50 protein-coding genes and 4 tRNA genes (1 of these 54 running past the window's edge) are annotated in these 55,961 nt (G+C 73.5%); 30 read left to right on the top strand and 24 right to left on the bottom strand.

What is annotated here, in order from left to right:
• Window positions 1–190: 190 nt before the first annotated feature.
• Window positions 191–835, bottom strand: coding sequence for a hypothetical protein (locus ACFYE1_RS05655; protein WP_387740856.1), 645 nt, complete (start codon window positions 833–835; stop codon window positions 191–193).
• A gap of 43 nt (window positions 836–878) precedes the next feature.
• Entirely contained in the window at window positions 879–2,750 is a 1,872-nt protein-coding gene (glsA, locus tag ACFYE1_RS05660) for a glutaminase A (protein ID WP_387740857.1), read from the bottom strand.
• 183 nt (window positions 2,751–2,933) lie between these two features.
• Between glsA and ACFYE1_RS05665 the strand changes: the two genes are divergently transcribed.
• From ACFYE1_RS05665 to ACFYE1_RS05680, 4 genes are all read left to right on the top strand, one after another.
• A tRNA-Lys gene (locus ACFYE1_RS05665) sits at window positions 2,934–3,006 on the top strand.
• 341 nt (window positions 3,007–3,347) lie between these two features.
• Window positions 3,348–3,575 carry a hypothetical protein gene (locus ACFYE1_RS05670; protein ID WP_387740859.1) on the top strand — a complete coding sequence of 76 codons (228 nt, stop codon included), beginning with the start codon at window positions 3,348–3,350 and terminating at the stop codon, window positions 3,573–3,575.
• Between the two features lie 113 nt (window positions 3,576–3,688).
• Window positions 3,689–4,633, top strand: a complete 945-nt coding sequence (locus ACFYE1_RS05675) for an arsenate-mycothiol transferase ArsC (protein WP_387740861.1) — start codon at window positions 3,689–3,691, stop codon at window positions 4,631–4,633.
• Window positions 4,634–4,687: 54 nt separating this feature from the next.
• Window positions 4,688–4,879, top strand: a complete 192-nt coding sequence (locus ACFYE1_RS05680; protein WP_387740863.1) for a hypothetical protein — start codon at window positions 4,688–4,690, stop codon at window positions 4,877–4,879.
• Here the strand turns inward: ACFYE1_RS05680 and ACFYE1_RS05685 are convergent.
• Both ACFYE1_RS05685 and ACFYE1_RS05690 read right to left on the bottom strand, forming a co-directional pair.
• Window positions 4,876–5,157 (bottom strand): hypothetical protein, encoded by a 282-nt coding sequence (locus tag ACFYE1_RS05685; protein ID WP_387740864.1) that lies wholly within the window; start codon window positions 5,155–5,157, stop codon window positions 4,876–4,878. The two genes, ACFYE1_RS05680 and ACFYE1_RS05685, sit on opposite strands and share 4 nt — an antisense overlap.
• Before the next feature lie 165 nt (window positions 5,158–5,322).
• Complete coding sequence (locus ACFYE1_RS05690) at window positions 5,323–5,577, bottom strand: hypothetical protein (protein ID WP_387740866.1); 255 nt, start codon at window positions 5,575–5,577, stop codon at window positions 5,323–5,325.
• 154 nt (window positions 5,578–5,731) lie between these two features.
• On the opposite strand from ACFYE1_RS05690, the gene ACFYE1_RS05695 reads away from it, so the two are divergent.
• The gene (locus tag ACFYE1_RS05695) at window positions 5,732–5,956 is read left to right on the top strand and encodes a hypothetical protein (RefSeq protein WP_387740868.1); all 225 of its coding nucleotides are present in this window, start codon (window positions 5,732–5,734) and stop codon (window positions 5,954–5,956) included.
• A 306-nt stretch (window positions 5,957–6,262) separates the two neighbouring features.
• Window positions 6,263–7,555: a DUF2254 domain-containing protein gene (locus tag ACFYE1_RS05700; RefSeq protein WP_387740870.1), complete on the top strand. Its 1,293-nt coding sequence runs from the start codon at window positions 6,263–6,265 to the stop codon at window positions 7,553–7,555.
• Between the two features lie 9 nt (window positions 7,556–7,564).
• On the opposite strand, the gene ACFYE1_RS05705 is transcribed toward ACFYE1_RS05700, so the two are convergent.
• Window positions 7,565–9,091 carry an MFS transporter gene (locus ACFYE1_RS05705; RefSeq protein WP_387740872.1) on the bottom strand — a complete coding sequence of 509 codons (1,527 nt, stop codon included), beginning with the start codon at window positions 9,089–9,091 and terminating at the stop codon, window positions 7,565–7,567.
• 161 nt (window positions 9,092–9,252) lie between these two features.
• Here ACFYE1_RS05705 and ACFYE1_RS05710 point away from each other — a divergent pair, with 161 nt between their 5' ends.
• The 4 genes from ACFYE1_RS05710 (at window position 9,253) to ACFYE1_RS05725 (ending at window position 17,176) form a co-directional block, all read left to right on the top strand.
• A complete protein-coding gene (locus tag ACFYE1_RS05710) occupies window positions 9,253–11,049 on the top strand; it encodes an AMP-binding protein (protein WP_387740873.1) in 1,797 nt (598 codons plus the stop codon).
• A 617-nt stretch (window positions 11,050–11,666) separates the two neighbouring features.
• Complete coding sequence (locus ACFYE1_RS05715; protein WP_387740875.1) at window positions 11,667–13,853, top strand: RecQ family ATP-dependent DNA helicase; 2,187 nt, start codon at window positions 11,667–11,669, stop codon at window positions 13,851–13,853.
• Between the two features lie 56 nt (window positions 13,854–13,909).
• Window positions 13,910–15,004, top strand: coding sequence for a glycosyltransferase (locus ACFYE1_RS05720; protein WP_387740877.1), 1,095 nt, complete (start codon window positions 13,910–13,912; stop codon window positions 15,002–15,004).
• 75 nt (window positions 15,005–15,079) lie between these two features.
• Window positions 15,080–17,176 (top strand): acyltransferase family protein, encoded by a 2,097-nt coding sequence (locus tag ACFYE1_RS05725; protein ID WP_387740879.1) that lies wholly within the window; start codon window positions 15,080–15,082, stop codon window positions 17,174–17,176.
• Window positions 17,177–17,187: 11 nt separating this feature from the next.
• Here the strand turns inward: ACFYE1_RS05725 and ACFYE1_RS05730 are convergent, their stop codons facing one another.
• On the bottom strand, window positions 17,188–18,654 hold the full coding sequence (locus ACFYE1_RS05730; protein WP_387740881.1) for a lipopolysaccharide biosynthesis protein: 1,467 nt from the start codon (window positions 18,652–18,654) through the stop codon (window positions 17,188–17,190).
• 106 nt (window positions 18,655–18,760) lie between these two features.
• On the opposite strand from ACFYE1_RS05730, the gene ACFYE1_RS05735 reads away from it, so the two are divergent.
• From ACFYE1_RS05735 to ACFYE1_RS05755, 5 genes are all read left to right on the top strand, one after another.
• On the top strand, window positions 18,761–18,883 hold the full coding sequence (locus tag ACFYE1_RS05735) for a hypothetical protein (protein WP_387740883.1): 123 nt from the start codon (window positions 18,761–18,763) through the stop codon (window positions 18,881–18,883).
• Window positions 18,884–18,888: 5 nt separating this feature from the next.
• Complete coding sequence (locus ACFYE1_RS05740; RefSeq protein ID WP_387740885.1) at window positions 18,889–19,995, top strand: glycosyltransferase; 1,107 nt, start codon at window positions 18,889–18,891, stop codon at window positions 19,993–19,995.
• A 62-nt stretch (window positions 19,996–20,057) separates the two neighbouring features.
• Window positions 20,058–20,146: transfer RNA gene (locus tag ACFYE1_RS05745), tRNA-Ser, on the top strand.
• 177 nt (window positions 20,147–20,323) lie between these two features.
• On the top strand, window positions 20,324–20,746 hold the full coding sequence (locus ACFYE1_RS05750; RefSeq protein WP_387740887.1) for a spore germination protein GerW family protein: 423 nt from the start codon (window positions 20,324–20,326) through the stop codon (window positions 20,744–20,746).
• 12 nt (window positions 20,747–20,758) lie between these two features.
• Entirely contained in the window at window positions 20,759–21,169 is a 411-nt protein-coding gene (locus ACFYE1_RS05755; RefSeq protein ID WP_387740889.1) for a phage holin family protein, read from the top strand.
• A 13-nt stretch (window positions 21,170–21,182) separates the two neighbouring features.
• Here the strand turns inward: ACFYE1_RS05755 and ACFYE1_RS05760 are convergent, their stop codons facing one another.
• Window positions 21,183–23,300: a prolyl oligopeptidase family serine peptidase gene (locus tag ACFYE1_RS05760; protein WP_387740891.1), complete on the bottom strand. Its 2,118-nt coding sequence runs from the start codon at window positions 23,298–23,300 to the stop codon at window positions 21,183–21,185.
• A 63-nt stretch (window positions 23,301–23,363) separates the two neighbouring features.
• Here ACFYE1_RS05760 and ACFYE1_RS05765 point away from each other — a divergent pair, with 63 nt between their 5' ends.
• The gene (locus ACFYE1_RS05765; RefSeq protein WP_387740893.1) at window positions 23,364–25,319 is read left to right on the top strand and encodes an FAD/NAD(P)-binding protein; all 1,956 of its coding nucleotides are present in this window, start codon (window positions 23,364–23,366) and stop codon (window positions 25,317–25,319) included.
• Window positions 25,320–25,412: 93 nt separating this feature from the next.
• Here the strand turns inward: ACFYE1_RS05765 and ACFYE1_RS05770 are convergent, their stop codons facing one another.
• The 3 genes from ACFYE1_RS05770 to ACFYE1_RS05780 form a co-directional block, all read right to left on the bottom strand.
• Entirely contained in the window at window positions 25,413–28,052 is a 2,640-nt protein-coding gene (locus ACFYE1_RS05770; protein ID WP_387740895.1) for an ExeM/NucH family extracellular endonuclease, read from the bottom strand.
• A gap of 42 nt (window positions 28,053–28,094) precedes the next feature.
• A complete protein-coding gene (locus ACFYE1_RS05775) occupies window positions 28,095–30,296 on the bottom strand; it encodes a 5'-nucleotidase C-terminal domain-containing protein (protein WP_387740897.1) in 2,202 nt (733 codons plus the stop codon).
• Between the two features lie 162 nt (window positions 30,297–30,458).
• A tRNA-Ser gene (locus ACFYE1_RS05780) sits at window positions 30,459–30,549 on the bottom strand.
• A 95-nt stretch (window positions 30,550–30,644) separates the two neighbouring features.
• Here ACFYE1_RS05780 and ACFYE1_RS05785 point away from each other — a divergent pair.
• From ACFYE1_RS05785 to ACFYE1_RS05800, 4 genes are all read left to right on the top strand, one after another.
• Window positions 30,645–32,081, top strand: a complete 1,437-nt coding sequence (locus ACFYE1_RS05785) for a cryptochrome/photolyase family protein (protein WP_387740899.1) — start codon at window positions 30,645–30,647, stop codon at window positions 32,079–32,081.
• Window positions 32,082–32,189: 108 nt separating this feature from the next.
• Window positions 32,190–33,173, top strand: coding sequence for an NAD(P)H-quinone oxidoreductase (locus tag ACFYE1_RS05790; RefSeq protein WP_387740901.1), 984 nt, complete (start codon window positions 32,190–32,192; stop codon window positions 33,171–33,173).
• A 118-nt stretch (window positions 33,174–33,291) separates the two neighbouring features.
• On the top strand, window positions 33,292–33,756 hold the full coding sequence (locus ACFYE1_RS05795) for a hypothetical protein (RefSeq protein ID WP_387740903.1): 465 nt from the start codon (window positions 33,292–33,294) through the stop codon (window positions 33,754–33,756).
• A 60-nt stretch (window positions 33,757–33,816) separates the two neighbouring features.
• Window positions 33,817–34,137 (top strand): hypothetical protein, encoded by a 321-nt coding sequence (locus tag ACFYE1_RS05800; protein ID WP_387740904.1) that lies wholly within the window; start codon window positions 33,817–33,819, stop codon window positions 34,135–34,137.
• Window positions 34,138–34,162: 25 nt separating this feature from the next.
• On the opposite strand, the gene ACFYE1_RS05805 is transcribed toward ACFYE1_RS05800, so the two are convergent.
• The 5 genes from ACFYE1_RS05805 to ACFYE1_RS05825 form a co-directional block, all read right to left on the bottom strand.
• A complete protein-coding gene (locus tag ACFYE1_RS05805; RefSeq protein WP_387740905.1) occupies window positions 34,163–34,777 on the bottom strand; it encodes a glycosyltransferase family 2 protein in 615 nt (204 codons plus the stop codon).
• Window positions 34,778–35,006: 229 nt separating this feature from the next.
• Window positions 35,007–35,438 (bottom strand): ATP-binding protein, encoded by a 432-nt coding sequence (locus tag ACFYE1_RS05810; RefSeq protein ID WP_387740907.1) that lies wholly within the window; start codon window positions 35,436–35,438, stop codon window positions 35,007–35,009.
• Window positions 35,431–35,763, bottom strand: a complete 333-nt coding sequence (locus ACFYE1_RS05815; RefSeq protein ID WP_387740909.1) for an STAS domain-containing protein — start codon at window positions 35,761–35,763, stop codon at window positions 35,431–35,433. Before ACFYE1_RS05815 ends, ACFYE1_RS05810 begins: the two co-directional genes overlap by 8 nt.
• Window positions 35,747–37,702, bottom strand: a complete 1,956-nt coding sequence (locus tag ACFYE1_RS05820) for a glycosyltransferase family 2 protein (RefSeq protein ID WP_387740910.1) — start codon at window positions 37,700–37,702, stop codon at window positions 35,747–35,749. The genes ACFYE1_RS05815 and ACFYE1_RS05820 overlap by 17 nt, the downstream gene beginning before the upstream one ends.
• A complete protein-coding gene (locus tag ACFYE1_RS05825) occupies window positions 37,699–38,796 on the bottom strand; it encodes a PP2C family protein-serine/threonine phosphatase (protein ID WP_387740912.1) in 1,098 nt (365 codons plus the stop codon). The genes ACFYE1_RS05820 and ACFYE1_RS05825 overlap by 4 nt, the downstream gene beginning before the upstream one ends.
• Before the next feature lie 79 nt (window positions 38,797–38,875).
• Between ACFYE1_RS05825 and ACFYE1_RS05830 the strand changes: the two genes are divergently transcribed.
• Window positions 38,876–40,663, top strand: coding sequence for a sensor histidine kinase (locus tag ACFYE1_RS05830; RefSeq protein WP_387740914.1), 1,788 nt, complete (start codon window positions 38,876–38,878; stop codon window positions 40,661–40,663).
• Here ACFYE1_RS05830 and ACFYE1_RS05835 read toward each other — a convergent pair.
• The 3 genes from ACFYE1_RS05835 to ACFYE1_RS05845 form a co-directional block, all read right to left on the bottom strand.
• Window positions 40,585–41,487: a hypothetical protein gene (locus ACFYE1_RS05835; RefSeq protein WP_387740916.1), complete on the bottom strand. Its 903-nt coding sequence runs from the start codon at window positions 41,485–41,487 to the stop codon at window positions 40,585–40,587. The genes ACFYE1_RS05830 and ACFYE1_RS05835 overlap by 79 nt on opposite strands.
• Window positions 41,484–42,158 (bottom strand): hypothetical protein, encoded by a 675-nt coding sequence (locus ACFYE1_RS05840; protein ID WP_387740917.1) that lies wholly within the window; start codon window positions 42,156–42,158, stop codon window positions 41,484–41,486. Before ACFYE1_RS05840 ends, ACFYE1_RS05835 begins: the two co-directional genes overlap by 4 nt.
• Before the next feature lie 453 nt (window positions 42,159–42,611).
• Window positions 42,612–42,684 (bottom strand) — tRNA-Thr (locus tag ACFYE1_RS05845).
• A gap of 221 nt (window positions 42,685–42,905) precedes the next feature.
• Between ACFYE1_RS05845 and ACFYE1_RS05850 the strand changes: the two genes are divergently transcribed.
• Both ACFYE1_RS05850 and ACFYE1_RS05855 read left to right on the top strand, forming a co-directional pair.
• On the top strand, window positions 42,906–43,643 hold the full coding sequence (locus ACFYE1_RS05850; RefSeq protein ID WP_387740919.1) for an HAD-IA family hydrolase: 738 nt from the start codon (window positions 42,906–42,908) through the stop codon (window positions 43,641–43,643).
• A 160-nt stretch (window positions 43,644–43,803) separates the two neighbouring features.
• Window positions 43,804–44,457: a hypothetical protein gene (locus ACFYE1_RS05855; RefSeq protein ID WP_387740921.1), complete on the top strand. Its 654-nt coding sequence runs from the start codon at window positions 43,804–43,806 to the stop codon at window positions 44,455–44,457.
• A gap of 73 nt (window positions 44,458–44,530) precedes the next feature.
• On the opposite strand, the gene ACFYE1_RS05860 is transcribed toward ACFYE1_RS05855, so the two are convergent.
• The 3 genes from ACFYE1_RS05860 to tmk are packed head-to-tail and all read right to left on the bottom strand — an operon-like array spanning window position 44,531 to window position 48,014.
• Window positions 44,531–46,120 (bottom strand): alpha/beta hydrolase, encoded by a 1,590-nt coding sequence (locus ACFYE1_RS05860; RefSeq protein ID WP_387740923.1) that lies wholly within the window; start codon window positions 46,118–46,120, stop codon window positions 44,531–44,533.
• 38 nt (window positions 46,121–46,158) lie between these two features.
• Window positions 46,159–47,298, bottom strand: a complete 1,140-nt coding sequence (locus tag ACFYE1_RS05865) for a DNA polymerase III subunit delta' (protein ID WP_387740925.1) — start codon at window positions 47,296–47,298, stop codon at window positions 46,159–46,161.
• A complete protein-coding gene (tmk, locus tag ACFYE1_RS05870) occupies window positions 47,295–48,014 on the bottom strand; it encodes a dTMP kinase (protein ID WP_387740927.1) in 720 nt (239 codons plus the stop codon). The genes ACFYE1_RS05865 and tmk overlap by 4 nt, the downstream gene beginning before the upstream one ends.
• Before the next feature lie 82 nt (window positions 48,015–48,096).
• Here tmk and ACFYE1_RS05875 point away from each other — a divergent pair, with 82 nt between their 5' ends.
• The 3 genes from ACFYE1_RS05875 (at window position 48,097) to ACFYE1_RS05885 (ending at window position 50,425) form a co-directional block, all read left to right on the top strand.
• Window positions 48,097–49,266 carry a trans-sulfuration enzyme family protein gene (locus tag ACFYE1_RS05875; protein ID WP_387740929.1) on the top strand — a complete coding sequence of 390 codons (1,170 nt, stop codon included), beginning with the start codon at window positions 48,097–48,099 and terminating at the stop codon, window positions 49,264–49,266.
• 10 nt (window positions 49,267–49,276) lie between these two features.
• Entirely contained in the window at window positions 49,277–49,591 is a 315-nt protein-coding gene (locus ACFYE1_RS05880; protein WP_387740931.1) for a DUF2516 family protein, read from the top strand.
• Between the two features lie 75 nt (window positions 49,592–49,666).
• Window positions 49,667–50,425, top strand: a complete 759-nt coding sequence (locus ACFYE1_RS05885) for a phosphoglyceromutase (protein ID WP_387740933.1) — start codon at window positions 49,667–49,669, stop codon at window positions 50,423–50,425.
• A gap of 106 nt (window positions 50,426–50,531) precedes the next feature.
• Here ACFYE1_RS05885 and phoU read toward each other — a convergent pair whose 3' ends face one another.
• Entirely contained in the window at window positions 50,532–51,230 is a 699-nt protein-coding gene (gene phoU / locus ACFYE1_RS05890) for a phosphate signaling complex protein PhoU (protein WP_387740934.1), read from the bottom strand.
• 211 nt (window positions 51,231–51,441) lie between these two features.
• Here phoU and ACFYE1_RS05895 point away from each other — a divergent pair, with 211 nt between their 5' ends.
• The gene (locus ACFYE1_RS05895) at window positions 51,442–52,710 is read left to right on the top strand and encodes a sensor histidine kinase (RefSeq protein WP_387740936.1); all 1,269 of its coding nucleotides are present in this window, start codon (window positions 51,442–51,444) and stop codon (window positions 52,708–52,710) included.
• Window positions 52,707–53,387: a winged helix-turn-helix domain-containing protein gene (locus tag ACFYE1_RS05900; protein WP_387740937.1), complete on the top strand. Its 681-nt coding sequence runs from the start codon at window positions 52,707–52,709 to the stop codon at window positions 53,385–53,387. Before ACFYE1_RS05895 ends, ACFYE1_RS05900 begins: the two co-directional genes overlap by 4 nt.
• A gap of 89 nt (window positions 53,388–53,476) precedes the next feature.
• Here the strand turns inward: ACFYE1_RS05900 and ACFYE1_RS05905 are convergent, their stop codons facing one another.
• Window positions 53,477–54,037, bottom strand: a complete 561-nt coding sequence (locus tag ACFYE1_RS05905; protein WP_387740939.1) for a hypothetical protein — start codon at window positions 54,035–54,037, stop codon at window positions 53,477–53,479.
• Window positions 54,038–54,190: 153 nt separating this feature from the next.
• Between ACFYE1_RS05905 and ACFYE1_RS05910 the strand changes: the two genes are divergently transcribed.
• Window positions 54,191–54,673, top strand: coding sequence for a CarD family transcriptional regulator (locus tag ACFYE1_RS05910; RefSeq protein WP_017831963.1), 483 nt, complete (start codon window positions 54,191–54,193; stop codon window positions 54,671–54,673).
• A 259-nt stretch (window positions 54,674–54,932) separates the two neighbouring features.
• On the top strand, window positions 54,933–55,676 hold the full coding sequence (locus ACFYE1_RS05915; protein WP_387740941.1) for an IspD/TarI family cytidylyltransferase: 744 nt from the start codon (window positions 54,933–54,935) through the stop codon (window positions 55,674–55,676).
• 3 nt (window positions 55,677–55,679) lie between these two features.
• Here ACFYE1_RS05915 and ACFYE1_RS05920 read toward each other — a convergent pair whose 3' ends face one another.
• Window positions 55,680–55,961: the end of a sugar-binding transcriptional regulator gene (locus tag ACFYE1_RS05920; protein WP_387740943.1), read on the bottom strand. 666 nt of this gene lie beyond the right edge of the window; only the last 282 of its 948 coding nucleotides appear in the window; its start codon lies off the right edge, out of view; the stop codon is at window positions 55,680–55,682.

The following is a 55,961-nucleotide window of genomic DNA, read 5'->3' on the forward strand; positions in this document are numbered from 1 at the left end:
GGAACAAGGGGGCGGTGCCGGACCGGGAGCGCCTCTCGGCGGAAGGCCGCTCGTGGCGGCTATGTGATGGAGCCCGGGGCTGCCGCGGCCCGGCACCTGGCTTCCATGGTAGTCGACGTGTCCGTGGGGCCAAGTCCTGAGGCTGTGGTCTCCCGCACGGCCGGGCTCGCCACCGCCGGGACAGTTGGGCTCAGTCGAGGTGGCCGCGGCGCCACTGGTGCGCCGCGGCCTCGAGCTCCTCCGCGGTCCGCTCGAGCCGCTGGGTGAGGGCCACGGTGCTCGGAGCCCGCGCCGCGTCCGGGTCCACGACCGGCATCTGCCCGGTGTCCGCCAGCCGGATCCGGCCGAGGGCGATCACGCGGCAGAAGGCCGCGAACCGGTCCAGGGCGACGTCGAACTCCCCGTTGAACGCGCCGGACAGGATCGCGTCCGCCATCGAGGTGATCTCGTCCGCCCCGGGGGGCTCCGCGACGCCGGCCACCACGTGCGAGACCTGCGCCGTGCCCCGTCCCGCCGCGAAGTAGCGGCCCATCCGCACCGGGTCCTTCCGCACGCCCGCGCGCAGGGCGTAGAGCCGCCACAGGGCCCCGGGGAGGGACACCGCCGGGGCCTCCGCCCACATCTCGGCGATCCCCTCCAGGCCCTGCTCGTCGGTCAGCTCGATGAGCCGCCGGCTGATCTCGGGATCGTCGCTGGCGCGCCCGCGGGAGACGAGGGCGAGGGCGGCGAGGTGGGCCGCCTCGGAGACGCGAGCCGGATCGGGGCCGCCCTCGTGCGCTTCGAACTGCTCCGGGGAGAACTTCACCGGCTTGTGGTGGCGGGGCGCGTCGCTCATGCGTCCAGCGTACGGCCGTGGCCCGCGGCGGACCACGCAGCGCTCACCAGTCGCTGGCCGAGGCGTGCACCGCCGCGTCCCGCCACTGCTGGTCGGCCCGCTCGAAGCCGTCCCGGGCCAGTGCCTTCCACAGCCGCAGCCCCAGCGCGGGCTCCTCCTGCTCGAGCTCAGCGAGCGCCTGCGGGGGCAGCACCCGCGCGGTGACGTCGGTAACGGCGCTCAGGGTCACGTGCTGCTTGTCCCCGGTGCCCAGGGCGAGCTCCCCGAAGCTCATCCCCGGGCCGAGGACCTGCAGCTCGACGCGCTCGCCGGTGGGCGTGCGCAGGGACATCGACACGCTCCCGCTGACGATGAGGTGGATGCCGGCGAAGTTCTGCCCCGTGCGCAGGATGTTCTCCCCGGCCGCCCACGTGCGCTCGACGGTCCGCGCGCGGAGGTCGCGGGCGTCGTCGGGGTCCAGCCGGGAGAACAGCTCGGACTCCACGGGCTTCACCCGGGACGGGGTGCACTCCGGTCCGCCGTGCTCCTCGAGCAGCCGGTCCTCGACCCACTTGATGGCCGCCGCCCGGCTGGGGAACACCTCGAGCGGCGGCTCGCCCTGGAAGGAGCCGGCGAAACCCGGGTCGGTGGCGACCGCCACCACGGTGCGGCCCGCCGCGTGCAGCTCGGCCCGGGTCTTGGCCAGGAGCGGCATCGCGTACTCGGCGATCACGTCGACCCGGCGCATGTCGACCACCACGTAGGAGGCGTCGTAGGCGACGTCGCGGACAGTGCGGATCGCGGTCTCCGTGCCCGTGAACAGGAGGTCGCCCTGGAGCTCCACGACGACGGCGTCCTTGCCGTGCTCGGCCAGCACGGCCTCCGCCTCGGCGTTGCGGCGCACCAGGGACGGGGACTGGTCGATCGGGTAGCTGGCGCGCACCGTGGAGCGGGCCACCCGGGCGGTGTGCGTGAAGTGCAGGTCGAGGTCCTGGGAGAGCCGCTCGCAGGCGAGCACCCCGCGCACGCTGTTGCCGTGCCGGTCCAGGGCCGGGGAGAAGGTGGCCACGGCCAGCTCCCCGGGCAGGACGGCGATGATGCCGCCGCCCACCCCGGACTTCGCGGGCAGGCCGACCCGGACCATCCACTCGCCGGCGTCGTCGTACATCCCGCAGGAGCTCATGACGGACAGCACCCGGGAGACCGTGTCGACGTCGAAGACCGACTCCCCGGTCAGCGGGTTCGTGCCGGCGTTGGCGAGGGTCGCGCCCATCAGGGCCAGGTCGCGGCACGTGATCAGCACCGAGCACTGGGCGAAGTAGTCCTCGAGGGCCTGGGCCGGGCTCCCCTCGATGATGTCGGCGGAGGCCAGGAGGTAGCCGAGGGCGCGGTTGCGGTCCCCGGCGTCGTGCTCCTGGGAGAGGACCTCGGGACTGATCGCCAGGTCCCGGCCCGCGCACCGCGAGTAGGCCTCGCGGATCCGGTCCCGGCGCAGGTCGCGGTCGCTGTCGGGGACGAGCCACGTCGAGGCGATCGCGCCGGCGTTGATCATCGGGTTGGCGGGGCGTCCGGTGCCGGGCTGGAGGGAGATCTCGTTGTAGGCGTCCCCGCTCGGCTCCACGTCCATCTTCGCGTGCACCGCCTCCGCCCCGAGGTCGGACAGGGCCAGAGCGTAGGTGAACGCCTTGGAGATCGACTGGATGCTGAACTCGTCCCGCGTGTCGCCGGCCTCGTACACGTGGCCGTCCGCGGTGGCGATGACGATGCCGAAGCGCTCGGTGTCGGCTCCCGCGAGGGCGGGGATGGAAGGGCTGGGCTCGCCGCCGCGGACGTCCCGCAGCTGCTCCACCACCTGCTCCAGGTACTCGGTGACGGCCGACGGGCCGAAGAGCCCCGTCTCCGCGCGTGCTTCTTCCTCGGTGCTCGGGTGCGGCACGGTCGGTCCTCCGGTCGGGTCGGCGTGGGTGGCACGGGACTGCCCACCACTCTAACCGTCAGGCGGCTGTGCAAATCCGGGGCGGGTCGCACCGGTCGGCGGGCACCGGCTCCCGGTGGGGACCGTGCGGTAGAGTGGTGCCCGCTCCGGACCGGCCGCGCCCCGTGCCAGCCGGTGGAGCACGGGCCTCTAGCTCAGTTGGTAGAGCAGTGGACTTTTAATCCATGGGTCGTGGGTTCGAGCCCCACGGGGCCCACAGCATGAGAGGGCCTCACTTCCTGCCGTCGCGGGGAGGGAGGCCCTTTCTCGTGACCGGGCCGTCTTCGCGAGGCCTCCGGAAGCCACGGTGACACCTCGTGCGGGACCGCGCCGCTCGGCCCCCGGGTCGCACACGGCATCGACTCCTCCTCCGGCCGGTTCTGCCACGGGGGTGCAGAGCCCAGGTCCCCGCGCTGACGTTGCGCTCGGCGGGGCCGGTGGCTCCCGGGCGGACGGATCGACCCCTGTTGTTCACCGTCCGGTCATGTACCCGCCGTTCGGGCGGGTCAGGATGGGGCTGGCATCACCATGCGCGTGTCGGCCGGAGGGGGAACTGACATGACCGAGATCATCAGTGCGACGGAGGGCGAGCCGCCTGCGGTGGACTGGGGCATGCTGCGTCCGGGCGAGCAGGTGGAGGCGCACCGGGGAGCGGTGGCGCTCCACCGCGGGGTCGTGGAGGAGACGATCCCGCACCTGGGAGTGGTGTGGATCAGGGACTCCAGCACCGGGACCCGGAAGCTGCTCAGTCACGACGACGTCGTGCTGCGACGCTGCCGGCCCTGACCGGCTGCCGCTGTCGTCGACGATGTCCCAGGAGAGCTCCATGACCGAGCAGAGCGTCGAGCTCACCGACCCGAGGATGCTCCAGCGCACCGCCGAGCACCTGTGCGGAGGGCGTGCTGGTCGGCCAGGGTGCCCCGGGTGCCACGGCACCCCCCGAACCGGTGACGGCGGATCTGCTGAGGGCCGCCGACCGGGTCATCGGTCCCGGGAGCCCGGACCTGGGCCCGCTGAGGCCCGGGACCGCCGTCCGGGCCCGGCCGGTGTGCTCGAACCCGACCCCGGACCGCTGGCCGGAGGTCCTCGGCGACCTCGAGTCCAGGGTCTCCGCCCTGCAGGTGGAGATCACCGCGCTGGCGGCCGGCCCCGCCTGCGCCGGGCGGCCCTGCGCCGCGGCCCGTTGCCCGTCCCGATCCTCAGGAGTGCCGGTGAACGACCAGACCGATGCGACCAGTCCCCTGGACACCCACGTGCTGGAACGCACGGCGGAGCGCCTGGCGGCCCGTCACGCCGGGGTGCTGTCCCCGGAGGTGGTGGAGCGGGTGGTCTTCGAGTCCTACACCGCCCTGTCCCGCACCGCACGGGTGCGCACGCACCTGGCGGCGCTGGCCGGGCACTTCGCCGCGGACCGGCTGGCCGCCCTGGCCCACGCCCGGGAGGGCTCGGGACCCCCGCAGGTGCTGTTCGTCGGCCGTCATGACACCGGCCGGGCCCAGATCGCCGCGGCCCTGCTGGCCCACTACGCCGGGGACGCCGCGGTGGTGCGCTCGGCCGGCACCGACCCGGGCTCGACCGTGGATCCGCAGGCCCTGCGGGTCCTGGCCGCGCGCGGGCTCGAGCTCGGGCAGGTGTACCCGAAGCCGCTGACCGACGACGTGGTGCGCGCCGCCGACCACGTGATCACCTTCGGCACCGCTGAGGCCGTGCCCGTCTATCCGCACACCGACCACCAGGACTGGGGTGCGGACCGGACCGTCACCGGCAACCCGGAAGAGCTGGAGATGATCGTGGCCGAGGTCGACGGGAAGGTGCGGACGCTGTGGGGAACCATCCGCCCCTGAGCGACTCCCTCCGGTGCGCTGCAGCGTGCCTGCGCCAGGAAGGTGCTCGACCTCGTGGCCGACCACGTGCACCGCCACCGCCGGGAGTGCGTGCGCCTGACCGTCCACGCCGATCAGCGCACGCGCGAGCATGTCGTCGGCGAGCCGCTCGACCCGCACGGCGACGTCACCGGCTTCGATCCCGACAGCGTCGTGGTGCCCCGCACGGAAACGGACGGCCTCTTCGCGGAGTCGCGGTGCTGCTAGTCGAGCAGGGAGAGGGCTTCGCCGATGCGGTCGTGCAGGACCCGGGCCTGCTCCACGGTCCACGCCTCGTGGCCGATGTGCAGGACGAAGCCGTCGCGGTGGGCGTAGGAGCCGTCCGGGGTGGAGATGACCTCCCAGGTCTCCAGGAGTGCCACCGGTGAGGGGCCGGCGAGGGACCGGGCGGGCAGCTCCCGCGAGTTGGTGACCGTCTCGGGATCGGTCAGCTCCTGACGGGTCGCCCAGCGGGGGCGGGGAACGAGAGCGGTGTTCTCGTACATGGGGGTACCTTCCAGGCATAGGGGGTACGTCCATGTTTATGCATGCGAAGGTCCGGCCGTGTCCGCAACCCGCGCGTGTCGCCGAGGGATCGAGGTGTAGACGTCCGTCGGCATCCCCTGCACTTTCGTCGGGACGGACGACGGTGTCGCCCCGCCGGTGTCGCCCTACTGCCCGTCGAGCTGCTCGGAGGGGGTGGGGACCGACTCGGGACCCGGCTGGTCCGGCGCGGGAGCCGCGGAACCGGTCCCGGGATCCGTCGGCAGACCGTCGGTCGTCGGGGTCGGAGTGGTGGTGACCGGCGGAGGCGGGCTGAAGGAGGTGGGGGAGATGCCGGGGGTGCTCTCCGCCTCCTCCGGCCGGTCGTCGCACCCGGTCAGTGCCAGTGCGAGCAGGGCCACGGCGGGAAGGGTGCGGCGCATCGGGGGAGCCTCTCTGTCGGGGACCCCTCCACGGTAACGGGGCGGGCCGCCGTTCGGGGGGAAGGCCGACGTGTTGGCCCGGCCGCCGGCGCGACGCGCGCCCGCGGGATGTGCGAGGATCCGGGGACCAGGACGCCGACCGGCAGGAGCCGCCATGTCCGAGCGAAGCAGCGAGCGCACCGCCCTCGTCCTCCTGTCCGCCACCGCTGTGCTGCTGCTCGCGGGCCAGCTGCTGACCTGGTCCTCGGAGGACGGGGTCTTCAGCGTCTTCGTGTTCGTGCTGCTGCTGCTCTGGGCCGCGGTCATCGCCGTCCGGGTGGTCCGATTCGTCCGGTGGGACCGGCGCCCGGACGACACCGGCCCCGACGATCCGGCATAGGGCGCGGCCGGGGCGGGCCTCAGTCGCCGGCGAGCCGCGTCCGCACCGCCGCGACCGTGTCCCGCGCCGAGCGGCCGACACCGACGAGGGTCGTCGATGCCGCACCCGTCCGGTCCCCTGCCCCACGTGGTGCCGGCCGGGCCCCGGCTGGAGGCCGTGCCGTCGGTGCGGATCCGCCCGCCGTCCTCCCGCAGGTGCAGGGGGCGCAGGTGCCGGAGGGCCGGGCGGACCCCGGTACACCGGACAGCGGTGTCCACCGGTGCTCCCTGCCGCCACCGGTGCGGGCGGCCGGTCTAGGGTGAGCCCATGGAAAAGCTCTCCGGCTCGTGGCGCCAGGTGTTCGACAAGTTCTGGTTCGTGCCCGCCGTGTGCGTGCTCGGCGCCGTCGTCCTGGCCCAGTCTGCCGTGGCCGTCGACCGGTGGATGCCCGAGGACCTGGACTCCCCGTGGATCGCGTGGGTCTACGCCGTCGGCATCGACGGGTCCCGGTCGATGCTCTCCGCGATCGGCGGGTCGATGCTCGGCGTGGCCGCGACCGCCTTCTCCATCACCATCTCGGTGATCGCCACGGCCAGCTCCACGTACGGGCCCCGGCTGGTGCGCAACTTCATGGCGGACCGCGGCAACCAGGTGGTGCTGGGCGTGCTGGTCTCCACCTTCATCTACACCCTGCTGGTGCTGCGCACGATCCGCTCGGCCTCCGACGACCTCGCGCAGCCGTTCGTCCCGCACCTGGCCGTCAACCTCGCCGTGCTGATGGCGGTCGCGGACGTGGCCCTGGTCGTCTACTTCATCCACCACATCGCGGACTCCGTGCAGGTGGACACCCTCGTCCACGGGGTGCGGCGCCGGCTGCTGGCCGTGATCGACCGGTGGCACCCGGAGGAGACGCCCGAGGAGCTCGTGCGGACCGCCGGCGGCCGGCGCGGCGGCGGTCCGCTCAGCGCGGGCGTCGTCGGATACGTCACCAGTGTGAACCTCGAGCGCCTGGGCGCGTTCGCCGCCGACCAGGACGTCTTCGTGGAGCTGGTCCCGCGGGTGGGCGACCACGTCCTGCCGGAGGAACCACTGTTCCGCGTCTGGCCCGAGCACCGGGCGGAGGAGCTGGCGGAGCGGCTGCGGCGCACCGTGGCCCTGGGCGACTCCCGCTCGGCGCTCCAGGACGTGCGCTTCGCGGAGCAGCAGGTGGTGGAGCTCGCCGTGCGGGCCCTCTCGCCGAGCACCAACGACCCCTACACCGCGGTCAACGCCATCGAGGAGGTGGCATCCGGGATCGTCGCGGCCGTCTCCCGCCCGCTCCCGGGGAACACGGTGGTGGTCGACGGCGTGCACCGGCTCCGCTACGGGACGGTGGGGGTCGAGGAGATCGTGGACATGCCGTTCGACCAGATCGGTCCGCACACCACCGAGCACGTGAGCGTCCTGCTGGCGCTCGTGGACCTCGCCGCCCGCATCGAGGCGGCGAGCATCCACCCGTCCGTGCAGCGCCAGGTCCGCGAGCATGTCGACGTCCTGCTGGACCGGTTCCGCGACACCTCCCCGCACCCCCGGGACGTCACCCGGGTGGAGCAGCACGTCCGGCTGCGCTCGGCCGACTGAGCGCAGCCCCTACCGGCGCCGGAGCCGCGGGACCCGGCGCAGCAGCAGGCCCACGACCACGGCGGTCCCGGCCAGCAGGGCGGCCCCGATCCCGGCGGACAGGTGCACGCCGGCCTCGAAGGCCGCGACGGACGAGGCCAGGAGCTCCCCGGACACGTCCGGGTCGAGGGCCGCGGCGACGTCGACCGCCCCGCCGAGGGTCTCGGACGCGGTGGCGGCCTGCTCGGGGTCCAGTCCGGGCGGCGCGGTCATCCGCCGGGCGTAGGTCGCGGTCACGGCCGTGCCCAGGACGGCCACGCCCAGGCCGGCGCCCAGCTCGTAGGCGGTCTCCGAGATCGCCGAGGCGGCGCCGGCCTGCTCGGGGGCCACCTCGGTCAGGATCAGGTCCCCGGCGATCGTCTGGGCCGCGCCCGAGCCCAGCCCGATGACCATGAGGGCGACCACGAGCACGAGTCCGCCGGAGAGGTCGCCGAGCAGGACGAGCAGGAAGCCCGAGGCCATGACCAGCAGGCCGCCGCCGAGCACGAGCGCCGGGGGCACGAAGCCGACCACGTGCACCACCAGCAGTCCCGAGGCGATCGTGAGGGCGGCGCCCGGCATGAGGGCCAGGCCCGCCTCCAGGGGCGGCATCCCCTCCACGAGCTGCAGGTACTGGGAGACGAAGAACAGGAATCCGATGAAGGTGGTCGAGGCCACCAGGTTGTTGAGCAGCCCGCCGGTGAACGGGGCGTGGCGGAACAGCCGCAGGTCCAGCATCGGCACCGGGGTGCGCAGCTGGCGGCGCACGAACAGCACCCCGGCGGCCACGGACACCACCGCGGCGGTCAGCACGCCGGCGGACGGGCCGTGCCCGCCGAGCTCCTTGATGCCGTAGACCAGCGCCACCATGGCGGTCATGATCAGCGCGGCGCTGGACACGTCCACCGGGCCCGGGGCCGGGTTGCGGGACTCGGGCACCAGCACCGGAGCCAGGGCCAGCAGCGGCAGCAGCACCGGGACCGCCAGGAGGAACACGGACCCCCACCAGAAGTGCTGGAGCAGGAACCCGCCCACGACCGGCCCCAGGATCCCACCCGCCGAGAACCCCGTCGCCCACACCGCGATGGCCGCACGCCGCTGCGTCGGGTCGTGGAAGATGTTGCGCAGCAGGGACAGGGTGGCGGGCATCAGCATCGACCCGAAGAGACCCAGCAGCGCCCGGGCGGCGACGAGCACCTCGCCGGTCGGGGCGAACGCGGCCAGCGCGGACACGGTCGCGAAGCCGGTGCTGCCCACCAGCAGCAGCCGGCGGCGGCCCACCCGGTCGCCGAGTGAGCCCATGGGCACGAGCAGCCCGGCGAGCACCAGTGGATAGGCGTCCACCATCCACAGCAGCTGCGTGCCGGTGGGGCGCAGCTCGCGGGAGATCTCCGGCAGCGCGAAGTTCAGCACCGTGTTGTCCACGGAGATCAGCAGCACCGGCAGCATCAGGACCACGAGGGCGGCCCACTCGCGGGCGCCGGCGTGGACCGGGACGTCGGGTGCCGGGGACAGCATGGCGGGACGGGGCTCCTTCCGGGGAGGGGTGCGGCTCCCATCCTTCCAGAGCCGGCACCGGGCCCGGCCCGGACGGGCGACAGGGGGCCGCACTAGACTGCTCGGGATGGCCCGCCGGACGGTCCCGTCCGGCCCGTAGCGGAAAGAACGAGGTCTCCCCGATGTCCGAGCCGGTCCCCACGAGCGCGATGAACGACGCCGCCCCCGGCGTCTCCGAGCAGTACGAGGCGGCACGGGACCGGGTCCTGGAGCTGCGCGAGGACTACGACCGGGCCCGGGAGGAGTTCCGCTGGCCCCGGATGGAGCACTTCAACTTCGCCCTGGACTGGTTCGACCACGTCGCCCGGGACCCGGAGCGCGGGGCCCGGGACGCGCTGTGGATCGTCGAGGAGGACGGCACGGAGATCCGGCGGACCTTCCGGGAGCTCGCCGAGGCCTCGGCCCGCACCGCGAACTGGCTGAGGGGCCTGGGGGTGCGGCGCGGCGACCGCGTGCTGCTCATGCTCGGCAACCAGCTCGAGCTGTGGGAGACCCAGCTCGCCGGCATGAAGCTGGGCGCGCCCCTGATCCCGACCGCCGTCATGATGCCGCCCGCCGACCTGCTGGACCGCGTGCAGCGGGGCAGGGTCTCGTGGGTCGTCACGGACACCGGCAACGCGCCCAAGTTCGCGGGCGTCGACGGGAACTACGAGCTCGTCCTGGTCGGCGCCGGCGCGGAGGTCGAGGCGGCGCGCGCGCAGCTGCCCGGCCGTCCCGTGCACCCGTACGCGGAGGCGGCGGCCGCGGACCCCGTCTTCGTCCCGGACGGCGCCACGCGCTCCCGGGACGCCCTGCTCCTGTACTTCACCTCCGGCACCACGTCCCAGGCCAAGCTCGTGGAGCACACCCACTACTCGTACTCCTTCGGGCACCTGTCCACGGTCTACTGGATGGGCCTGCGTCCCGGGGACGTCCACCTGAACATCGCCTCGCCCGGGTGGGGCAAGCACTCGTGGTCCAACTTCTTCGCCCCGTGGATCGCGGAGGCCACCGTGTTCATCCACAACCAGGACCGCTTCGACGCGGTCGGGCTCCTGGAGCAGATGGGCAGGGCCGGGGTCACCAGCTTCTGCGCCCCGCCCACCGTGTGGCGGATGCTCATCCAGGCCGACCTGCACCGCGTGCAGGACCCGCCGACGTCCGCCGTCTCCGCCGGTGAACCGCTCAACCCCGAGGTGATCCGCCGGGTGCAGGACGCATGGGGCGTGACCATCCGGGACGGCTACGGCCAGACGGAGACCACGCTGCAGATCGCCAACACCCCCGGGCAGCCGGTGGTCCCGGGGGCCATGGGCCGGCCCCTGCCCGGCTTCGTCGTCGACCTCTTCGACGCGCAGACGGGAGCGCCCGCCGAGGAGGGCGAGATCTGCCTGAAGGTCGACGACGACCCGCCCGGGATCATGGCGGGCTACATCGACGAGCCGGAGCGCACGGCCGAGGTGGTCCAGGACGGCTGGTACCACACCCGCGACATCGCCCGCCGCGACGAGCACGGCGTCTACACGTACGTGGGCCGCACCGACGACGTCTTCAAGGCCTCCGACTACCGGATCTCCCCGTTCGAGCTGGAGTCCGTGCTCATCGAGCACCCCGCGGTGGCCGAGGCCGCGGTGGTCCCGGCGCCGGACCCGGTCCGGCACGCGGTGCCGAAGGCCTACCTGGTGCTCGCCGCCGGTGCCGAGCCCACCCGGGAGCTCGCGGAGGAGATCCTGCGCTTCGCCCGGGAGAACCTCGCTCCCTACAAGCGGGTCCGCCGGGTCGAGTTCACCGACCTGCCGAAGACGATCTCCGGCAAGATCCGCCGGGTGGTGCTGCGCGAGCGGGAGGAGTCGGCGGACCGCTCCGGCGCCGCGGCGCCCGGGGCCGACGGGTACGGCGTCGAGTACACGGAGGCCGACTTCCCGGGGCTGCGCGGCTGACCGCCGGGGCACGGCGCCGACCTCGCCCGACCGGAGTGCCGTGTTCGCAACGTGACGTAACGCACAGTCCCGACCGTGCGCCCAACAGGGGACACCCGGCATGCCGGGTGTCCCCACTTCGTGCCACGCCGGCCGCCGCCGGATACCGATCGGTAGCGAAAAACCCGACCCGGACCCCTCGTTGACTAGTGCAAACAAATGCATCTGCTTCGATGTCCACCACATCGAATGTGACCCCGCCGCCCGTGACAGGTCACGGAAACCCTGCCACCATGGTGGCAATTGGTTCACCCGATGGGGCGGAACCAACCGATCCGCCGGGGGGCGGATCGCCAGCGGTTCATCGGGGGATGGGCCGCGTGCACGCAGGCATCGGGGGGTGCCGGTGCAACCGGTTCATCGGGGGGTGAACCGAATGGGAGCACCGCTGGGGGGCGGTACTCCCGCCAGGCGAGTCTCTGCTCGCCACCGGCCGTGAGGCCGGTCGATGCGCCCGCTGCGGGGGCCATCCGTTCGACGGATGGGCAGCGGGCGCATCGCTCTGTCCGGGCCCTGTCGCCACGGCACGTCCCGCCCTCCGGCGGGACGGCGTCGGGGGGCCCTGGAAGACTGGGGCCATGACGACCTCCCCGGCCCACGACACCGCCGCCCACGACACCGGGCCGGACTCGGCCCTGCACGAGGACGCGCTCCACCTGCTGCGCGCGCTCACCGGCCGGGCGGACGCCGCCTTCCACCCCGGGCAGTTCGAGGCGGTCGAGGCCCTCGTGGGGCGCGGCCGGCGGGCCCTGGTGGTGCAGCGGACCGGGTGGGGCAAGTCCGCGGTCTACTTCCTCTCCGCCCTGCTCCTGCGCGCCCGGGGGCGCGGGCCCACCCTGATCGTCTCCCCGCTGCTGGCCCTCATGCGGGACCAGGTCTCCGCCGCCGCCCGCGCGGGCGTGCGGGCGGCGGCCATCAACTCCGCCAACGCCACGGAGTGGGGGCAGATCGCCGCGCAGCTCGAGGCCGACGAGCTCGACGTCCTGCTGGTCTCCCCGGAGCGGCTCAACAACCCGGTGTTCCGGGAGCAGCAGCTGCCGCAGCTGGTGGCCCGGCTCGGGCTGCTCGTGGTGGACGAGGCGCACTGCATCTCCGACTGGGGCCACGACTTCCGCCCCGACTACCGGCGCATCCGCGACCTCATCGCCCGGCTCCCGGAGGAGGTCCCGGTCCTGGCCACGACCGCCACCGCGAACGAGCGCGTGGTCGCCGACGTCGAGGAGCAGCTGGGCGTGCGGCCCGGCGGCAGCAGCACGGGGGAGGTCTTCACCCTCCGCGGCCCGCTCTCCCGGGCGTCCCTGCGCCTCGGCGTGCTGGACCTGCCCTCGGCCACGGCGCGCCTCGCCTGGCTGCTCGAGCACGTCGAGTCCCTCCCGGGCAGCGGGATCATCTACGCGCTGACCGTGGGGGCGGCCGAGGACACCGCCCAGGCGCTCGCCGACGCCGGGATCCCGGTGCGCGCCTACACCGGGCGCACGGACCAGGGCGAGCGCGAGGAGCTCGAGGCCGCCCTCAAGGAGAACCGGGTCAAGGCCCTCGTGGCCACCTCCGCGCTCGGCATGGGCTTCGACAAGCCGGACCTCGGCTTCGTGGTCCACCTGGGCGCGCCGTCCTCGCCCGTGGCCTACTACCAGCAGGTGGGCCGTGCGGGCCGCGCCACGGACAACGCGGACGTCCTGCTGCTGCCGGGCACCGAGGACCGCCCGATCTGGGAGTACTTCGCCACCTCGTCGATGCCCACCGAGCAGAAGGCCGCCGCCGTCCTGGGCGAGCTGGAGGCCGCGGGTGGAGCCCTGTCCGTGGCCGTGCTGGAGTCCCGCGTGGACGTCCGGCGCAGTCCGCTCGAGCTGCTCCTCAAGGTCCTCGCCGTCGAGGGCGCGGTGGAGCGCGTGCAGGGAGGGTGGCAGGGCACGGGCGTGCCGTGGCGCTACGACGCCGAGCGCTACGGCCGGATCGCCGTGGCGCGGGTGGCCGAGCAGGACGCCATGCTCGAGTACGAGCGCACCTCCGGGTGCCGCATGGAGTTCCTCGCCCGGCAGCTCGACGACCCCACGGCCGAGCCCTGCGGGCGCTGCGACAGCTGCGCCGGCCCCTGGTACCCCACGACCGTCGACGAGGCCGCCACCGACTCCGCCGGGGCCGCCCTAACCCGTGTGGGCGTCGTGGTGGAGCCGCGCGCCCAGTGGCCCACCGGGATGCCGCGTCTCGGGGTCGAGGTCAAGGGCCGCATCCCGGAGGAGGAGCGCTGCGCCGAGGGCCGGGCGCTCGCCCGGCTCACGGACCTCGGCTGGGGCAACCGGCTGCGCGAGGTGTTCCGCACCGACGAGGAGGGCGCGCCGGTCGACGGTCCGGTGGACCCCGCCCTCGGCCGGGCGTGCGTCCAGGTGCTCGCCGAGTGGCGCTGGGCGGACCGGCCCGCGGCCGTCGTCTCGATCCCGTCCCGCTCGCGTCCCCGGCTCGTGCGCTCCCTGGCGGAGGGCATGGCCGGGGTCGGGCACCTGCCCTACCTCGGGGAGCTCGACGTCCCCGAGGGCTTCCCGTCCGGTGGGCACGGCGGCAACAGCGCCTACCGCCTCGCGGCCCTGTGGGAGAAGTTCCGGGTGCCCTCCGAGCTCGCCGAGGCGCTGGACCGCCTCGGCGGGCGCCCGGTGCTGCTGGTCGACGACCTCGTGGACAGCCGGTGGACGCTCGCCGTGGCCGCCCGCGCGCTGCGCCGGTCCGGCTCCGGACCCGTGCTGCCGTTCGTCCTGGCGTCCCAGGGCTGAGGCACGGACTCCGCCGGACGCACGGGCACCCGGCTCGGTCTTGTACGCTGGCCTGCGTGTCCTCTGCCCCCGCGCCGCTCGTCGACGTCATCATCCCGGTGCACACCACCGCCCGGCCCGTCGACCGGGCCGTCGGCTCCGTGGTGGCCGGCGGGCTCCCGGTCGGCGGCCACGGCGGGGTGCACATCACGGTGGTGTGCCACAACGTCGAGGCCGCGCTGATCCGCGACCGCCTCGCCGCGGAGCACCGGCCGCTCGTCGACCTCGTGGAGTGCTTCGACGGCACCGGCAACCCGGCCGGGCCCCGCAACCTCGCCCTGGAGCGCTCCCGCGCCCGGTACGTGTCCTTCGTGGACAGCGACGACACCCTCGCCCCGGGCGCCCTCGCGGCCTGGACGACGACCGCCGAGCGCCACGGCTCGGCGGCGGTGCTCCCGCGCCTGGTCAAGGACTCCGGCCGGCCGGTGCGCACCCCCGTGCCGCGGCCCTTCCACCGCGCGGACCTCGACCCGATCAAGGACCGGCTCGCCTACCGCACCCACGTCTTCGGGCTTCTCCGCCGGGAGTTCCTGGTGGACCGCGGGGTCCGCTTCAACGGGCGGTACGCCACCGGGGAGGACCAGGAGCTGGTGGCCCGGGCCTGGTTCGGCGACGGGCGGATCGACCTCGCGCCCCGCGGCGCCGGCTACCTCCTGCGAGAGGGGGCGGCCGACCGGATCAGTGCGGAGCCCCGCCCCCTGACGGACGACCTCGCCGCGGCGACCGACCTGCTCGGCGGCCCCTGGTACGCGGATCTGGCGCCGGAGCAGCGGACGGCGATCGCCGCCGAGATCCTCCGGGTCCAGGTCTTCGGCACGGTCCGCGGCCGGACCGCGGCCGGACGGTGGTCCACGGAGGACGCGCACCAGGTGGGCAGGCTGCTCGAACTGGTCGACTCGCGCGCACCCCGGGCGCTCACCGTGCTCTCCCGCGCGGACCGGGAGGTCCTGGACCTCGTCGTGCAGCCGGGGGCGACGGCCGCGGCCATCCTTCGGGTGGACGAGGCCCGTCGCCGCTTCGGCCGGCCCACCACGCTGCTCACCCGGGACCTGCGCAGGATCCTGCACCGCGAGGCCCCCCTGCGGTTCATGGTCGCGTCCCTGCTGGTGTGACCGGAAGGCGCGGCCGTTCGGTGGGACAATGGGGCCGAGCCAGTCGTCCGACCCCCCGCCCGACGAGAGAACTCCATGAGCCGTGTCCTTCCTGCCGACCCTTCCCCCGGGGTCGCGAGCAGCACCGTGCCCCCGGCGGGCACGGCCGCTCCCGCCCACCGCTTCCGCCCCGAGGTCCAGGGTCTGCGCACCGTGGCCGTCCTCCTGGTCGCCGTCTACCACGTGTGGATCGGCGGGGTCTCGGGCGGAGTGGATGTCTTCCTGTTCATCTCGGCGTTCCTCATGACGCTCTCCTTCGTCCGGAGGCTCGAGAGCGGGAAGGGGCCGCAGCTGGGCCGCTACTGGGCCAGGACCTTCTCGCGGCTGCTGCCCCCCGTCGTCGTCACGGTCCTGGGCAGCCTCGTCCTGGTGCGGATGCTGTTCCCGTCCGACCGGTGGTACTCCGCGATCGAGGAGGCGGCGGCCACGGTGCTGTACTCCCAGAACTGGGTGCTGGCCTTCAACGCGGTCGACTACTACGCCGCGGACACCTCCCGGGCCAGCCCGTTCCAGCACTTCTGGTCCCTGTCCGTGCAGGGCCAGGTGTTCCTGCTGTGGCCCCTGCTCCTCGCCCTGTGCGGGCTGATCGCCCGGCGCACCCGGTGGTCCGTCGCCTCGGTGGCCGCCGGCGTGTTCGGCGCCGTCTTCCTGGCCTCCTTCGCGTTCTCGGTGATCTCCACGGGCAACGAGCAGGCCTTCGCCTACTTCGACACCCGCGCCCGGCTGTGGGAGTTCGCCCTCGGGTCGCTGCTGGCCCTGGCCGTGCTGCGCGGCGTCACCCTGCCGGGCACGCTGCGCCTCCTCCTGGGCTGGACCGGGCTCGTGGCCATCGCCGTGTGCGGGCTCGTCCTCGACGTCCAGGGCTCCTTCCCGGGGTGGGCGGCCCTGTGGCCGCTGACGGGAGCGGCCCTGGTGATCCTCGCCGGGCACACCGGCGACCCCCGCGGGGCTGACGCCCTGCTCAGCCGCCGGCCCCTGCTGGTCCTGGGCGAGGCGTCCTACGCCGTCTACCTGGTGCACTGGCCCGTGCTCGTCACCTACCTGGTGGTCACGGACCGCGCCAAGGCCACGCTGCTGCACGGGTTGCTCATCGTCCTGGGGAGCATCGTCCTGGGCGTGCTGGTGCACCGGCTCGTCGAACGACCCCTGCGGCCCCGCACCGGAGCCCGCGCGAGCCTGCAGCAGCTCGGGCTCGTGGTGCTGTGCGTGGCCCTCGTGCTGGTCCCCGCCTCCGGGGCGCGGGTGGTCCTGGACCGGCACGCCCAGGAGGCCGCGGAGGAGGCCGTCCTCGAGAACCCGGGGGCCGCGGTGCTGACCGGGGACCTCGCCTGGGAGCGGGACCCGCAGGTGCCCACGATCCCGAACCCGCTGGTCCGCGAGGGGCAGTGGTCCGAGCTGCCGGAGTCCTGCGACGCCGCGACGGAGGAGTGGTTCGACGGCTACAAGGTGGCCTGCTCGACCCTGCCGGTCGACCCGGACGCCGAGGTCGACGCCATGGTGGTCGGCAACTCCCACGCCGAGCAGTGGTTGCCGGCCTTCCAGCGCGTCGCCGAGGACCGCGGCTGGAACCTGGTCTCCGTCATCCGGGGCGCCTGCCGGTTCCAGCCCGTGGAGACCACCGAGAACACCGAGTGCCGGGAACTGATCGGGCTCACCGACCAGTACATCGAGGACCACGGGATCGACGTCGTGCTCACCACGTCCACCGTCACCGTCGACGAGGGGCCCGGCGAGCAGATCGCCCCCGGCTTCGCGCAGGTCCTGGACGACCTCGGCGAGCGGGGCATCACGGTGGTCGGGATCCGGGACAACCCGCGGTTCCCCTTCAACATGGTCACCTGCATCGACCAGGACGGCCCGGACGCCGAGCGCTGCAACCCGCCGCGGGCGCAGAAGCTCGCCCCGCGCAACCCGGCCGACGCGTTGACGGGGCGGCAGGGGAACTTCGTCAGCGTCGACATGAGCGACTGGATCTGCCCGGACGGCACGTGCCCGTCCCGGATCGGCAACCGCTGGGTCTACATGGACGACAACCACATGCCCCGCGACTACGTGGTCACGATGGTTTCGGCCTTCGCCGAGCAGTTCGACCAGCAGATCGGGCAGCGGGCCCGGCCGCTGCCCGGGGGGTGAGCGGGGCCGGCTCAGCGCCGGAGCCGGGCGCCCACGGCGCGCAGCGCGGGCCGGAGGTCCCGGGCGCTGAGCCCGGTCCAGACCGCGAGGAACACGGCGGTCGCCCCGAGCGTCGGCAGGACCCTGAAGTCGGGGCCCAGCACCTGGAGCGCGACCAGGATCATCGCGTAGCCGACCACGATCCGCAGCAGCACCGTGCCCCACCGCATCCGGTCGAGCCGCCAGACCACGAGCAGCGGCAGCAGCGCGCTCAGGAGCGAGCCCACGAGGTAGCCCACCGCGGAGGCCATGATCCCGAGCTCCGGGCCCAGCAGGAGCATCATGACCACGCCCAGCACCAGGCCGAGGCCGTTGGCGGCGGCGAGCACCTTGACCCCCCAGGGCTCGGTGCCGTTGAGCCGGGCGTTCGCGGCGTTGAAGCTGGTCGCCGAGACCGCCAGGAACAGCACGACCAGCAGTGGCTCGGCGTTCACGAACTCGGGGTCCCCGAAATAGACCAGCCGCAGCACGGGCTCCGCCCATAGGGCTCCCACACCGAAGACCGGCAGGAACACCGTGACCATCGTGCGCAGGATCGTGTCCACCTGGCGGGTCAGTCCCGCGGTGTCCCCGGCGGCGTGCATGCGGGCCACGCTCGGGGACAGTGCGGTGAGCATGGCCCCGGACAGCATGCTGGCGGGGGTCGCGAGGGACACTGCGGCGGCGTAGAGGCCGACCTCGGCCTTCGTGGCGAAGTTGTCGCCGATCACCAGGGACAGCTGCATCAGGCCGCTCGCCGCCAGCAGGTGGGCCGATCCCCAGGCGGTGAAGACCAGGATCTCCCGGCGCACGGCCGGGTCGAGGCGCGCCCCGGTGCGGCGCGGCCAGGAGGGCAGCGCGTAGACCGAGTAGCCGAGGATCAGGGGCAGCAGCAGGACCCAGTGCCAGCCGGCGAGCAGGACCAGCAGCAGCAGCGTGAGGGTGAGGAACGAGCTGATGGTGTCCCACGCCGTCGTCGTCACGAACTGGTTGTTGCCCGTGCGGACGCCGCGCACGAAGTTGTAGGCCGACAGGGAGAGCACGAGCAGCCCCGCCGAGACCGCGAATCCCCAGGAGAGCTCGAGCGCGAACGCGGCGTAGAGCACCGCCGAGACGGACAGGAGCGCCATGCCCGCGGACGCGCTGGTCGCGGTGAAGGAGGCCGTCGCCGCCTGCCCCTCGGGGTCCTGGCGGCCCCGGGCCATCGCGATGAACTTGGCGGCCCCCGTGCCCGAGGCCTGGGGCCACAGCAGGACGAGGAACAGGGCCAGCGAGATCGTCAGGTTGACCTCGGCGAGCGCCTCCTGGCCCAGCAGGTTGCCCACCAGGACGCTGTAGCCGAAACGGGACAGCCCCTGGACGAACACGGCCACCACGGTGAGCGCGAACGCCGACCCCAGGGGGTTGTCGGTGTTCGCGTGGTTGGGCGGGGGAAACAGGATCGAGCGCAACCGGGACATCAGGCGGCCGACCCGGGGGCTGGGCTGGTCATCGGGCCCGAGTCTACCCGCGACCCGGCACCGTCCTGGGACCGCCTCGGCCGTGCCCCGCCGATAGGGTGGCACCATGATCGTCGCCCCCACCCCGTTCAGCACTGTCGTCAGCACCCCGTTCGGCACCGTGGTCAGCGCCGCGTCCGGCACCACGCCCGACGACGTCCCGGGCCGCACCGGCGCAGGGAGGTGCTGAGCGCCGTGCGCGTGCTCGTCGTCAGCACCTGGTACCCGTCCGCGGAGCGGCCCGGGGAGACGCCCTTCGTCCCCCGGCACGTCCGTGCCGCCGCCCGCCACCACGACGTCCGGGTGCTGCACCTGCGGCTGCTGCGCAGCGGGCCGGCCGTCCAGGACGAGTGGGACGGAGTGCCCGTGCTGCGGCTCCCGTTCCACCCCCTGCGCCCGGTCACGCTGCTGCGGGCGTACGCGGCGCTCCGCCGCCACCTGGCCGGCGCGGACGTCCTGCACACCACGCCCTTCTCGGCGGCGCTCGTCTGCCTGCCCCTCGCGGGACGCCGCCCGTGGGTGCACACGGAGCACTGGAACGGCGTGCTCACCCCCGAGCAGAACGGGCCCGTGTGGCGGCGCCTCGCCGGGATCCGCCGGATCCTGCGCGCCCCGGACCGCGTCACCGGCGTGAGCACCATGATGTGCGACGTGCTGCGCCGCTTCGCGCCGGCCGACAGGGTCGAGCGGATCGGCAACGTGGTCGACCATGCCGAGCACGTCACGGCCCCGCCGCAGGGGCGCACCCGCGAGCTCGTCGCGGTCGGCGCCCTGCGCGACATCAAGGACCCCCTCCTGGCGGTCGACACCGTGGCGTGGCTGCGCGACGCCGGCCACGACGTCCGCCTCACCTGGTGCGGCTCCGGCGGCCTCGAGCAGGACGTCCGGGACCGCGCGCGCCGGCTCGGGGTCGGGGAGCGCGTGCGGCTCCTGGGCAACGTCGGCGCGGACGAGGTGCAGCGGTGCCTGGCCGCCGCCGACGTGTTCCTGCTCCCCACCCGCTCCGAGACGTTCTGCGTGGCGGCGGCCGAGGCCCTCGCCGCGGGCCGGCCGGTGGTCATGGGCGCCCTCGGCGGGCAGGGGGACTTCGTGCACCCGGGCAACGGGCGCCTCGTGGCCGAGCGCACCCCAGAGGCCTTCGGCCGCGCCGTGCTCGACGTCGTGGCCGATTCCGGCCTGCTCGGGCCGGAGGCCATGGCGGAGGAGATCCGCTCCGTCTACGGGGCCGAGCGGATCGCCGCGGACCTCGACCGGCTCTACCGCTCCGTGCTCGCCGGGCGGCACGGGCCCCGTCGGCTTTGACCCCGTGCCCGGTCCTCCCTTAAGCTGGCCTGTGTTGCCCACCCGCGCGGTGGACCACCGATGGAGACGTGCCAGAGCGGCCGAATGGACTTCACTGCTAATGAAGGGTCGGGGTTAAACTCGACCGGGGGTTCAAATCCCCCCGTCTCCGCGCTTGTGATGTCCCAGGACGTCGCAGACACCCCGGACCGGTGGTCCGGGGTGTTCCGCGTTCCGGGTCCGCGCCCGGCGCCGCCCGTCATCTGCGGCCTCCCCCGTGATCGTGGCCCGGCGGCTTCCTAGACTGGCAGTCAGCGCGCCGCCGCCGCCCGAGCCCAGGGAGAGCACCATGCCGGACCAGGACCGTCCCGAGACCACGCCAGCCGCACCCGGTGCGTCCCGCCCCGCACCCGCCTGGCGCGCCGGGCTCACGGACCGCTCCGTCCTCGAGCAGGCCGTCGACGCCGTGACGGTGCGCCGGGTCTTCGGCGAGGCCTACGAGGCGAACGGCACCACGGTCGTGCCCGTCGCCCGCGTCAGGGGCTGGGGCGGCGGGGGCGGGGGTTCCGGCGAGGAGAAGGACAGCTCGGGCAGCGGCTCCGGCGTGGGCTACGGCGTGCACGCCGAGCCGGCCGGGGTCTACGTGGTCCGGGGGGACAGCGTCACGTGGCGGCCCGCCGTCGACGCGGGGCGGATCGCCCTCACGCTGGGCCTGGCGCTGTGCGGCGCGGCCACGGTCGTGGGCTGGGCCGCCGTCGCCCGCCGCGCCTGACAGGATGGGCCCATGTCCTTCCTGCTCCGTGTCCTCGTCAACGCGCTCGCCATCTGGGTGGCCGCCTGGATCCTGCCCGGGATGGGCATCGCGGCGGACCCGTCCGTCGTCTCGGCCGTCGGCGGCGAGACCGCGGCCTCGGCGCTGGCCTACCTGTTCGTCGGCCTGGTCTTCGGCGTCGTGAACGCGGTCGTGCGGCCCGTCCTGTCGATCCTGTCCCTGCCGATCACCTGCCTGACGCTGGGACTGTTCGCCATCGTGGTCAACGCGGCGATGCTGTGGCTGACCTCCTGGCTGAGCTCCTTCACGCCGCTGCGGCTCGAGATCGACTCCTTCTTCTGGACGGCGGTGCTGGCCACGCTGATCATCGGGGTGGTCTCCCTCGTGATGGGCTGGATCGTCCCCGACCGCGAGAGGCGCTGACCCGCGCCGGGTCTCAGCCCCGGTGCAGCGCCGTCCAGAGGAACTCGTGGGAGAGCGCGTGCAGGCGGGCAGCCTGCTTGTTGTCGCCCGCGCCGGCGTGCCCGCCGTCGGTGGCCTCGTAGAACCACACGTTCTCGTAGCCCATGCCGAGCATCCGCGCGGCCGCCTTGCGCGCCTGGACGGGGCCCACGCGGTCGTCGCTCGTGGCGGTCCAGAACAGGACGTCCGGGTAGTCCCGCCCCTCCTCCAGCAGGTGGTACGGCGAGAACGTGCGGACGGACTCCCACTGCTCGGGGTCGTCCGGGTCGCCGTACTCCGCGATCCAGGAGTAGCCCGCGGACAGCTTCGTGTAGCGGCGCATGTCCAGCAGGGGCACCCCGCAGGAGACCGCGCCGAACAGCTCGGGGTAGCTGGTGAGCATGTTGCCCACGAGCAGCCCGCCGTTGGAGCCGCCCGAGCACGCGAGGGTCTCCCGGGAGCACACCCCGCGGGCCTGGAGGTCTGCCGCGACGGCCGCGAAGTCCTCGTACGCCCGGTGCCGGTTCCCCTGCAGGGCGGCCCGGTGCCATGCGGGACCGTACTCCCCGCCGCCGCGGATGTTGGCGAGGACGTAGACCCCGGACCGCCCGGCGTCGTTCGTGCGGGTCAGCCAGGACCGCCCGAGGGCCCCGGAGTAGGCGGGGGTCCGGGAGACCTCGAACCCCCCGTAGCCGGAGAGCAGCGTCGGGTTCGCCCCGTCGAGGACCAGGTCGGCGGGGCCCACCTGGAAGTAGGGCACCCGGGTGCCGTCCGCGGAGACGGCGAAGTGCTGCTCGACCGAGAGCCCGGACGCGTCGAAGAACGACGGTGCGGTCCTCGCCACGCGCGGTGGGGCCACCACCTCGCCGCCGGCCGGGACGGTGCCGCGGGACACGGTGGTGGGGGTGAGGAAGCCGGTGGCCACGAGCCAGTAGTCGTTGCCCGCCTCCGGGTCCTCGTCGTCGACGGCGTAGGCGTCCACGCTGGACAGCGCCGGCGCGCCGGGCAGCTCCGACGTGGTCCAGGGGCCCGGCTCGGCGACCTGCACCACCGAGGAGACGTCCCGCAGCAGGTTGAGGATCAGCCGGTCGGCCGTCCAGGACCAGGACTGCAGGGAGGTGCGCGCGTCCGGGACGAACACGGCGGCCACGGAGCGGTCCCCGGCCAGGAACGCCTCGAGCTCGGCCACGAGCAGGGACCCGGCCGGGTGCACGGTCCCGTCCAGCTCGAGCTCCTCCTGCGGGCGCAGCAGCAGCCACTGCCGGTGCAGGTCCACCGTCACCGAGTCGGGGACGTCGACGTGCACGAGTTCCTCCTCCCGCACCAGGTAGGTGCGGAAGGCGAAGAAGTCCACCACGTCCACGGCCACGTCCCGCACGAAGCCCGGGGTGTGGTCGCGCACGAGCACGGCCTCGACGTGGTCCTCGGCCACGTCGAACACCTGCCGGGCCTCGGCGAGGTCCTGGCCGCGGCGGAGCACGCGGATCGTGCGGGGATAGGAGGACGTGGTCATCGAGCCGGGGCCGAAGTCGGTGCCCACGTGCAGGGTGTCGGCGTCCACCCAGGTCACGGTGGACTTCGCCGTGGGGACGTCGAACCCGGCGGGCACGAACCGGCGCTCGTCGAGGTCGAACTCGCGCACCCGCTTCGCGTCCCCGCCGTCGGGGGAGAGGCTGAACAGCGCCCGCCGGTGCCGCCCGCCGGTGTACTGCGGGCGCAGCAGCCGGGCCCCGCCCCAGACCCAGTCGACGTCCTCCTCGGCGGCCAGCGCGTCGACGTCGAGCAGCACCTCCCACTCGGTGTCCTCGGCGAGCCAGGACACCCACGTGGTGCGGCGGAAGACGCCGCGCGGGTGCTCGGCGTCGCGCCAGAAGTTGTAGTAGTGCGGCCCGTGCTTGGAGACCATGGGGATCCGCTCGGTCGAGTCCATGACCGCGAGCACGTCGGCCTCGAGACGGCCCAGCCGCGGGCTCTCGAGCGCCGTCAGGGTGCGGGCGTTCTGCCTGGCGACCCACTCCAGGGGCGCGGCCCCCGTGATCTCCTCCAGCCACAGGTTCTCGTCGTGCGGCTGCTCGGCGGTCGGGCGGGCGTCGGTCTGCGTGGTCTCGGTCATGTCCGCCATCGTAGGCGCACCCCGTGCCCGTGGCCCGGGGTGCGGGTCGATACCCTGAGAGCCATGAGTGCAACGGGCAGGCCGGGTTCCGAACGACGCGTCACGGTGATCGGGGCGGGCCCGCGCGGGTTGTCGGTGGTGGAGCGGCTCGCGGCCCGCGCGGCGGCCTCGGGCACCCGGGTGCGCATCGACGTCGTCGACCCCTTCCCGCCCGGTCCGGGGCACGTGTGGCGGACGAACCAGTCCCCGCTGTACCTCATGAACACGCCCTCGGTGTTCCCCACGGTGATCGCCGACGACGGGGCGCTGCCCGTGGACCCGCTCGGGCCGCTGCGGAACATGAGCTTCGAGCACTGGCGGCTCGCCGCCGTGGCGGGGGCCATCGCCGTGGACCCCGACGACGCCGCGCACCTGACCCGGATGACGCCGCAGTCCTATCCCTCCCGGCGGATGTACGGCGTCTACCTCTCCTGGGTCTTCCGCACGCTGCAGGACGCCCTCCCGGCCACCGCGCAGCTGGCCGTGCACCGGGCCGAGGCCGTGGGCGTGCACGTGCGGCAGCACGCCCGGCACCGCTACGACGTGGAGATCAGCGGCGGGCAGAACCTCCCGGCGGACGCCGTGGTGCTCGCCCTGGGCCACCTCGACGCCGATCTGCGCCCCGACCAGCGGGAGCTCGTGGACGGCGCCGCCGAGTTCGGACTGACCTACTGGCCGCCCGCCGTGCCCGCCGACGCGCACTGGGACGACCTGCCCGCCGGGCGCACCGTGCTGGTGCGCGGCATGGGCCTGAACTTCTGCGACGTCCTGGCCCAGGTCACCGAGGGCCGCGGCGGGATCTACACCCAGGACGGGGAGCGCTACGTGTACCACCCATCCGGGCGGGAGCCCGTGATCGTGGCCGGCTCCCGCCGCGGCGCCCCGTACCGCTCCAAGGCGGTGCTCGAGGGCTACTACGCCGACTCGCTCGTCACCCGGTTCTTCACCCTGGGCGCCGTGCGGGCGCTCGCGGCGCGGGTGGAGGGACCGCTGTCCTTCGGGACCGACCTCTATCCGCTGATCCGCAAGGACGCGCAGTGGAACTACTACACCGTCCTGGCGCGGACCGCCCCGGACGCCTTCGAGACCGATCCGCAGGAGTTTCTGGAGCGGTTCGACGCCGTGCTCGGCACCGGGGAGGACCACCCCGAGGGGCCGTGGACGTCCCGCGCCGAGCGCCTCATCGCGTCCGCGGTGGTGCCGGGGCGGCAGCTCAACGCCCTCCGGCTCGCCCGCCCGTTCGAGGGGCTCAGCTTCGGCTCCCACGACGAGTACGCTGCGGCGCTGGTCCACCACCTGGACCGGGACGTGCACGGTGCGCTGGCCGGTGAGGACGACCCGCTGCAGATGGCCGTGGCATCGCTCAACGCGGCGCGCACCGTGCTCAAGGCCGTGCTCGCGGACATCGGGATCAGCGACGCCTCCTGGACAGACGAGCTGCGGCGCACGTTCGAGCCGTTCGTGGAGGGGCTCGCCTCCGGCCCGCCGGTGCTGCGGAACCAGCAGCTGGCGGCGCTGGCCCGTGCCGGCGTGGTGCGCTTCCTGGGCCCGGACCCGCAGTTCCTCGTGGACGAGGAGGAGGGCCGGTTCGTGGCGAGCTCCCCCTGGGTCAAGGACGAGCCGTTCCGCGCCGAGCACCTCGTGGAGGCCATGTCCCCGCCCAACGACGTCCGCCGCAACATCTCCCCGCTGCTGTCCGCGATGCACCGGGAGGGCCTGGTGCGGGTCCGGGCGATGGAGACCCGGGACGGCGTCGCGACCGTGCCCAGCACCGGCCTCGACGTCAGCCGCCCCCCGTACCGGGCCGTGCGGGTCGACGGTGGTGTGGAGGCCGGCGTCCACGTGCTCGGGATGCAGCTCTCCGCCGTGCAGTGGGGCGTGGCGATCGCCGCCGAGGCCGGTGCCACGGCGGAGCTCGGCGCGCGGACACTGGCGGACGCCGACCGCATCGCCGAGACGGTGCTGGGGCCCGCCCGCTGACCACGACCGGCCCCGGTGCTCCCAGGTGGCCGGGGATCCCGTGGTCACCCCGGGACCGGTGTCCGCGCAGCAGGAGGTCAGCGCTGCAGAAGGTCAGCAGAAGCGGCCCCCCAGGGTCTCCCGGGCGTGGTCGCCGGCGTGCTCCCGGGCGCCCTGGACGGGCTTTCCCGTGACGGAGTGCTCGCCGGAGTTGCCCCGGCCCGGCTTCTGCGGCGCACCGGGTTCCGCACCGGCGAAGGCCAGCCCCACGACCTCCGGATTGTGGTCGGAGGCCCGGTACGGGTCCGCCGCGTACAGGTCGACCACGTTGTTGTTGTGCCGGCTGTACTCCAGGGCGACGGACTCGTGGGCGTTGATCTCCCAGATGTCCGAGCCCGTGACGAGCTCGGCCGCCGCGGGGGAGGCCAGGACGTGGTCCAGCGAGCCGACCATGCCGCCGAAAGCGTAGGAGTACTCGCCCTCGGGAGCCAGGTTCGCGTAGCCGGCGTCGTGCAGGACCCGCATCGGGTCCTCCTGGTCGTAGGAGTTGAAGTCCCCGGTCAGGAGGACGCGGTCCGTGCCCTGCGAGGCCGTCAGCTGCTCGGCGAACGCCACCAGTGCCCGGGCCTGCGCGGTGCGGTCGGCGTTCCAGGCGCCGGCGCCGTCCCCGGCGTCGGCGTTGGGCCCGGAAGCAGGTGCGGAGCCCTTGGACTTGAAGTGGTTGACCACCACGGTGAAGTCGTCGGCCGCGGTCCCCCCGGCGGGGCGGAACGTCTGGGCCAGCGGCTCCCGGGCGTTGTCGAAGTTCTCCTCGTCCTGCAGGATCACGGACTCGCCCACGGTGCCGACCGCGGCGGGCCGGTAGATGAACGCGGTGCGGATGACGTCCTCGTCCTCGAGCGCGGGCCGCTCGGCCGGTGACGGCACGAACGCCCACTCCTCCGTGCCCGCGTCGGCGTTGAGGGCGTCGACCAGGTCGGAGAGGGCCTGGTCCCGGTCCTTGCCGAACTTCGCGGAGTTCTCGATCTCCTCGAGGGAGACGACCTCGGCGCCGACGTCGTTGATCGCGGCCACGATCTTGGCCTGCTGGCGCTCCAGGTCCTCCTGCTCGGCCGCGCCGCGGGCGAGGCAGCCCCCGCGCACGGTGATCGGGTCGCCGGCGCGGTCCGTGTCGTAGGAGCAGCCGAAGAGCTGCTCGCCGGTGGTCGTGAAGTAGTTCAGCACGTTGAACGTGGCGAGCTGGAGGTCGCCGCCCACGTCCTCCGGGGCGGCGGTGCGGGTGTTCTCGGCCAGGAACGGGGCGTCCTCGGGGTTCTCGCCGGTGACGTGCGTCGTGGGCTGGAACCGCCACTCGTCGAAGGAGTAGCCGAGCACCACGGGGGACACGAAGTCGACGGGCGCGCCGATCCGCATCGGGGTCTCCGGGGAGAGGTAGGGCAGCGGCACGGACGCGTTGGCGGAGCTGCCGTAGTTCGTCGTCGCGCCGTCGTCGAGCAGTACCCCGCGGGCGGCGTTGTCGGCGGCCTGGGCGGCGGCCTCCGGCGAGCCGGGGGCGCCGACGGCGGTGGGCTGCAGCAGCGGCGTGGTGCCCGTGGCCAGCCCGATCTCCCCGTAGGTGTTGAGCCCGTAGTTGTCCGTGATCACGAACTCTCCTGCGGGGTCGAGCAGCATGCCCTCGAGGGTCTCGCGCCGGGCGTCGTCGGCGGGCCAGACGGCCGCGGCCGGCTCGACCGCCTCGGTGGGCTCGTGCAGGACCGTCAGCCCGGCGGGACGCACGCTGATCTGGGTCTGCCCGTAGTACTCGGCGACGGTCCCCGTGACCTCCACGTACTGGCCGAGCTGCACGTCCGCCACGGCTGAGGGGGAGTGCACGAAGACGCCGTCCGACGCGTCGTGCTGCTCGAGATCCAGGTCGCCGCCGGTGCCGGGGGTCTGGATGTACCAGCCGCCGAGGCCTCCGGTGGCGTAGACCGCGGTGACGACGCCGCGGGTGCTCACGGTCCGACCGTCCACCGGGGAGACGTCCCCGGTGCCCTGGATCTCCCGGACGGCCAGGGTGACCGGTGGCGCCGTGGGCGTGGGTTCAGGAGTCGGCTCGGGGACCGGCCGGCCGTCGGTGCCACCGGAGTTCTGCGGCGTCACGGTGCCGGTGGCGGTGAAGTCGGTGGAGTTGTCGTCGGCGTCCACGCCGCCGGTGCGGGTCATGGACCTCGGGTCGTCGTTGGAGGCCGGGCCGGTGGCGGGGGCGGTCTCGAACGTGTTGGACGTGCCGTACCCGAGCAGGTCCACGATCCCGTCCGCACCGGCCGCCGACCCCGTGGGCGTGCTCAGGGGCTCGGCACCGTCGGAGAGCATGATCGTGCCCGCGACGCCCGCCGGGTTGAGGCCGCCGGACACCAGGTCCGGCGCGGGCAGCGGGTCCCCGTTGCCGCCGTTGGACCCTCCCTGGACCAGGAAGTAGCCGCCCGGGGCGATGGTCCCGGACAGCTCCACGCGTCCGGTGCCGGCACCGGTGCCGGTCGCGGAGCGGTACTGCAGCGTCCAGCCGGTGAGATCCACGGGGTCGGACGTGGGGTTGTAGAGCTCCACGAACTTGTGCCGGTAGACGGCGTCGGCCGAGCCGCCGTTGGTGTAGGCCTCGTTGATGACCACGGCCGTCCCGTCGGGGGCGGCGTGCACGGGCACGGTCAGCGGTGCGGCGAGCAGGGTCGCCGCCAGCGCCCCGCTCAGGGGCAGGGAGAGCAGTCTCTTCACGGTGGGGGATTCCTTGTCAGGGGGTGGGGAGGAGCGGCGGGGTCAGCCGAGCCGGCCGAAGAACAGCTGGACGAGCTGGGTCAGCCAGGACCGGATCTGCTGCCTCAGGTCGCGGAACAGGTCGGCGGGGGTCTCCGGCTCCTCAGTGGGCTGCTCGGTGGGCTGCTGCGTGGGCTGCTCGGTGGGCTGCTCGGTGGGCTGTTCGGACGGCTCCTCGGTCGGCTGCTGCGTGGGCTGCTCGGTGGGCCGTTCGGACGGCTCCTCGGACGGCTCCGGCTCGGCGGCACAGTCCGCGGCCAGGGCCAGGACGGCCTCCGGCACGCGCACCCGGGTGCCGGTGGGATCGGCGACCAGCCACACGGCGGCGTCGTCGGCCAGGCCGGTCGTGTCGAGGCTGACGGACGCCGCGCCGTCGACGACCGGCACCGTGCTGAGCTCCGTCCCGTCCGGGGCGTCCGCGCGCACGGACAGCGAGGTGTTCTCCGGGGCGCCCAGGGAGGTCATGTCGAGGGAGGAGACGTCGAAGGTCACGGTGCAGCCCTCGGCGGCGGCGCCGGAGAGCTGGACCGAGCGGCGGTCGAACTGCGGGCTGAGCGGTGAGTTCGACCTGATGTAGCTTGCGAGGGCCTCGCGGTCGATCCGGCCGGTGTCGGTGGCGTCCGTGCCCTCGGCGAGCGCGGTGAAGTTGTCGCCACCCGCGGTCAGGAAGGAGACGGAGCCCACCACGTAGTCGGCCCCGGGATCGTAGGGCGCGCCGCCGACCGTGATGGAGGTGATCCGGTCGCCGGCCGGCCGGGACGGATCGGCGGTGTAGGAGACGTTGTCCGACAGCCCGAGCTGCAGGTAGGGCCGGGACGAGCCCGCGGGCTGCCACTGCTGCTCGAGGACCTGCTTGAACTGTGCGCCGGTGAGGGTGACGGTGTTGAGGTTGTTGGCGAAGGGCATCACCTGGTTCACCTCGGCCTCGGTGACCTGGCCGTCGCGGTCGCCGTCGATGGCCTCGGCGGGGTCGTCCGCCCAGATCAGGTCCTCGCGCAGACCGCCGGGGTTGATGAGACCGATCTGCACGTCGTGGGACTCCTGCAGGGTGGCGCGGACGGACTCGGCGACGAGGTTGCCCAGGCTCGACTCCGCGCTGCGGTCGTCGCGGGCCGGCTGCCCGTCCCGGAGCCCGTAGGCGGTGGTGACGTCCCCGGTGATCTCCCCGACCGGGGTGCTGCCCCGCTCGACGGCCACGGCCTCGGCCGCGGCCACGATCTCGGCGACCCGGGCGACGCGGGGGTACTGGGCCACCAGCTCCTCCTCGCTCGCCGTGACGGTGTCGCCGACGTCGAGCACCACGGCGGTGAGGTCGACGTCGTCCGCCTCCGCGTCGTAGCTGAAGGAGACCCGCCCGAGGCTGCCGCCGTAGGAGCCGGCCTGCAGCACGGCCCGCTCGAAGACGCCGTCGCCGTCGAGGTCGACAGCCTCGTCGTAGACGTCGTGGGTGTGGCCGTTGAAGACCACGTCCACGGTCTCCGAGGTGCCGGTCACCAGCCGGTCGGCCAGGACGTCGGAGGCGTCCGCGGCGCCCTCGTGGTACAGGGCCACGACCACGTCGGCCCCTGCCGCCTCGAGCCGCTCGGCCTCGTCGTTGACCGCCTCGACGGGGTCGCCGAAGGTGATGCCCTCGATTCCGGCGGGTGAGACGAGCGTGGCGGTCTGCCGGGTGACGGCGCCGACCACGCCGATGCTCACGCCGTCGACCTCGAAGGTCGCGGAGGCGTCGGTGACGGGCGCGCCGTCGGGGCCGAGGACGTTGGCCGCGAGGTAGGGGAAGTCGGCGCGCTCGGCGATGCGTCCGGTGAGATCGTCGACGCCCCGGTCGAACTCGTGGTTGCCCACGGCGGAGGCGTCCAGCTCGAGGGCGTTGAGCACGTCCAGGGTGGGGTTGTCCTGCTGGACGGCCGAGACGTACTCGGAGGCGCCCACGTTGTCTCCCCCGGACAGCAGCAGCGTGCCGTCCTCGTTCTCGGCGCGCAGCTGCTCGATCGCGCCCGCGAAGCGGAGGGGGTCCGAGGCGAGCCGGCCGTGGTAGTCGTTGAAGTAGAGCAGGTCGACGTCCGTCTCCCCGGCCGCCGTCGTGGTGGGGGGCGCGACCACGGTCTCGTCGGCGTACGCCGCGGGGAGGACCAGGGCGGACGAGGTGACGACGCCGGCGGCCAGGGCCGCGTGCAGGGCAGGACTGTGCTTCTTGGGGGTCATGACGGGGTCCTCCGGGAGCGAGGTGACGGGTCGGTGTCCCCATTTGAGCACGCACACGTGAACGTCGGGCGTCGTGGCGGGCACATTTCGGCGGCATGCCGGAAGCCGGCCGGAGCAGCCTCCGGCAGCACGACGGCCCCCGGGGCGGGGCGCCGGGGGCCGTGGCGGAAGGTAAGGGATTTGAACCCTTGGTACGGGGTCACCGCACACCGGTTTTCAAGACCGGCTCCTTAGGCCGCTCGGACAACCTTCCCCGCGCCCGTCCGGTCCCCGGTGGGGTGGCGGAGCGCGTCGCCCATTCTTCCACGGCGCCTGGAGCGCCGCCAAAGCCCCGGCTAGGGTGAGCGCGTGGACGCACCCGAGAACCCCGACCGCGGGACGACGACGATCGTGTGGTTCCGGGACGATCTGCGCGTCACGGACCACCCCGCCCTCGACGCCGCGTGCCGACGCGGTGCGGTGCTGGCTCTCTACGTCCTGGACCAGGAGTCCGCAGGGGTCCGGCCCCTCGGCGCGGCCGCGAGGTGGTGGCTGGACGGGGCCCTGCGGTCCCTGCGGGAGTCCCTCCGGGAGCTCGGCATCCCTCTCGTGCTGCGCCGCGGCCCCGCGGGGGACGTGCTCCCCGAGGTCCTCGGGCGCACGGGTGCGGGCGGCATCACGTGGAACCGCCGCTACGGCGGGCCCGAGCTCGCCGTGGACGCCGGGGTGAAGCAGTGGTGCGCCGCGCACGGGGTGGAGGCGCACTCGTTCCAGGCCGCGCTGCTGCACGAGCCGTGGACCCTGCGCACCGGCGCCGGCGGCCCGTACAAGGTGTTCACCCCCTTCTGGAAGGCCCTCCGGGCGCTGGAGATCCGGCAGCCGCTGCGCGTTCCCGGTCCGGGCCGGGGCGCCGCCGCGGAGCTCGCGGCGGCCGCCGGCACCGAGGACCAGAACCACTGGGACCTGGTGACGTCCCCGGAGCACGCGGCCGGGCTGGAGGCGGCGTGGACGCCCGGGGAGGCGGCCGCCTGGCAGCGGCTGGACGACTTCCTGGACCGCGTCGAGGACTACGCCGAGGGCCACGACCGGCCCGACCGGGACGGCACCAGCCGGCTCTCCCCGCACCTGCGGTGGGGCGAGATCAGCCCGTTCGCGGTGTGGGACGCGGCCGTCCGGCACCGGTCCGAGCACGGGAGCAGCCCGGGACTGGAGAAGTTCCTGGCCGAGCTGGGCTGGCGGGAGTTCAACTGGCACCTGCTCCACCAGGTGCCGGACCTGCACGTGCGCCACGTCCGCCCGGCCTTCGACGCGTTCCCGTGGCGGGACCCGGCGGAGGCCGCCGGCGACGTCCGGGCCTGGCAGGAGGGACGCACCGGCTTCCCGCTCGTGGACGCGGGCATGCGGCAGCTGCGGGCCACGGGGTGGATGCACAACCGGGTCCGGATGGTCGCCGGCTCCCTGCTCACCAAGAACCTGCTGGTCGACTGGCGGGCCGGGGAGCAGTGGTTCTGGGAGACGCTCGTGGACGCCGAGCCCGCGAGCGGTCCCGGGAACTGGCAGTGGGTCGCCGGCTCCGGCGCGGACGCGAGCCCGTTCTTCCGGATCTTCAACCCGCTGACCCAGGGCCGGAAGTTCGACCCGGAGGCCCGCTACATCCGCCGCTGGATCCCCGAACTGGCCGGCGACGAGGGCGTGGACCCCCACGAGCCCGGCCTGCTCGGCCCCTCGGTGGGCTACCCCGAGCCGGTCGTGGATCTGCCGGCCAGCCGCGGACGGGCCCTCGACGCCTACGCCTCGATCCGCTGAGCGCGGCGCCGGGGCACCCCTGTTCGCCACGGGCCGAGGCCGGGTGACCGGGTCCCCGCCCCGCGACACAATGGGAGCGCACGTCGTCCTCGACCGGAAGGCCCCACCATGCGCGCTGTGCTCGAGACCACCCCCGGCGGACCGGAGGTGCTCTCCGTCGCCGAGGTCCCCGCCCCGGAGCTCACGCCCGACGGCGTGCGGATCCGGGTCCGGGCCGCCGGGATCAACCGGGCGGACGTCATGCAGCGGCGGGGCAAGTACCCGGTCCCGCCCGGGGCGTCGAGCGTCTTCGGCCTCGAGGTCTCGGGCAGGGTGCAGGAGCTCGGCCCCGCGGTGCCCGCCGGCGCCGGGCTCGCGCACGGGGACGAGGTCGTCGCCCTCTTGGACTCCGGGGGCTACGCCGAGGAGGCCGTCGTCCCGGCCGGCCAGGTCCTGCCCGCGCCCGCCGGGGTGGACCTCGTCGCCGCCGCCGGCCTGCCGGAGGTGTGCGCCACGGTGTTCTCCAACGTCTTCATGGCCGCCGACGCCCGCGCGGGCGAGACGATCCTGGTGCACGGCGGCACGGGCGGGATCGGCACCAACGCCATCCAGATGTGCCGGGCGCTGGGAATGCGCGTGCTGACCACGGTCGGCAGCCCGGAGAAGGCGGACGCCGCACGGCACCTCGGCGCCGAGGCGATCGACTACCGGCGGGAGGACTTCGTCGAGCGCGTGCGGGAGCTCACGCACGGGCACGGCGCCGACCTCGTGCTCGACGTCGTGGGCGGCTCCTACCTGGGGCGCAACCTGGACGCGCTGGCCGTCAGCGGGCGCATCGCGGTCATCGCCACCCAGGGCGGGCGGACGGGGGAGCTGGACCTCGGCAAGCTCATGGCCAAGCGGGCCGCCGTGATCGGCACCACGCTTCGCCCGCGGCCCGTGGCGGAGAAGACGCGCATCATGGCCGCCGTGCGGGAGCACGTGTGGCCGCACGTCGAGTCCGGCGCCGTCCGCTCGATCGTCGACCGCACCTTCCCCCTGGACGAGGTCGCACGGGCCCACGAGTACTTCGACTCCGGCACGCACATCGGCAAGGTCCTGCTCGTCCCCTGAGCGCACCGGCCGGCGCGGCCCCGCACCCGGTCCGGACCGTCGCCGTGCCCCTCCTCCGCGCGCGGGAGGCGCGTCGGCGCGCCGTAGGATGGACTGTCTCCACTCGAAAGGACCGCCTGTGGCATTCCTGCGCGACTACCGCGCCGCTCGCCGCGACGAGGCCGAGCTGGGCCTGGGCGTGTGGCGCCGCGCCCACGACCGGTTCCGCCGGGGTCTGGACCGCTTCCACCAGATCCTCGAGGGCCTCCCGGACAAGACGCTCGCGCAGTCCGTGGTGCCCACCGCCAACGCGCTCGCCGACCTGCTGCCCGAGGTGCGGGCCGTGTGCGCCGCGGCGCAGCGCACGGCGCCGAGCAGCAGCCACGACATCCCCGCCTCCCCGGGCGGCTACCTCAACGACGTCCACCGCGAGCTCTCCCGCGCCGGCAACGCGATGGCCCAGGCCGCGGAGGCCCTCACCATGGCCCGGTTCGTGCGCGCCGAGGAGGAGTCCTCGGCCCACCGGCTGGACGCGGTCGTCCGCCGGGCCGAGGCGGTGCGGGAGCACGTGGAGCGCGCGGGGGAGCTGCTGCAGCGCGGCTGATCCGGTTCCCGCCGGAGGCAGGGGTGGACCCGACAGCCTGCTGATGGTTTGATGGGCGGCATGAACGCATCCGGATTCGACTACCGCGCGGCCGACGGCGAGTTCGACGCCCGCTGGTCCCGATCGCCCCTCGGCCGACCCGGCCGCGGGGGCCCGGGCCGCTTCGGGCCGGGCTACGACCTGTCCGGCCGGCGGGGTGGGGCGTACGGGCGCCGTTCCGGCTTCCGGATGCTCCCCTTCCCCGGCTACTCGACCCGGACCCGCCGCGGCACGAACGTCACGGTGGGCGGGTGCTGCCTGCCCCTGCCGATCGGATGCCTCACCACCACGGTCCTCGCGGGCGCGGCGGCCGTCCTCGTGGGACGCGCCGCCCGAGACTGAGCGCTCGGGCCGGCCGGGCGGCGGGTCAGGCGGCCGCCGGCTCCGCCCGGAGGACCTCGACCGGGACGAGCCCGACGTGCTCGACCGGAGCAGGTGAGTCGTGCTCGACCGGGGCGGACGCGCCCTCCTCGGTCTCCAGGAGTGGGCAGAGTCGCCAGCCGACGGCCTCGAGATCCAGGGCGAGACGCATCTGACCGGTCACGGGGCCCTCGTCGCAGTAGCGGCCGAACGACCGGTGGACGTCCTCGAGCGCCCGCCAGCGGATCAGTGCCGCCGCGCCGCCCGCGGCGGTGGACCGGGCGGAGACGGCCCCCACGTTGCGGTCCTGGAAGGCCGCCAGGGCACGAGCCAGGAAACCCGGTGGCAGCCGCACGCCCGGGTCGAGGACCAGGACCAGGTCGTCCGGCTCCATCCGGACGGTGCCCAGGGCCTGGTTCAGCGCCCCGGCCCGGCGGTGACGGTTGTCGACGGTGAGCAGCACCTCGGCGCCGGCGTGCAGGGCGACCTCGACGGTGGCGTCGGTGGAGTCGTCCGACATCACGAGGATGCGCTCCGGCGGGCGGGTCTGACGGTGGAGGGAGGTGACCGCGTGCTCGACGCGAGTCGCCTCGTCGTGGGCGGGAATGATCGCGGCGATCATGACGACTTCTCTCGGCGTGCCCGGCAGGCGCCCCGCCGCTGACGTCCCCCTGCGGCGAGGAGCCCGACCGGCCCCTGAACAGATGCTCTCGGTGACAACGTGAGCCCCCTGACGTGTTGTCCTGGACCAAAGTCTAGGCACCGCGGCAGACACTTTACATCCGCAAATCAGGGGACGTCCGCCCCGGCACGACGGGATTTCTCGGGGTTCTCGGAGGCGCCCCGGAACGCTAGTCCTCGTCCGGGCCGCACTCCCGGCACAGCTTCCAGACGTTCGTGTCCCCGTGCCGCTCGAACACCACCCGGCTGACCAGCGCCTGGATCAGTGCGAGCCCGCGCCCGGACTCGAGGTGCTCCTGCGCCATGGTCCTCGCGAGGTCCACCTGCGCCGGCGCGGCACCGATCTCGTAGATCCTCGCCTCCAAACGGTGCGGCCCCGCGACCAGGTCCACCGAGAGCTCGATCGGCTCCTCCGCCGCCGGCACCGCGTGGACCACCACGTTGCCGGCCGCCTCGACGACCGCGAGCGTGAAGGCCATCCGGTCGGCCTCGGGCACGAACGCGGCCTCTTCCCAGAGCGCGTCCAGGTCCTCGTGCAGGGCTTCCACCGTCAGGGCGGTGGCCGGGCCCCGGCGCGAGCGGCGGGCGGTGGGGTCAGTCATCGGCGAAGGCCGCGTCGGCGGTGTCGTAGGGGTTCAGGACGCGGTGCATGCTGGTGAGCTCGAGGACCATGCGCACCTGGGGGCGGACGTTCGCGATCCGCAGGTCGCCGCCGGCCTGGCGGGCCAGCTTGAGGCACCCGATGAGGGCACCCAGGCCGGAGGAGTCCATGAACTCGGTGCCGCCGAGGTCGACCACCACGTGGGTGCTGCCCTCGCCGACGACCTTCGCCACGACCTCCCGGAGCTCGGGCGCTCCCACCATGTTGAGCCGTCCGGTGCCCGTGATATGGGCGAACCTCGGTTTCTGATCAATCGTGAACTGCATCGGCACTCCTCTTCCCGGGCTCGAAGCCCGTGTATCTCGCGGCGGTGACGAGCACGCTCAGCACCACCAGGTCGAAGGCGACCCAGGCCACGTTGACCAGGGTCCCCACCGGCTCGTTCAGTCCCACCGCCAGCCGGACGGTCCCCACCACGAGGGCCGCGGACAGCAGGCCCATCACCACGAGCTGCGGGCGGATGAGGTGCCAGGCCGGGCCGGCGTCCTGCCGCACCTTGGGCGTGACCGCGAACCCGAGGGGGCGGCCGAACCACACGTTGCGGGCGGCCGTGGTGCACGCCCTGATCCAGATGGGGAACAGGGCCAGGCTGTACTGCTGGCCGCGCCACGTGGGGATGCCCCGGCCCACCACGAGGAACAGCAGCTGGTTGACCACCATGAAGGGGATGAAGCGGACGAAGAAGTCCCAGCTGAGGCTCGTGACCGGGAGGATGCCCAGCACCAGGTACACGATGGGCGCGGCGAAGTAGACGACGGCCGCGAAGCCGGACAGGTAGCTCCACATCGTGGCGAAGTACATGAGCCGCTGACCCCATCCGAGCCGGCGCTGCAGCAGGGGGTTCTCCCGGAGCAGCACCTGCACCGTGCCCTGCGCCCAGCGCAGACGCTGGGTGAGCATGGTCTTCAGGTCCTCGGGGGCCAGGCCGTGGGCGAGGACCTCGTGGTGGTAGACGCTGCGCCAGCCCAGGCCGTGCAGCCGCATCGCGGTGGCCATGTCCTCGGTGACCGAGATCGTCGCCAGCGGCATCACCGGCTGGGCCTCGCCGGGCCGGTCCACGGAGACCGCCTCGAGCACCTCCCGCACCGGCTCCACGGCGGCCAGCGGGGACAGGTCGCGGCGGGACATCCGGTCCACGGCGGAGGCCAGCTCGTCCGGCCACACCATGCCGTCCTCGGGGGGCAGCTCCAGGGCGGCGATCGAGGCGAGGTCCGCCTCGATCTGGGAGAAGTCCTGCGTGACGGTCCGCCGGGCCGCCGCGTCCACCTCCCGCTGCAGCCGGTAGGTCAGCTCGGTCAGGGGGGCACCGGCCTTCAGCTCCGTGCGGGCCCGCGCGGTGGCGGCCTCGACGTCGTCGAGCATGCCGGCGACCACGGGGTTCGCGGCCTCGGGGCAGCGCCGCGCCTTCCGCAGGGCTGCCCGCGTGCGGGCGAGGGACTCCTTGACGTCCCGCTCGACCTCCTGGACGTAGCCGGAGAGTCCGAGCTGCATGAGCGCCTCGCGGCGCAGGATCGCGTTGGAGCCGCAGAAGAAGGCGGCGTTCCAGCCGTCCTTGCCCTGCTGGATGGGGCCGTAGAACAGGGGGGCCTGGCTGCCGAGCGGATCGTGGCCGGGCACGTTGACGAACCACTGCGGCGTCTGGACGAGCGCCACCCTGCGGTCGTTGAACCAGCCCAGGGTGCGGTCGAGGATCTCGGGGTCCGGGACCTGGTCGGCGTCGAGGATCAGCAGGAACTCGCCCTGCGTGAGCATGAGGGCGTTGTTGAGGTTGCCGGCTTTGGCGTGGCGCGGCCGGTCGGCCCAGTCCACGCTGCGGGTCAGGTAGCCCAGCCCGTGCTCGGCGGCGAGCGCCTCCAGCTCGGGGCGGGCACCGTCGTCGAGGATCCACGTGCTGTGCGGGTGCCGGATCGCCTGCGCCGCCAGGGCGGTGCCCATCACGAGGTCGAGGGGCTCGTCGTAGGTGGTGACGAAGACGTCCACCGTGGCGCCCGCGGGCGGGGCGCCGGCCTCCCCCCGGCGCCGGAGCCGCCACACGGTGAGCCCGAAGAGTGAGACGTCGATCAGGCTGTACGTCTCGGCGAGCACCAGGGGCACGGCGATCCACCACGCCGACCAGTTCAGCGACTCGAGCCAGCGCCAGGCGATGTAATTGACGCCCAGCAGCAGGGTCAGGACGACCAGCAGCCGGACGAGGAAGCGGTTCACGGGGCGGCCTGGCGGCAGACGACCACGGCGGTGACGTCGTCGGACAGCGCCTCGCCGCTGGCCAGGTCGAGGACCGCGGTGCACACGGACTCGGCGTCCTCGTGGCGGGAGACCACGTCGGCGACCGCCCGCACGGCGTCGTCGACGTCCTCGTACGCGTCGAGGAGGCCGTCGCTGACGACGACGAGGGCGTCGCCCGGCGCGAGCACGATCCGGCCGGGCACCCACTCCGTCCCGGGCACCGCCCCCACCGGGGGGCCGCCCGGGCGCAGCCGGTCGATGCCGTCCGCGCGCACGTGCAGCCCCAGCCCGTGGCCCGCGTCGACGTACTCCACGACCCCCCGGGTCGTGTCCAGGCGGGCGTGGAAGAGCGTGACGAAGGAGTCCGAGTGGGCGAGGTCGTTCTCGAGGTGCCGGCACGTGTCGCGGAAGGCCCGCTCCATGTCCGGCTGCCCGGCGGCGGAGCGCAGCACGGCGCGCACCGTGGCGGCGATGAGCGCGGCGCCCATGCCCTTGCCCATGGCGTCGGCCAACGAGATCTGGAGCCCGCCCCCGGTCGAGTACCAGTCGAAGAAGTCCCCGCCCACGCTGCGGGAGGGCCGGCACGCACCGGCCACGTCGTAGCCGGGCACGGACGGGGCGGCGGCGGGCAGCAGGCTGCGCTGGACCTCGGCCGCGCGGCGCAGCTCCTCGGCGTCGGCCTGCTCCGCCCGGGCGCGCGGCCGGCGGAACATCGCCTCGATCCGGGCCTGCAGCTCCCGGGGGCTGAACGGCTTGCTGATGTAGTCGTCCGCCCCGAGCTCGAGGCCCTCGAGCCGGTCGATCTCGCCCGGGCGGGCCGTGACCATGAGCAGGTAGGCGTCGGAGAACTGCCGGACCCGCCGGCAGACCTCCAGCCCGTCGAGGTCCGGGAGGCTGAGGTCCAGGGTGATGAGGTCGGCGCCGTCGCGGCGCACGACCTCGAGGCCCTCGAGGCCGGTCGCGGCGGTCGTCACGGTGAAGCCGCGCATGCCGATGGTCTGGGCGAGGAGGTTGCGGATGTCGTCGTGGTCTTCGATCACGACGGCACGGCGACCCTGGGGGGAGGGGGTCATGGACTCATTAAGCCGCTATTCTTTGCAATTGTCACCCCGACCCCCCGAGGGTGACGCCCCCAGTCGGAAGAGTTCCCCCGTGGACCGCTTGCTCACCGTCCTCTCCCTCGACCGGATCAGCTTCCACGAGCTGTCGATGCGCCGGCGCGTGCTCCTCAGCCAGCTGCCGCTGTTCGTCACGACCGTCGTGCTCGTCGCCGGGATCTGGGCCGTCCACGAGCCGCTGCGGGACGACCTGCGGGTGCAGCTGGCCCTGGCGGTCACGGTCGCGCTGACGGCCCTGTGCGTGCTGGTGCCGTGGGACCGGCTGCCCTACGGGGCGTTCCTGGTCGTCCCGGTCCTGGACTTCGTGCCCATCACCCTGCTGCGGGAGGGGACGCTGAGCACCGTGACCGGGGTGGGCATCATGGCCGCGTTCCCCGTCGTCTGGCTCACCGGCTCGGGCCGGCTGCCCCGGGCGGCCGCCCCGCTGGGATTCCTCCTGACCCTCGCCATGGTGTGGGTCCCGCTCCTCGTCCCGCACCGGCCGCTGAGCGCGCAGCTGCTGACGGCCCCGCTGCTGATCCCGGTCATGCTGCTGGGCATCGGGCTCACCGTCCAGGTGCTGTCGAACAGCATGGAGCGCCAGCACGCGGAGCTAGAGGCCAAGGACGCGGAGCTGCGCCGGCTGCTGGGCGTGACCGCGCGGCGGGAGCGGCTGCTCAACACCGTCCTGGACACGGTGGACGTGGGCGTGCTGGCGATCGACGAGCACGGCCACGACGTCCTCATGAACCGGCGCCAGCACCGGATCCACGAGCTCTCGCTGCCCGAGGGGATGCGGGACGGCGCCGAGGCGGACCTGCGCCTCTACGTGGACGCGGAGGGGACGCCGCTGCCCGTGGACCGGCGTCCCGCCCTCCGGGCCATCCGGGGCGAGTCCTTCTCCGACGTCCTGGTCTGGGCGGGCCAGCCGCCCGTCCAGCGGGTTCTCTCCGTGTCCGCCCGCGTGCTCCGGGACGAGGACGGGGACACCGAGGGCTCCGTCCTGTCGTTCAACGACGTGACCGAGCTGGTGGCCGCGCTGCAGGCCAAGGACGACTTCCTGGCCGGCGTCTCCCACGAGCTGCGCACGCCCCTGACGTCCATCCGTGGCTACACCGAGCTGCTGGCCATGGACGAACAGCTCCCGGGGCCCGTCCGCTCCGGGCTCGAGGTCATCGAGCGCAACGCCGACCAGCTGCTCGTCCTGGTCGAGGACCTCCTCCGCACGGCCGGCCCCGTGCTGGAGCTGCAGAGGGTGGAGGCCGACCTCGTCCAGGTGGTCCAGCAGTCCGTCGCGGCGGCCGGGCTCCGGGCCGCGGAGGCGGAGGTGGACCTGTTCGTCGACGCCCCGTCCCGCCTCGTCCTGCCCTGCGACCCCGTGCGCCTGGGACAGGTGCTCGACAACCTGCTCTCGAACGCCATCAAGTACTCCCCGGACGGCGGGCCGGTGACGGTCCGGGTGGCGCCGGCCGGGACCAGCGTGCAGGTGCAGGTGGCCGACTGCGGCATGGGGATGCGCCCGGAGGACGCCGAGCACGTGTTCGGCCGGTTCTTCCGCAGCAGCAACGCCCGGATGAGCGCGATCCCGGGGCTGGGCCTGGGCCTGGCGGTCGTGCGCGAGATCGTCGAGCGCCACGGCGGCAGCATCCGCTGCGACAGCGCGCCGGGGGAGGGGACGGTATTCACCCTCGCGCTCCCAGCGGGCGGGAGCGGTGCCGAGGACGCGCCCGCCGCCGCGGGCGGGTGTGCCCCGCGGACCGGTGATCATGTGCCGGTGGGTCGGCCCCCGTACTCGACGCGGACGGAACCGTCGTCGGGGAGGACGACGACCTTGCCCCGTTGAACCGTCCACCCGTCGTGCAGGAAGAAGAGCCTGCCTCCGCTGGCGGTCAGCAGCCGCAGGCCGTCGTAGCGGTACCGGGGCTCTTCGGCGGTCCCGAGCCGGACCTCGCGGACGGCGTCGACCTCGATGTCCAGGGGCTGCGGGCTGAACACCTGGGCGCGGGGCACGGAGGAGATCTCCTGTTGGGGCACGAAGGAGACCTCCTGTTCGAGCATGGACGCCTGCTGCCACCCACGGTATTCGGCGAAGAGCGACGTCCCCCAGAAGAGCAGCAGCGTGACCAGGCTGAGGACCAGGGCCGCCTCCGGGAGGCGGTGATCCGTGGAAGTCCGAGGGACCTGCCCAGCGCACGCGCGCCGGTGCGTGAGCGTGGCCCAGGCCGCCAGCAGGACACCGACGGCCATGAGGTAGGGGCCGTAGTCGGGTTCCACCGGTTCTGCGAAAAGCGTCACCGCCAGGACCACGCCGGTGAACACGACGGCCGCGACCCGGACCACGCGGGCCGCACGGGCGATCACCGTCCGGTGGCGACCGGCCTCGATCCGACGCCGGAGCGCCCGGTCCACCGCGATCCAGCCGATGCCGGCCACGAGCAGACAGAAGGCCGGCGCGTACAGGGCGCTGATGCTTCTCAGGACGAAGTCCCGGGTGGTGTACCCGAACAGGTTCACGCTCAGGCCCATCGCCTTCGCCTGGGCATCCGCGCGGGCCCAGCCGAAGTAGATCAGCAGCGCCGTGGCCAAGGTGGCGGGCGGGGCGAACACCGAGAGCGCCTCCACGGCGCGGGACCAGCTCGATCGCTCGCCCGCGTCCTTCTCCGTCACTCCACGGCCCGGGCCGAACCGGACGCCGCCGGGGCAGCCGGCAGAGGAGTCGGACAGCTCGTCGTGGGCAGATGGTAGACGAGGGAGACCTCGCCGCTGACCGGTTCCTCCGACTCGGTCACGCGCACCGCCGCGACTCCGGGGGTGCTGGATGCGGGCGCACGGAAGAACAGGCCTCCGTTGCCCTCCTGCACCGGCACCGAAGTGGCGCCCACCGTCACCGCACGGACGCTGTCTGCGGGCAGGTGCTCGACGTTGCCATGCAGGAAGACCGGAGCGCCGCCGCACACGGAGACGGGGATCTCGGACCCGATGATCCCCGGCGCCAGCGGAGACTCGATGCTCTCGAGCACGAGAGGGCATGCTGTCCCCGGCCGGTCCTCGAAGGAGGGGGTCGCCTCCGGGTGCTGCCGGTGGAACTCGACCAGGCCCTCCAGCGCCGTGACCGTCTCCTGCTCCCAGCAGTTCTTCGGCACCCCCACCCCTGCCAGGACCTCCTCGCCCTGTGCCCACAGGGCGTCGTCGTTCTCCGTCGCCGCCCTGCACAGCAGATGCCCTGCCAGTGGGACCTGCTGGACCCGCGAGGCGACCAGATGCTCGTCGGCGCAGTCCATTCCGCGGATCGGGTCGTACCACAGCGGGTCGCCGGGGCCGGTGGGCCCCAGTCGCATCCTGGGGAGAGGCTGCGGTTCCTCCGCCTGGGCGGCACCGGCCCCGTCATCGGCCGCATCCTGCCCGGCGCCCTCCGTCGCCGCACCGCCGGTCTCCGCCGCGGAGGTGGCGCCCTGCTCAGGAGGCGGGTCTTCCGGTCCTCCGCCGCAGGAAGTGGACAACAGCACGGATGCCGTGCCGAGCAGGACCGGCAGACATCGGCGATCATGGAAGTTCATGGCCCACCACCATCGATAGTTCGTCCCGATCCTCGTCCCCGGCTGAGGCACAGCCTATGGGCCGGACGACGGTCGGAACAGGAATCTGACCAGGGATGATGGGTTGTGAAGCGGTGCCTCGGCGAGCGGTTCACAGGGCTCGGGGCGTCCCCCGGGCGGGCGGTGGGGGCATCGGGTGCCGCAACGCGAGAACCCCGCTCCCCCGACGAGCGGGAGAGCGGGGTTCGTGCGGGGAGCCTCCTGTCGGAATCGAACCGACGACCTTTTCATTACGAGTGAAACGCTCTACCGACTGAGCTAAGGAGGCCTGCACACGACCGTCCGGGACGGCCCCAGTGCAGATGAAACTGTAGCAGAGTGCGCCGGGGCGTCCCCAATCGGCGCGGCCGGGCGCGGTGCCGGCGTTCCCCGGGAGTTCACCGGCTCTTCGACCGCCCGGCCTTGGCCGCCCGGGGACCCGCTGCACAGCATGGACGGACACGACGACGGGGCCGGGCGCGGCGGTCCGCCCGGAACAGGAGCAGCCCAGTGCGCACACCGGACGGCGGCATGCCGCCGGATCTCGAGCTGGCCTTCCTGGACATGTCCGGGACCGTGTTCCACGACAACGGGATCATGGAGCGGGCCTTCGAGCGCACCGTGACCGGTCTCGGCGTCGATCCCGGCTCGGAGCGGTTCCGGCAGATGCTCCACCACGTCCGGGACACGCTGGGCCAGTCGAAGACCCGGGTGCTCGAGCAGCTGTTCGCCGCCGACCCCGAGCGGGCACGGCAGGCCGTCCGGGACTTCGGGCGCCACCTCGACGAGCTGCTGGCCACCGAGGGGGTCACCCCGGTGGAGGGCGCGGAGGAGGCGGTCACGGCGCTGCGCGCGGCCGGACTGAGGGTGTGCCTGGCCACCGGCTACGACCGGCACTCCCTGAACACGCTCCTGGAGCAGCTCGGCTGGACGGGCCTCGCCGATCTCAGCCTGTGTCCCTCGGACGCGGGGCGTGGGCGACCCTGGCCGGACATGGTGCTCACCGCCGTGCTGGCGCTCGACCTCGGCGACGTCCGCCGCGTCATGGTCGTGGGGGACACCACGGCGGACGTGCAGGCCGGTCTGCGGGCGGGCTCCGCCGCGGTCGTCGGCGTCCGCACGGGCGCGCACGACGCCGCGTCCCTGCGCGCGGCCGGCGCCCACGCGGTGGTCGACTCGGTCCGGGACCTTCCCGCCCTCGTCCGGGCGCGGGTGCCCGGGAGGACGCGGGTGCCCGGGAGGAGCTGACGCCCACCGCGCCGTGCCGGTGCGGTCCGGTGGTCCGTGCGCGAGTGTGACGCGTGCCGACGCGCGAGGACGACGACGGCCCGGGCTGTTGGCATGCTGGAGGACGGTCGGCGAGTGCTCGGCCGCCTTCACCGATCGCCGGCACCCCGCAGAGGATCCCATGGCAAGCACACACCTGTCCCCGCACCGTGGCCGGCGCCGGTCGTGGCGGACGTCGCAGCGCGGGGTGCTCCTGGGCGCCCTGATCTCCTTCGGGATGCTCGGGCTGCTCAGCCTGCTGTCCGGCGTCGAGACCGTGGTGCGGGCCGGGCACGGCACGGCGGACCTGTGGCTGGAGGCCGCTGCGGTGACCGCGCCCGGCATGGTCGACCTGGGCCCGGGACTGTCGTCGCGGGGCTACGACCACGTGCACGTGGGCGTGACGGGGGTGAGCCCGTCGAGCATGGTGCCCTACGCGCTGACCCTGGCGCTCGGCTCCACGGTGTTCGCCGGCGTCTGCGGGTTCCTGGCGTACGTGTGCGGCCGGATCTACCTCGGCCAGCCGTTCGGGCGGATCCTGACCGTGGGCCTGACGGTCTGCTCGGCGGCGCTCGTGGGGCTGGCCCTGCTGGGGCCGCTCCTGTTCGCCGTGGCCCAGGCCCGGATCTTTGCCGATCTCGGCGTCGACCTCGGCCGGGCGCCGTTCGTCAACGACTACGCCTTCGGCGACACCGACGCCGTGGTGCTGGTCGCCGGGGTGCTCCTCGGCCTGCTGGCGCTGGCGTTCCGCGCGGGCAGCCTGCTCCAGCCGGAGGAGGGGCAGCACCCGGGGTGACGCGCGGCCGCCCGGTCGCCCGGGCCACCGCCCGCGCGACCGGGCAGCCGCCGGCAGCTCCGGTCGCGCGGGGTCAGGAGCAGGTCGTCCCCTCCGCGGGGAGCTCGCCCTCGAGCAGGTAGGCGTCCACGGCGTCCTGCACGCAGCGGTTGCCGGCCGTGTAGGCGGTGTGGCCGTAGCTGTCGTAGGTCAGCAGCCGGGCGTCCTCGAGCTGCTCCACGAGAGCCTCGGACCAGTGGTAGGGGGTCGCAGGGTCGTGGGTGGTGCCCACCACGAGGACGGGATCGGCGCCCGCGGCGTCGAGAGGCTCCTGGAGGCCGGCCGGGGCGGCGGGCCATCCCTGGCACGCGGCGTCGCCGTAGCCCAGGTACGGGCCGAAGGTCGGCGCGACCCGCTCGAGCTCCTCCTGGTGCTGGGCCATCTGTTCCGCCGTGACCGTCCCGTCGGGCCGGTCGAGGCAGTTGACGGCCGTGAACGCCACGGTGGTGTTGCTCGTGTACCGGCCCTCGGCGTCGCGCCCGTGCGTGGCGTCCGACTGGGCGAGCAGGGCGGAGAAGTCGCCGTCGAAGGCTGCGCCCAGGGACTCGTTGAGCCGCTCGTAGGTGGTGGTCGAGTACAGGGGCCCCAGGATGCCCTCGACCACGTTGGTGGCGGTGACCCGCCGGCCGTCCGCGGCGGTCACGGACCTCTCGTCGACCGAGGCGACGAGCTCCTGGATCCGGGTCATCGCCTCGTCCACGGAGACGTCGGCCACCACGCAGTCCCGGATCTCGAGCTGGCACTGCTGCACCCAGTGGCGCAGGTTGTCCTCGAAGCCCTCGGCCTGGTGGGCGGTGGCCTCCATGTCGCTCAGGGTGGGGTCCACGCCGCCGTCGAGCACGAGCCGGCCGACCCGGTCGGGGAACAGGTCGGCGTACACCGCGCCCAGGTGGGTGCCGTAGGAGAAGCCCAGGTAGGTCGTCCGCTCGTCGCCGAGGACGGCCCGCAGCACGTCCATGTCCCGGGCGGCGCTCACGGTGTCCATCCGGGCCACCAGCTCGCCGGAGTCCTGCACGCACGCGGCGCCGAGCTGCTCGTACTCGTCCTGGATCTGCTCGACCGGCTGGTCCTGCGGGTCGAACATCGGCTCGGCGCGCCACGCGTCCAGCTCCGCGTCGTCGAGGCACTCGATGCCATCCGAGCGGCTCACGCCGCGCGGGTCGAAGCCCACGACGTCGTAGGCCTTGCGCACGTCGCCGGTGACCGTGTGCTGCGCGTAGAGCATCGCGTCGACCCCGGAGGCGCCGGGACCACCGGGGTTGAGGAGCAGGCTGCCCCGGGCGTCCCCGCGGGCGGGCAGGCGCGACATCACCACGGTGGTCGTCTTCCCGCCCGGGTCGGCGTAGTCGAGGGGCACCTCGACGTCGGCGCACTGCAGGTCGTCCTGCGCGCCGTTGGTCTCCACCTCGAACGAGCAGCCCTCCCAGGCGACGGTCTGCGTGTAGTAGCGCTGGAGCTCCTCGGGGCTGCCCTCGACGACGGCGCCGGTGGCGCCCCCGGAGGTCGGCTCGCCCGTGGCGCTGGCGCCCAGGGAGGAACAGCCGCTCAGGAGCAGGCCGGCCGCAGCCAGTGCGGCCGTGACGGGCAGGGGGGCGCGGCGTGAGGGGGCGGCACGGCGGATCATGGAGCTCCTCGAGGGGGGTGGGGGATGGGGGCGGGGGGTCAGAGCAGGGAGACGGCCATGGCCTCGAAGGCCAGCTGCGCGCTGACGTTGGTGCGGATCCGGTCCCGGGTCCGGCTGATCACGTCGATGCGGTGCAGCGTCCGCTCGGGGGTCGAGTTGGACGCGTGGTCCTGCAGCTGCTGGGCCAGGTGCTCGTTGACCAGAATGGAGCCCGTGCGCAGCTGGAGGGTCAGGACGTCGCGGTAGAAGGTGGTCAGGTCGATGAGGAAGCGGTCGAGGGTGTCCGTCTGGATCCGCCGGGACCGGCGCTTCTGATCGGCCTCGAGCCGGTTGAGGGCGCCGCGGATGGCCGGCGGCACCCGCCCGGACTCCGGGGCGCCCAGGGCCACGAGCAGCTGCTTGCGCTCCGCCTCGTTGCGGGACTCGGCGTCCGCCTGGGACTCCTCCACGGCGATCTTGTGCAGCCGGTCCGCGGCGCGCACGGCGTCCGGCACCCCGGAGAGCTTCAGCGGCATGGAGACGACCTCCTGCCGCCGGGTGCGGGCGTCGTCGTAGAGGGCGAGCCGCTTGGCGATCCCCACGTGGGACTGTGCCAGCCGGGCGCTCTCCTCCGCGCGCTGCCGGGGCACCCCGTGCCGGCGGATCAGCAGCTCGGCCACGTCCTCCACGGCGGGCACCTTCAGCGTGGCCGGACGGCAGCGCGAGCGGATGGTCACGAGCACGTCCATGGGGCTCGGGGCACACAGCAGCCAGATGGTGTTGGGCGGGGGCTCCTCCACGGCCTTGAGCATCACGTTGGAGGTGCGCTCCACCATGCGGTCGGCGTCCTCGACCACCATGACGCGCCAGCGGCCCACCGAGGGCCGGTCCTGGGCGCGGACCACGAGCTCGCGGGCCTCCTCGATGGTGATCTGCGGGTTCTCCGTGACGAAGTGGGTGAGGTCCGCGTGCGAACTGGCCAGGACCGTGCGGCACGCGTGGCACTGCCCGCACCCGCGCTCGGCGGGGTCCTCCTGCTCGCACAGCAGGGCCGCGGCGAACGCGAGGGCCGCGTTGGAGCGCCCCGAGCCGGGCGGACCGGTGAACAACCAGGCGTGGGTGGGCCGGTCCTCCTGGGCGGCGCGCCGCAGCTGCGCCACCACGGCGTCCTGGCCCAGCAGCTGGTCCCACACGCTCACGCGCCCACCTCCTCGGCCGGGGTGGGACGGGGAAGCCGGGCGAAGCGGGCGCGCACGGCCGCGGCGAGCTCCCCGGCCGGCCGGGTGGCGTCGAGCACCAGGTAGCGCTCCGGCGCCCGCCCGGCGAGCTCGAGGAACGCCTCCCGGTTCGCGTGGTGGAAGGCGTCGGGCTCGGTCTCCAGGCGGTCGCCGGCGGTGCCGTCGCGGGTCTGCCGGCGGGTGCGCCCCGTCCCGGCCGGGACGTCGAGCAGGACGGTGAGGTCCGGGACGAGCCCGGCCGTGGCCCACGCGTTGAGCTCCGCGACGCGGTCCACGCCCAGGCCGCGCCCGGCGCCCTGGTAGGCGGCGGACGAGTCGGCGAACCGGTCGCAGACCACGGTCCGCCCCGCGGCGAGCGCGGGGCGGACGAGCTGGGCGACGTGGGCGGCGCGGGCCGCGGCGAACAGCAGGGCCTCGGCACGGGCGTCGACGGGCCCGTGCGCCGGGTCCAGCACGAGCTCGCGCACCTTCTCGCCCAGCGGGGTCCCCCCGGGCTCCCGGGTGCGCACGGTGTCGTGCCCCTCGGCGCGCAGGGCGTCCACGAGCCGGCCGGCCTGCGTGGACTTCCCGGCGCCGTCCCCGCCCTCGAACACGACGAAGAGGCCGCGGCCGGACGGCGCGGGGGAGGACTCCGCGGCGGAGGCGGGCGGCGGGGCGGGGGCCGGTCGGAAGATCACGGTCCCAGCCTATCCACCCGCGCCGACAGCGCCGCCGGACCGCGCGCGGGCCGGGGGCGCCGCGGGCCGATAGCCTGGAGCCATGACTGCACGCTCCGAGATCCCGTCCGCCCCCGGCCCCACCGCCCTCCGCCCGGACACCGTGCTGGTCGCGGGCGGGCGGCCCGCACCGGAGCACGACGCGCCGGTCGGCCCGTCCATCGTCCTGACCTCCACCTACCGTGGCTCCGGCGGGCTCGACGCCGAGGACCGCGCCTACGGGCGCTACAGCAACCCCACGTGGGAGGACGTCGAGGACGTGCTGGCCCGGCTCGAGCAGGCGCAGCTCCCCGGGCTGCTCTACTCCTCGGGACTGGCCGCCGTCGCGTCGGTGCTCTCGCTCGTCCCGGCGGGCGGGCGCCTGGTGCTGCCCCGGCACAGCTACCAGGGCTCCCTGGCCCTCGCCGCGGACCTCGAGGCCCGCGGGATGCTCTCCGTGCAGACCGTGGACGTCGCGGACACCGAGGACGTCGTGGCCGCCCTCGACGGCGCCGACCTGCTCTGGCTCGAGAGCCCCACCAATCCCATGCTCGAGGTCGCAGACCTCCCCGCGCTGCTCGCGGCGGCCCGCGAGCGCGGCGTGCTCACGTGCGTGGACAACACGTTCGCCACCCCGCTCCTGCAGCGCCCGCTCGTGCACGGGGCCGACATCGTGGTGCACTCCGTGACCAAGTACCTGGCGGGGCACTCCGACGTCGTCCTGGGGGCCGCCGTCACCTCCGACTCCGCCCTGCGGACCCGGCTGAAGGGGCACCGCTCCCTGCACGGCGCGATCCCGGGCCCGTTCGAGGCGTGGCTCGCGCTGCGGGGGATGCGCACCCTGGCGGTGCGGGTCGAGCGCTCCGCGGCCACCGCCGCAGAGCTCGCCCGCCGCCTCGAGCAGCACCCGGCGGTGCGCGAGGTCCGCTACCCGGGCCTGCCCGGGGATCCCGGGCACGAGCGCGCCGCCGCGCAGATGGACGGCTTCGGCTCCGTCGTGGCGATCGTCCCCGCGGGGGACGTCGACGCCGTCGAGGCGGCCGTGGCCGCGATGCGCCTGTGGACCCCAGCGACCTCGCTCGGCGGGGTGGAGTCGCTGATCGAGCGGCGGCGCCGGCACCACGAGGAGCCGCGCAGCGTCCCGGAGACGCTGCTGCGCCTGTCGGTGGGCATCGAGAACGTCGAGGACCTCTGGGAGGACCTCGACCGCGCCCTGTCCGGGATCGACCGGTAGGCTGGGCGGCGTGGACATTCCCTGGGTCTTCTATCTCGTGCGTTTCATCGACATCGCGCTCGCGCTGGTCGTCGCCGGCCTGGCCGTGTGGGCCTTCGTGGACTGCCTGACGAAGGCGCCGGTGCAGTTCGAGCGCGCCTTCAAGCGCACCAAGGGCTTCTGGCTCGCGCTCACGGGGGGCTCCCTCGCGTTCACGGTCTTCACGCTGCTCCTGCTCCGGCCGAGCCTGTTCATCCTGCTCATCGCGGGCACGGCCGTGGGGGTCTACCTCGCCGATGTCCGCCCGGCCGTGGGCCTGGAGTCCAAGGGCCCCAACAACTGGTGACCGGCGGCCGCGCGACACGGGGCGCCTGTGACGCCCCCTTGTCCTGCGCCGCCGCCCGGATGGAAGAATGGCCCCATGGCTACTGAATCAGCACGGCACAAGCTCGTCCTGCTCCGGCACGGACAGTCCGACTGGAACGAGAAGAACCTGTTCACCGGGTGGGTGGACGTGGACCTCACGGAGAAGGGGCGGGAGGAAGCCGTCCGCGGCGGTGAGCTGCTCGTCGAGAAGGGGATCGCCCCGGACGTCCTGCACACCTCGCTCCTGCGCCGGGCGATCACCACCGCCCACCTCGCGCTGGACCGGGCGGACCGGCACTGGATCCCCGTGAAGCGGTCGTGGCGGCTCAACGAGCGCCACTACGGTGCGCTGCAGGGCAAGGACAAGACCCAGGTCCGCGACGAGTACGGCGACGAGCAGTTCATGACCTGGCGCCGCTCCTACGACGTCCCGCCGCCCGAGCTGGAGGACTCGTCCGAGTTCTCGCAGGCCGGCGACCCCCGCTACGCGGACGTGGCGGAGGCACCCCGCACGGAGTGCCTCAAGGACGTCCTCGACCGCTTCATGCCGTACTGGGAGCAGGAGATCGTCCCCGACCTGCAGGCCGGGCGCACGGTCGTCGTCGCGGCCCACGGCAACTCCCTGCGCGCCCTGGTGAAGCACCTCGACGGCATCTCCGACGAGGACATCGCGGCCCTGAACATCCCCACGGGCATCCCGCTCTACTACGAGCTCGACGAGAACTTCCGCCCGCTCGTGCGCGGCGGCGAGTACCTCGACCCCGAGGCCGCCGCGAGCTCGATCCAGGCGGTCGCCAACCAGGGGAAGAAGTAGTCCCGGACGGCTCCCGCGGTACGAGGAAGGGCCGGGTCCACCGCAGCGGTGGACCCGGCCCTTCCTCGTACCGCGGGAGCGGCTCAGCCCGCGCCCGGGCGCGAGCTCACTCGCCCCCGTCGCGGCCCACGTGGCCGTGGCCGGTCGGGCGGTCGGAGCTCGCCGGGACCCATTCGCCGGTCACCAGGTAGGAGACCTTGCGGGTCACCGAGACCCCGTGGTCCCCGATGCGCTCGAGGTAGCGGGAGCACAGGGTGACGTCCACGGCGGTGGTCACCGAGCAGTCCCAGGTCGGAGAGGCGAGCGCGTCGAAGACGGACTGGTGCAGCTTGTTGACCTCGCCCTTGAGCGCGTAGATGTCGTCGGCGAGGGAGAGGTCGCGGGTCTGGAGCACCTGGATGACCCGGTCCACGATCTGCAGGTCGAGATCGAACATCCGCGTGAAGGTCTCCACGAGCGGCTCGGGAACGACCGGCTCGGGGTAGCGGATGCGCACGGCCTGGGCCAGGTGCCGGGCGAGGTCGCCGGCACGCTCCAGCGAGGCGCTCATCCGCAGCGCTCCCACGATCATCCGCAGGTCCGAGGCCACGGGGCTCTGCAGCGCGAGGATGTCGATCGAGCGCTCATCGAGGTCGTTCTGCAGGAAGTCGATCCGGGCGTCGTTGGAGATGATCTCCTCGGCGAGCTGGATGTCCGCGTCGAGGAGCGCGTCCTTGGCGCGGGAGAGGGCCTCGCGCACCAGGGTCGCGATCTGGATGAGCTCCTCACCGACCTGGTGGAGTTCTGCCTGGAAAACCTTGCGCACGGGTGCGTCCTTTCGAGATGCGGCGGCGTCCGCGGCCGGGGTGCGGTGCGGAGCGGGACGGGTGACGTGGGGGCCGGGTGCGAGCACGCCCGCCGCCACCGTCACAGCCAGGAGTGAACTTCCGCTCATCTTAGGATGAACGTTCGTTGAACCTGTAGCTCGTGACGTCCGGTGCGGGGTCGGCGCGCTCCCGAGTGCCTAAGCTGGTTCCGTGAGTCCAACTGCCATCGCCGTCGCCGCGGGTCTGCTCGGCTTCGCCCTCGGCGTCAGCGGTCTGATCGCCCTCCGGGTGAGCGGCCGGGGCCGCCGTGCCCGCGCCGACGTCCAGGAGCCTACGCTGCCGGACGGCACCGCGGACGTGCTCGCGGTGATCGGCCGGGCCTACGTGGTGGTGGACGGGGTCGACGGCGTGGTGCGCGCCTCCCCGGCCGCCTACGCCTTCGGGCTGGTCCGCGGGCACACCGTGGTGCACGAGCAGATGCTCGAGATGATCCGCCGGGCCCGGCGCAGCGGCGTGATCGAGGAGCGGCGGGTCGAGCTGACCCGCGGACCGTTCCAGACGGGCGCGGTGGTGCTCGACGTCCGGGTGGCCCCCATCGCGGAGGAGTACATCCTGCTGCTCGCCGACGACCAGACGGAGATCGTCCGGGCGCAGTCGATCCGCAACGACTTCGTCGCCAACGTCTCGCACGAGCTGAAGACCCCCGTGGGGGCGATCGGGCTCCTCGCCGAGGCGATCGAGGGCGCGGCCGAGGACGAGGAGGCCGTGCGCCGCTTCGCCCAGCGCCTGCACAAGGAGTCCGCCCGGCTGACGGCCCTGGTCCAGGACATCATCGAGCTCTCCCGCCTGCAGGGCGCGGACGTGGTCACCGAGGGCCGGCCCGTGGATCTCAACCAGGTGATCGCCGACGCCGTGGACCGCAACCGGTTCCCGGCCGAGAACAAGGGCATCGAGATCGCGGTGGGAGGACGCGTCACCCGGCCCGTGTTCGGCGACCCCGACCTGCTCGTCACCGCGCTGCGCAACCTCATCGACAACGCCGTGCACTACTCCCCGGAGGGCACCCGCGTGGGCGTCGGCGTCCGGGAACGGAACGGGATGGCCCAGATCTCGGTGACCGACCAGGGCCCGGGCATCCCGGAGGACGAGCAGGACCGGATCTTCGAGCGCTTCTACCGCGTGGACGCGGCCCGCTCCCGACGGACGGGCGGGACCGGGCTGGGCCTGAGCATCGTCAAGCACGTCATGTCGCAGCACGGCGGCGAGGCCACCCTGTGGTCGCAGCCGGGCCGCGGCTCCACCTTCACCCTCAGCATCCCCCAGATCGAGGGCGCCGACGACGCCGGGGAGCCCGCGCAGCCGGCCCCCGGCGCGTCCGCCCGCCCGGTGCCGCAACAGGCACCACCCCGCCCAGTGGCATCGACCCCACGGCCCGCCGCCCCCGCGGCGCGCGCCGGGAGCACGGAGGACCGACAGTGACCCGCATCCTGATCGTCGAGGACGAGGAGTCCCTCAGCGACCCGCTCTCCTACCTGCTCGGGAAGGAGGGGTTCGAGGTGGAGGTCGTCGACAACGGCGTGGACGCCGTGGCGGAGTTCGACCGGTCCGGGGCCGACCTGCTGCTGCTGGACCTCATGCTCCCGGGGCTGTCCGGCACCGAGGTGTGCCGGCAGGTGCGGCAGCGCTCCTCCGTGCCGATCATCATGCTCACGGCCAAGGACGCCGAGATCGACAAGGTGGTGGGGCTCGAGCTCGGCGCCGACGACTACGTCACCAAGCCGTACTCGTCCCGGGAGCTGGTGGCCCGGATCCGCGCGGTCCTGCGCCGGCAGGGGGAGCCCGAGGAGCTCGTCTCCGCGACCGTGCAGGCCGGCCCCGTGCGGATGGACATCGAGCGGCACGTGGTCAGCGTGCACGGCGAGCGGGTGGCCATGCCGCTCAAGGAGTTCGAGCTGCTGGAGATGCTGCTGCGCAACGCCGGGCGGGTGCTGACCCGCGGGCAGCTCATCGACCGGGTCTGGGGCTCCGACTACGTGGGGGACACCAAGACCCTCGACGTCCACGTCAAGCGCCTGCGCGCCAAGATCGAGCCCGACCCCTCCGCCCCGCGGCACCTCGTGACGGTGCGGGGCCTGGGCTACAAGTTCGAGGGGTGAGGGGCCGGGCCCGGCGGCGCGCGGAAGGGCCCGGAACCCCACGGGGTTCCGGGCCCTTCCGCGCGCCGAGGGAGAACGTGCCTGCGGGGTCAGTGCTCGTCGGCCTGCTGGCCGCCGACGAAGCCCTCCTCGCCGGGAACGGCCGGCACGTTGGACGGGTTGGCGGGGGTGGTCGGTGCGCCGCCGGGGATGAACTCGGCGTAGCGCTCGAAGGTGTGGTCCAGGACCGGCACCCGTTCGGTGAGGGACTCGCCGCCGGCGGTGAACTCGGTCTCGACCATGAGCCCGGGCTCGGCGCCGGCGCGGTCCACGAGGACCGGCTCGGCCTCCTCGAGTTCCACGGAGCCGCCGGCCGGGATCTGCACCTCGGCGGTGGCGCCGTCGACGTCCATCGACAGCGTGACCTCCTCGTCACCCCGGTTGCTGAGGGTGCCCAGCACGCGCCCCTGCTCGTCGGCGCCGGTGGCCACGATCAGCACGTTGGCCAGCTTGACGTCGCCTACCTGCTCCACGATGCCGTCCGCGGCCGAGTACACCATGGTCGTGGCCGGCGGGTTGATGTAGGCGCATCCGGCGGTGGTCAGCAGGGCGGCCGCGGCGGCGGCACTCAGGCCTGCGCGGCGCAGCTTCTGGCGGGCGGCGATCTTCACGGCGCGTACTCCTCGGGAGCTCAGGACGATGTCCCAACCAGCTTATCCGTTTGCCGACGGATCGTCCGCATCGCGGGGCCGGGGCTTCGCCCCTCCCGGATCGGCGAATCCTACACCGTGTTAGAATGGGAGTTCTGAAAGGGGTATTTCCATATGGTTTTTGAGGTTGGCGAGACGGTTGTCTACCCGCACCACGGCGCGGCGACCATCGAGGAGATCAAGACCCGCACCGTCAAGGGCGAAGAGAAGATGTATCTCAAGCTCAAGGTGACCCAGGGGGATCTGGTGATCGAAGTACCCGCAGAGAACGTCGACCTGGTGGGCGTGCGCGACGTCGTCGACGAGGACGGGCTCAAGAAGGTCATCTCGGTCCTGCAGGCGAAGGACACCGAGGAGGCCAGCAACTGGTCCCGGCGCTACAAGGCCAACCTCGAGAAGCTCGCCTCGGGCGACGTGCTCAAGGTCGCGGAGGTCGTGCGCGACCTCTGGCGCCGCGACCGCGACCGCGGACTCTCGGCGGGGGAGAAGCGGATGCTGACGAAGGCCCGTCAGATCCTCACCTCCGAGCTGGCGCTCGCCAAGAAGATCGACGAGGAAGAGGCCGAGAAGCGCCTCGACGACATCCTGGCGTCCTGACCGGTCCGGGACCGGGACCGCACAACGGCGAACCCGCCCTCCCCGGAGGGCGGGTTCGCCGTTGCGTTGGGCGCAGCGATGACGACGTCCGCGTTCCTCGGGGTCGTGCGAAGGTGTTCGTGCTAAGGTTCTCGTCGGTCTGGCCACGAGCCGCTGCGAGTCACCGCCGGGCCGCGACGTACTTCCCGCCACTGTGGTTCGACACCTGCAGTGTGCCGAGCAGAATCGAGGTCCCGGCCTGAGCGGAACCCTGGCGATCGTGCCGTGCTCCCCGGCCTTCACCCGCCTGCGCCCGGGAGCGCGCCCCTTCACCAGCCCCGCCCTCAGGGGGCGGAGCATCTTCGCGCACACCCTCGCCACTCTGGCCGAATGCCCCTCCGTCACGGATGTGGTCGTCCTCACGGACGGCCTGGGTCGCGCGGAGATCGACGAGTGCCTCACCGGTCAGCCGGGCGGGACGCGCGTGCACCTGCTGCCGACCGCCCGGCCCGGGACCGAGATCGTGTCCCTGCTGGCCGAGTGCGGGGAACTGGCCATCCAGTACGGCCACCGCAACGTCGTGATCCACCGGATCACCCACGCCCTCGCGAGCGCCCGGCTCATCGGGTCGGTGGCGGTGGCGCTGCAGTCGGGCCACGACGTCGTGGTTCCCGCCATCCCGGTGGTGGACAGCATCAAGGTCGTCCGTGACGACGGATCGGGGCTGATCTCCGACGCCGTGGACCGTGACCGGGTGAGTGTCCTGCAGAGCCCCTGGGGATTCTCCGCCGAGGCGCTCGGGCACATCGAGCACCTGCCACCCGTCCGCACCGACGACCCGCGGAACGGGGAGACCTCCGTGCGCAAGGCGTTCGTCACGCTGGCCCACGGTGTCGCGGGGCGCATGGGCCGGGAGGTGACGGTCCTTCCCGGGGAGATGCAGGCGATCCCCATGACGTCGCTGGTGGACATGATCCGCGCGGAGATCTTCTACGAGGGCAGTGCTGCCTTCCGGAAGCTCTGACGGCTACGACTCGAGCAGCCCCTCGCCGAGCTCGGCGTCCACGACGAGGACGTCCACCAGACCGCCGCGCAGGGCGCCGTGCACCGCGCGCACCTTCTGGGCACTCTCGACCACGGCCACGACGGTGGGAATGGACTTCAAGGCCTCCAGGTCGATGCCGATGACCCGGCCGTCCGCCGGGGAGCTGACCAGGCGACCCTCCTCGTCGAAGAACCGGGTGCAGGCGTCCCCCACGACGGGTGAGTTCTCGAAGCTCTCCGCCTCCGCGGGGGTGAACTCCATCGC

The organism is Kocuria nitroreducens, from assembly GCF_042879195.1.
GTDB lineage: Bacteria > Actinomycetota > Actinomycetes > Actinomycetales > Micrococcaceae > Kocuria > Kocuria nitroreducens.

Coding starts and splice junctions, on each gene's coding strand:
- ACFYE1_RS05885 (WP_387740933.1), top strand. CDS start 49,667: ATGGCTACTGAATCAGCACGGCACAAGCTCGTCCTGCTCCGGCACGGA.
- ACFYE1_RS05860 (WP_387740923.1), bottom strand. CDS start 46,120: ATGATCCGCCGTGCCGCCCCCTCACGCCGCGCCCCCCTGCCCGTCACG.
- ACFYE1_RS05840 (WP_387740917.1), bottom strand. CDS start 42,158: ATGCGACTGGGGCCCACCGGCCCCGGCGACCCGCTGTGGTACGACCCG.
- ACFYE1_RS05670 (WP_387740859.1), top strand. CDS start 3,348: ATGACCGAGATCATCAGTGCGACGGAGGGCGAGCCGCCTGCGGTGGAC.
- ACFYE1_RS05725 (WP_387740879.1), top strand. CDS start 15,080: ATGAGCCGTGTCCTTCCTGCCGACCCTTCCCCCGGGGTCGCGAGCAGC.
- ACFYE1_RS05690 (WP_387740866.1), bottom strand. CDS start 5,577: ATGCGCCGCACCCTTCCCGCCGTGGCCCTGCTCGCACTGGCACTGACC.
- ACFYE1_RS05710 (WP_387740873.1), top strand. CDS start 9,253: ATGTCCGAGCCGGTCCCCACGAGCGCGATGAACGACGCCGCCCCCGGC.
- ACFYE1_RS05685 (WP_387740864.1), bottom strand. CDS start 5,157: ATGTACGAGAACACCGCTCTCGTTCCCCGCCCCCGCTGGGCGACCCGT.
- ACFYE1_RS05760 (WP_387740891.1), bottom strand. CDS start 23,300: ATGACCGAGACCACGCAGACCGACGCCCGCCCGACCGCCGAGCAGCCG.
- ACFYE1_RS05775 (WP_387740897.1), bottom strand. CDS start 30,296: ATGACCCCCAAGAAGCACAGTCCTGCCCTGCACGCGGCCCTGGCCGCC.
- ACFYE1_RS05790 (WP_387740901.1), top strand. CDS start 32,190: ATGCGCGCTGTGCTCGAGACCACCCCCGGCGGACCGGAGGTGCTCTCC.
- ACFYE1_RS05765 (WP_387740893.1), top strand. CDS start 23,364: ATGAGTGCAACGGGCAGGCCGGGTTCCGAACGACGCGTCACGGTGATC.
- ACFYE1_RS05755 (WP_387740889.1), top strand. CDS start 20,759: ATGTCCTTCCTGCTCCGTGTCCTCGTCAACGCGCTCGCCATCTGGGTG.
- ACFYE1_RS05715 (WP_387740875.1), top strand. CDS start 11,667: ATGACGACCTCCCCGGCCCACGACACCGCCGCCCACGACACCGGGCCG.
- ACFYE1_RS05825 (WP_387740912.1), bottom strand. CDS start 38,796: ATGACCCCCTCCCCCCAGGGTCGCCGTGCCGTCGTGATCGAAGACCAC.
- ACFYE1_RS05695 (WP_387740868.1), top strand. CDS start 5,732: ATGTCCGAGCGAAGCAGCGAGCGCACCGCCCTCGTCCTCCTGTCCGCC.
- ACFYE1_RS05730 (WP_387740881.1), bottom strand. CDS start 18,654: ATGTCCCGGTTGCGCTCGATCCTGTTTCCCCCGCCCAACCACGCGAAC.
- ACFYE1_RS05705 (WP_387740872.1), bottom strand. CDS start 9,091: ATGCTGTCCCCGGCACCCGACGTCCCGGTCCACGCCGGCGCCCGCGAG.
- ACFYE1_RS05750 (WP_387740887.1), top strand. CDS start 20,324: ATGCCGGACCAGGACCGTCCCGAGACCACGCCAGCCGCACCCGGTGCG.
- ACFYE1_RS05815 (WP_387740909.1), bottom strand. CDS start 35,763: ATGCAGTTCACGATTGATCAGAAACCGAGGTTCGCCCATATCACGGGC.
- ACFYE1_RS05810 (WP_387740907.1), bottom strand. CDS start 35,438: ATGACTGACCCCACCGCCCGCCGCTCGCGCCGGGGCCCGGCCACCGCC.
- ACFYE1_RS05800 (WP_387740904.1), top strand. CDS start 33,817: ATGAACGCATCCGGATTCGACTACCGCGCGGCCGACGGCGAGTTCGAC.
- ACFYE1_RS05875 (WP_387740929.1), top strand. CDS start 48,097: ATGACTGCACGCTCCGAGATCCCGTCCGCCCCCGGCCCCACCGCCCTC.
- ACFYE1_RS05735 (WP_387740883.1), top strand. CDS start 18,761: ATGATCGTCGCCCCCACCCCGTTCAGCACTGTCGTCAGCACCCCGTTC.
- ACFYE1_RS05855 (WP_387740921.1), top strand. CDS start 43,804: ATGGCAAGCACACACCTGTCCCCGCACCGTGGCCGGCGCCGGTCGTGG.
- ACFYE1_RS05655 (WP_387740856.1), bottom strand. CDS start 835: ATGAGCGACGCGCCCCGCCACCACAAGCCGGTGAAGTTCTCCCCGGAG.
- ACFYE1_RS05910 (WP_017831963.1), top strand. CDS start 54,191: ATGGTTTTTGAGGTTGGCGAGACGGTTGTCTACCCGCACCACGGCGCG.
- ACFYE1_RS05700 (WP_387740870.1), top strand. CDS start 6,263: ATGGAAAAGCTCTCCGGCTCGTGGCGCCAGGTGTTCGACAAGTTCTGG.
- ACFYE1_RS05805 (WP_387740905.1), bottom strand. CDS start 34,777: ATGATCGCCGCGATCATTCCCGCCCACGACGAGGCGACTCGCGTCGAG.